Origin of the sequence: Geodermatophilus sp. CPCC 206100 (genome assembly GCF_048569675.1) — a bacterium.
In the GTDB taxonomy this organism is placed as follows: domain Bacteria; phylum Actinomycetota; class Actinomycetes; order Mycobacteriales; family Geodermatophilaceae; genus Geodermatophilus.
The window spans coordinates 1-55,923 of record NZ_JAQISV010000015.1 but is presented as its reverse complement, the minus strand read 5'-3'; the positions used below and the strand labels follow the sequence as shown (position 1 = coordinate 55,923).

At 74.8% G+C, this 55,923-nt stretch carries 53 protein-coding genes, 1 tRNA gene and 1 pseudogene; 23 read left to right on the top strand and 32 right to left on the bottom strand.

The window, feature by feature from the left end; translation table 11 throughout:
• The first annotated feature begins 28 nt into the window (after window positions 1–28).
• A complete protein-coding gene (locus tag PGN05_RS08770) occupies window positions 29–703 on the top strand; it encodes a Crp/Fnr family transcriptional regulator (protein WP_419752147.1) in 675 nt (224 codons plus the stop codon).
• A 66-nt stretch (window positions 704–769) separates the two neighbouring features.
• Here PGN05_RS08770 and PGN05_RS08765 read toward each other — a convergent pair whose 3' ends face one another.
• From PGN05_RS08765 to PGN05_RS08755, 3 genes are read right to left on the bottom strand one after another with little or no spacing between them, the layout of a single operon-like run.
• Entirely contained in the window at window positions 770–1,561 is a 792-nt protein-coding gene (locus tag PGN05_RS08765; protein WP_419752146.1) for an NUDIX hydrolase, read from the bottom strand.
• Entirely contained in the window at window positions 1,558–2,031 is a 474-nt protein-coding gene (locus PGN05_RS08760) for a RidA family protein (RefSeq protein WP_419752145.1), read from the bottom strand. The genes PGN05_RS08765 and PGN05_RS08760 overlap by 4 nt, the downstream gene beginning before the upstream one ends.
• Window positions 2,032–2,038: 7 nt before the next feature.
• Entirely contained in the window at window positions 2,039–2,212 is a 174-nt protein-coding gene (locus PGN05_RS08755; RefSeq protein WP_419752144.1) for a hypothetical protein, read from the bottom strand.
• 134 nt (window positions 2,213–2,346) lie between these two features.
• Here PGN05_RS08755 and PGN05_RS08750 point away from each other — a divergent pair, with 134 nt between their 5' ends.
• The 3 genes from PGN05_RS08750 to PGN05_RS08740 are packed head-to-tail and all read left to right on the top strand — an operon-like array spanning window position 2,347 to window position 6,925.
• Window positions 2,347–3,339, top strand: a complete 993-nt coding sequence (locus PGN05_RS08750) for an ArsA-related P-loop ATPase (RefSeq protein WP_419752143.1) — start codon at window positions 2,347–2,349, stop codon at window positions 3,337–3,339.
• On the top strand, window positions 3,336–4,583 hold the full coding sequence (locus PGN05_RS08745; RefSeq protein WP_419752142.1) for an ArsA family ATPase: 1,248 nt from the start codon (window positions 3,336–3,338) through the stop codon (window positions 4,581–4,583). Before PGN05_RS08750 ends, PGN05_RS08745 begins: the two co-directional genes overlap by 4 nt.
• A gap of 41 nt (window positions 4,584–4,624) precedes the next feature.
• Complete coding sequence (locus PGN05_RS08740) at window positions 4,625–6,925, top strand: penicillin-binding protein (protein ID WP_419752141.1); 2,301 nt, start codon at window positions 4,625–4,627, stop codon at window positions 6,923–6,925.
• Between the two features lie 64 nt (window positions 6,926–6,989).
• On the opposite strand, the gene PGN05_RS08735 is transcribed toward PGN05_RS08740, so the two are convergent.
• Both PGN05_RS08735 and PGN05_RS08730 read right to left on the bottom strand, forming a co-directional pair.
• Window positions 6,990–7,193 (bottom strand): hypothetical protein, encoded by a 204-nt coding sequence (locus PGN05_RS08735; RefSeq protein ID WP_419752140.1) that lies wholly within the window; start codon window positions 7,191–7,193, stop codon window positions 6,990–6,992.
• Window positions 7,194–7,198: 5 nt separating this feature from the next.
• Complete coding sequence (locus PGN05_RS08730) at window positions 7,199–7,651, bottom strand: GatB/YqeY domain-containing protein (protein WP_419752139.1); 453 nt, start codon at window positions 7,649–7,651, stop codon at window positions 7,199–7,201.
• Between the two features lie 53 nt (window positions 7,652–7,704).
• Here PGN05_RS08730 and PGN05_RS08725 point away from each other — a divergent pair, with 53 nt between their 5' ends.
• The 5 genes from PGN05_RS08725 (at window position 7,705) to PGN05_RS08705 (ending at window position 13,065) form a co-directional block, all read left to right on the top strand.
• Window positions 7,705–8,616 carry a metallophosphoesterase gene (locus PGN05_RS08725; RefSeq protein WP_419752138.1) on the top strand — a complete coding sequence of 304 codons (912 nt, stop codon included), beginning with the start codon at window positions 7,705–7,707 and terminating at the stop codon, window positions 8,614–8,616.
• A 31-nt stretch (window positions 8,617–8,647) separates the two neighbouring features.
• A tRNA-Pro gene (locus PGN05_RS08720) sits at window positions 8,648–8,721 on the top strand.
• 83 nt (window positions 8,722–8,804) lie between these two features.
• Window positions 8,805–10,127 carry a hemolysin family protein gene (locus tag PGN05_RS08715; protein WP_419752137.1) on the top strand — a complete coding sequence of 441 codons (1,323 nt, stop codon included), beginning with the start codon at window positions 8,805–8,807 and terminating at the stop codon, window positions 10,125–10,127.
• Window positions 10,124–11,203: a hemolysin family protein gene (locus PGN05_RS08710; protein ID WP_419752136.1), complete on the top strand. Its 1,080-nt coding sequence runs from the start codon at window positions 10,124–10,126 to the stop codon at window positions 11,201–11,203. The genes PGN05_RS08715 and PGN05_RS08710 overlap by 4 nt, the downstream gene beginning before the upstream one ends.
• A gap of 5 nt (window positions 11,204–11,208) precedes the next feature.
• A complete protein-coding gene (locus PGN05_RS08705; RefSeq protein WP_419752135.1) occupies window positions 11,209–13,065 on the top strand; it encodes a prolyl oligopeptidase family serine peptidase in 1,857 nt (618 codons plus the stop codon).
• Window positions 13,066–13,107: 42 nt separating this feature from the next.
• Here the strand turns inward: PGN05_RS08705 and PGN05_RS08700 are convergent, their stop codons facing one another.
• Window positions 13,108–14,157, bottom strand: coding sequence for an aspartate-semialdehyde dehydrogenase (locus PGN05_RS08700; RefSeq protein WP_419752134.1), 1,050 nt, complete (start codon window positions 14,155–14,157; stop codon window positions 13,108–13,110).
• Complete coding sequence (locus PGN05_RS08695; protein WP_419752133.1) at window positions 14,154–15,422, bottom strand: aspartate kinase; 1,269 nt, start codon at window positions 15,420–15,422, stop codon at window positions 14,154–14,156. The genes PGN05_RS08700 and PGN05_RS08695 overlap by 4 nt, the downstream gene beginning before the upstream one ends.
• A gap of 71 nt (window positions 15,423–15,493) precedes the next feature.
• Between PGN05_RS08695 and PGN05_RS08690 the strand changes: the two genes are divergently transcribed.
• The 5 genes from PGN05_RS08690 to PGN05_RS08670 all read left to right on the top strand — a co-directional run bounded on the left by PGN05_RS08690 (window position 15,494) and on the right by PGN05_RS08670 (window position 21,368).
• Window positions 15,494–17,086 (top strand): phospholipase D family protein, encoded by a 1,593-nt coding sequence (locus PGN05_RS08690; RefSeq protein ID WP_419752132.1) that lies wholly within the window; start codon window positions 15,494–15,496, stop codon window positions 17,084–17,086.
• Window positions 17,087–17,338: 252 nt separating this feature from the next.
• Complete coding sequence (locus tag PGN05_RS08685) at window positions 17,339–17,974, top strand: helix-turn-helix domain-containing protein (protein ID WP_419752131.1); 636 nt, start codon at window positions 17,339–17,341, stop codon at window positions 17,972–17,974.
• A gap of 161 nt (window positions 17,975–18,135) precedes the next feature.
• Entirely contained in the window at window positions 18,136–19,881 is a 1,746-nt protein-coding gene (leuA, locus tag PGN05_RS08680; protein ID WP_419752130.1) for a 2-isopropylmalate synthase, read from the top strand.
• Between the two features lie 78 nt (window positions 19,882–19,959).
• Window positions 19,960–20,463, top strand: coding sequence for an RNA polymerase sigma factor (locus PGN05_RS08675; protein WP_419752129.1), 504 nt, complete (start codon window positions 19,960–19,962; stop codon window positions 20,461–20,463).
• The gene (locus tag PGN05_RS08670) at window positions 20,460–21,368 is read left to right on the top strand and encodes a VOC family protein (protein ID WP_419752128.1); all 909 of its coding nucleotides are present in this window, start codon (window positions 20,460–20,462) and stop codon (window positions 21,366–21,368) included. The genes PGN05_RS08675 and PGN05_RS08670 overlap by 4 nt, the downstream gene beginning before the upstream one ends.
• A gap of 7 nt (window positions 21,369–21,375) precedes the next feature.
• On the opposite strand, the gene mnhG is transcribed toward PGN05_RS08670, so the two are convergent.
• From mnhG to PGN05_RS08630, 8 genes are all read right to left on the bottom strand, one after another.
• A complete protein-coding gene (mnhG, locus tag PGN05_RS08665) occupies window positions 21,376–21,786 on the bottom strand; it encodes a monovalent cation/H(+) antiporter subunit G (protein WP_419752127.1) in 411 nt (136 codons plus the stop codon).
• Window positions 21,783–22,121 carry a monovalent cation/H+ antiporter complex subunit F gene (locus tag PGN05_RS08660; protein ID WP_419752126.1) on the bottom strand — a complete coding sequence of 113 codons (339 nt, stop codon included), beginning with the start codon at window positions 22,119–22,121 and terminating at the stop codon, window positions 21,783–21,785. The genes mnhG and PGN05_RS08660 overlap by 4 nt, the downstream gene beginning before the upstream one ends.
• Window positions 22,118–22,693: a Na+/H+ antiporter subunit E gene (locus tag PGN05_RS08655; protein WP_419752125.1), complete on the bottom strand. Its 576-nt coding sequence runs from the start codon at window positions 22,691–22,693 to the stop codon at window positions 22,118–22,120. Before PGN05_RS08655 ends, PGN05_RS08660 begins: the two co-directional genes overlap by 4 nt.
• Entirely contained in the window at window positions 22,690–24,372 is a 1,683-nt protein-coding gene (locus tag PGN05_RS08650) for a Na+/H+ antiporter subunit D (RefSeq protein WP_419752124.1), read from the bottom strand. The genes PGN05_RS08655 and PGN05_RS08650 overlap by 4 nt, the downstream gene beginning before the upstream one ends.
• Complete coding sequence (locus PGN05_RS08645; protein ID WP_419752123.1) at window positions 24,369–24,866, bottom strand: Na(+)/H(+) antiporter subunit C; 498 nt, start codon at window positions 24,864–24,866, stop codon at window positions 24,369–24,371. The genes PGN05_RS08650 and PGN05_RS08645 overlap by 4 nt, the downstream gene beginning before the upstream one ends.
• On the bottom strand, window positions 24,863–27,739 hold the full coding sequence (locus tag PGN05_RS08640; RefSeq protein ID WP_419752122.1) for a Na+/H+ antiporter subunit A: 2,877 nt from the start codon (window positions 27,737–27,739) through the stop codon (window positions 24,863–24,865). Before PGN05_RS08640 ends, PGN05_RS08645 begins: the two co-directional genes overlap by 4 nt.
• A 74-nt stretch (window positions 27,740–27,813) precedes the next feature.
• Window positions 27,814–28,473, bottom strand: coding sequence for a response regulator (locus tag PGN05_RS08635; RefSeq protein ID WP_419752121.1), 660 nt, complete (start codon window positions 28,471–28,473; stop codon window positions 27,814–27,816).
• Window positions 28,470–29,639 (bottom strand): sensor histidine kinase, encoded by a 1,170-nt coding sequence (locus PGN05_RS08630; RefSeq protein ID WP_419752120.1) that lies wholly within the window; start codon window positions 29,637–29,639, stop codon window positions 28,470–28,472. The genes PGN05_RS08635 and PGN05_RS08630 overlap by 4 nt, the downstream gene beginning before the upstream one ends.
• A gap of 186 nt (window positions 29,640–29,825) precedes the next feature.
• Here PGN05_RS08630 and PGN05_RS08625 point away from each other — a divergent pair, with 186 nt between their 5' ends.
• A complete protein-coding gene (locus PGN05_RS08625; protein WP_419752119.1) occupies window positions 29,826–30,521 on the top strand; it encodes a hypothetical protein in 696 nt (231 codons plus the stop codon).
• 150 nt (window positions 30,522–30,671) lie between these two features.
• On the opposite strand, the gene PGN05_RS08620 is transcribed toward PGN05_RS08625, so the two are convergent.
• Window positions 30,672–32,492 carry an ABC-F family ATP-binding cassette domain-containing protein gene (locus PGN05_RS08620; RefSeq protein ID WP_419752118.1) on the bottom strand — a complete coding sequence of 607 codons (1,821 nt, stop codon included), beginning with the start codon at window positions 32,490–32,492 and terminating at the stop codon, window positions 30,672–30,674.
• 161 nt (window positions 32,493–32,653) lie between these two features.
• Between PGN05_RS08620 and PGN05_RS08615 the strand changes: the two genes are divergently transcribed.
• A complete protein-coding gene (locus PGN05_RS08615; protein WP_419752117.1) occupies window positions 32,654–33,436 on the top strand; it encodes a hypothetical protein in 783 nt (260 codons plus the stop codon).
• Between the two features lie 24 nt (window positions 33,437–33,460).
• Here PGN05_RS08615 and PGN05_RS08610 read toward each other — a convergent pair whose 3' ends face one another.
• The 5 genes from PGN05_RS08610 to PGN05_RS08590 form a co-directional block, all read right to left on the bottom strand.
• The gene (locus PGN05_RS08610) at window positions 33,461–34,396 is read right to left on the bottom strand and encodes a transglutaminase family protein (RefSeq protein WP_419752116.1); all 936 of its coding nucleotides are present in this window, start codon (window positions 34,394–34,396) and stop codon (window positions 33,461–33,463) included.
• A complete protein-coding gene (locus PGN05_RS08605) occupies window positions 34,393–35,343 on the bottom strand; it encodes an alpha-E domain-containing protein (protein WP_419752115.1) in 951 nt (316 codons plus the stop codon). The genes PGN05_RS08610 and PGN05_RS08605 overlap by 4 nt, the downstream gene beginning before the upstream one ends.
• 91 nt (window positions 35,344–35,434) lie before the next feature.
• Window positions 35,435–37,009, bottom strand: a complete 1,575-nt coding sequence (locus tag PGN05_RS08600) for a circularly permuted type 2 ATP-grasp protein (RefSeq protein WP_419752114.1) — start codon at window positions 37,007–37,009, stop codon at window positions 35,435–35,437.
• Window positions 37,010–37,054: 45 nt separating this feature from the next.
• A complete protein-coding gene (locus tag PGN05_RS08595; RefSeq protein WP_419752113.1) occupies window positions 37,055–37,819 on the bottom strand; it encodes a class I SAM-dependent methyltransferase in 765 nt (254 codons plus the stop codon).
• Window positions 37,816–38,841, bottom strand: coding sequence for a methylenetetrahydrofolate reductase C-terminal domain-containing protein (locus tag PGN05_RS08590; RefSeq protein ID WP_419752112.1), 1,026 nt, complete (start codon window positions 38,839–38,841; stop codon window positions 37,816–37,818). Before PGN05_RS08590 ends, PGN05_RS08595 begins: the two co-directional genes overlap by 4 nt.
• A 130-nt stretch (window positions 38,842–38,971) precedes the next feature.
• Between PGN05_RS08590 and PGN05_RS08585 the strand changes: the two genes are divergently transcribed.
• The 3 genes from PGN05_RS08585 to PGN05_RS08575 all read left to right on the top strand — a co-directional run bounded on the left by PGN05_RS08585 (window position 38,972) and on the right by PGN05_RS08575 (window position 41,953).
• Window positions 38,972–39,970, top strand: coding sequence for a pirin family protein (locus tag PGN05_RS08585; RefSeq protein WP_419752111.1), 999 nt, complete (start codon window positions 38,972–38,974; stop codon window positions 39,968–39,970).
• An 80-nt stretch (window positions 39,971–40,050) separates the two neighbouring features.
• On the top strand, window positions 40,051–40,962 hold the full coding sequence (locus tag PGN05_RS08580) for a DUF5996 family protein (RefSeq protein ID WP_419752110.1): 912 nt from the start codon (window positions 40,051–40,053) through the stop codon (window positions 40,960–40,962).
• A 22-nt stretch (window positions 40,963–40,984) separates the two neighbouring features.
• On the top strand, window positions 40,985–41,953 hold the full coding sequence (locus PGN05_RS08575) for a pirin family protein (RefSeq protein WP_419752109.1): 969 nt from the start codon (window positions 40,985–40,987) through the stop codon (window positions 41,951–41,953).
• Window positions 41,954–41,999: 46 nt separating this feature from the next.
• Here PGN05_RS08575 and PGN05_RS08570 read toward each other — a convergent pair whose 3' ends face one another.
• On the bottom strand, window positions 42,000–43,070 hold the full coding sequence (locus PGN05_RS08570) for an SDR family oxidoreductase (protein WP_419752108.1): 1,071 nt from the start codon (window positions 43,068–43,070) through the stop codon (window positions 42,000–42,002).
• A 116-nt stretch (window positions 43,071–43,186) separates the two neighbouring features.
• Between PGN05_RS08570 and PGN05_RS08565 the strand changes: the two genes are divergently transcribed.
• Window positions 43,187–43,621 (top strand): PPOX class F420-dependent oxidoreductase, encoded by a 435-nt coding sequence (locus PGN05_RS08565; protein ID WP_419752107.1) that lies wholly within the window; start codon window positions 43,187–43,189, stop codon window positions 43,619–43,621.
• A gap of 90 nt (window positions 43,622–43,711) precedes the next feature.
• On the opposite strand, the gene PGN05_RS08560 is transcribed toward PGN05_RS08565, so the two are convergent.
• Both PGN05_RS08560 and PGN05_RS08555 read right to left on the bottom strand, forming a co-directional pair.
• The gene (locus tag PGN05_RS08560; protein ID WP_419752106.1) at window positions 43,712–44,479 is read right to left on the bottom strand and encodes a VOC family protein; all 768 of its coding nucleotides are present in this window, start codon (window positions 44,477–44,479) and stop codon (window positions 43,712–43,714) included.
• A 95-nt stretch (window positions 44,480–44,574) separates the two neighbouring features.
• On the bottom strand, window positions 44,575–46,611 hold the full coding sequence (locus tag PGN05_RS08555) for a TPM domain-containing protein (protein WP_419752105.1): 2,037 nt from the start codon (window positions 46,609–46,611) through the stop codon (window positions 44,575–44,577).
• A gap of 108 nt (window positions 46,612–46,719) precedes the next feature.
• On the opposite strand from PGN05_RS08555, the gene PGN05_RS08550 reads away from it, so the two are divergent.
• Window positions 46,720–47,076 carry a Rieske (2Fe-2S) protein gene (locus tag PGN05_RS08550; protein ID WP_419752104.1) on the top strand — a complete coding sequence of 119 codons (357 nt, stop codon included), beginning with the start codon at window positions 46,720–46,722 and terminating at the stop codon, window positions 47,074–47,076.
• A 44-nt stretch (window positions 47,077–47,120) separates the two neighbouring features.
• Here PGN05_RS08550 and PGN05_RS08545 read toward each other — a convergent pair whose 3' ends face one another.
• The 7 genes from PGN05_RS08545 to PGN05_RS08515 all read right to left on the bottom strand — a co-directional run bounded on the left by PGN05_RS08545 (window position 47,121) and on the right by PGN05_RS08515 (window position 54,292).
• Entirely contained in the window at window positions 47,121–48,260 is a 1,140-nt protein-coding gene (locus PGN05_RS08545; protein ID WP_419752103.1) for an ABC transporter ATP-binding protein, read from the bottom strand.
• Window positions 48,257–49,309, bottom strand: coding sequence for an ABC transporter ATP-binding protein (locus tag PGN05_RS08540; RefSeq protein WP_419752238.1), 1,053 nt, complete (start codon window positions 49,307–49,309; stop codon window positions 48,257–48,259). Before PGN05_RS08540 ends, PGN05_RS08545 begins: the two co-directional genes overlap by 4 nt.
• Before the next feature lie 40 nt (window positions 49,310–49,349).
• Window positions 49,350–50,291 (bottom strand): ABC transporter permease, encoded by a 942-nt coding sequence (locus tag PGN05_RS08535; protein WP_419752102.1) that lies wholly within the window; start codon window positions 50,289–50,291, stop codon window positions 49,350–49,352.
• Window positions 50,288–51,292, bottom strand: a complete 1,005-nt coding sequence (locus PGN05_RS08530; RefSeq protein ID WP_419752101.1) for an ABC transporter permease — start codon at window positions 51,290–51,292, stop codon at window positions 50,288–50,290. The genes PGN05_RS08535 and PGN05_RS08530 overlap by 4 nt, the downstream gene beginning before the upstream one ends.
• A gap of 103 nt (window positions 51,293–51,395) precedes the next feature.
• Window positions 51,396–53,099 (bottom strand): ABC transporter substrate-binding protein, encoded by a 1,704-nt coding sequence (locus tag PGN05_RS08525; protein WP_419752100.1) that lies wholly within the window; start codon window positions 53,097–53,099, stop codon window positions 51,396–51,398.
• 224 nt (window positions 53,100–53,323) lie between these two features.
• Window positions 53,324–53,923, bottom strand: coding sequence for a recombination mediator RecR (gene recR, locus PGN05_RS08520; RefSeq protein ID WP_419752099.1), 600 nt, complete (start codon window positions 53,921–53,923; stop codon window positions 53,324–53,326).
• 33 nt (window positions 53,924–53,956) lie between these two features.
• On the bottom strand, window positions 53,957–54,292 hold the full coding sequence (locus tag PGN05_RS08515; protein ID WP_419752098.1) for a YbaB/EbfC family nucleoid-associated protein: 336 nt from the start codon (window positions 54,290–54,292) through the stop codon (window positions 53,957–53,959).
• 140 nt (window positions 54,293–54,432) lie between these two features.
• Between PGN05_RS08515 and PGN05_RS08510 the strand changes: the two genes are divergently transcribed.
• Window positions 54,433–54,798, top strand: coding sequence for an ArsR/SmtB family transcription factor (locus tag PGN05_RS08510; RefSeq protein ID WP_419752097.1), 366 nt, complete (start codon window positions 54,433–54,435; stop codon window positions 54,796–54,798).
• Complete coding sequence (locus tag PGN05_RS08505) at window positions 54,795–55,277, top strand: SRPBCC family protein (RefSeq protein WP_419752096.1); 483 nt, start codon at window positions 54,795–54,797, stop codon at window positions 55,275–55,277. Before PGN05_RS08510 ends, PGN05_RS08505 begins: the two co-directional genes overlap by 4 nt.
• A gap of 58 nt (window positions 55,278–55,335) precedes the next feature.
• Here PGN05_RS08505 and PGN05_RS08500 read toward each other — a convergent pair.
• A pseudogene (locus tag PGN05_RS08500) lies at window positions 55,336–55,923 on the bottom strand (DNA polymerase III subunit gamma/tau); the annotation flags it as partial.

The following is a 55,923-nucleotide window of genomic DNA, read 5'->3' as shown; positions in this document are numbered from 1 at the left end:
TCCCAGTGGTCGTGCGAGAGGACGCGTAGTGGACGAGGTGCTGGCCCAGTCCGGGCTCTTCCAGGGGCTTCCGGAAGAAGCGGTGGACCCGGTCGCCAGCCGGCTGGAGACGGTGACGCTCCCCCGGGGCCGCGTGGTGTTCAACGAGGGCGAGCCGGGCGACAGCCTCTACATCGTCATGTCCGGCAAGATCAAGCTCTCCCGCCGCTCGCCCGACGGCCGCGAGAACGTGCTGGCCGTCATGGGGCCCTCCGACCAGTTCGGTGAGCTCTCGGTGTTCGACCCCGGCCCGCGCACCGCGACGGCGACGGCGGTCACGGACGTCAAGCTCGCCCGCATGCCGCAGTCGGTGCTGCGCCCCTGGATCGAGGCGCACCCCGAGGTCGGCGAGCGGCTGCTGCACGTGCTGGCCCGCCGGCTGCGCCGCACCAACGACTCGGTGGCCGACCTGATCTTCACCGACGTCCCCGGCCGGGTGGCCAAGGCGCTGCTGCAGATGGCCGACCGGTTCGGCAGCCGGGAGGGCGAGGGCCTGCGGGTCAAGCACGACCTCACCCAGGAGGAGCTGGCCCAGCTGGTCGGCGCCTCCCGCGAGACGGTGAACAAGGCGCTGGCCGACTTCGTGCACCGCGGCTGGATCCAGCTGCAGGGCAAGTCGGTCGTCGTCCTCGACGAGGAGCGCCTGCGCCGCCGCGCACGCTGAGAGGGGACCTCCCTGCCCCCGTCACTCGCATGCTCACGGCGGGCCCCTGCAGGGAGGCCAGCGCGGTCAGGCGGGCAGGGGCACGACGAGCCGGATGCGGGTGCCGTCGGGCAGCACCGCCCAGCGGCCGTCGGGCTGCTCCTCGAACGTCGGGCTGATCGGCTGCAGCGGCTCGGGCGGGGACCCGGCCAGCGCCGCGGCGACGTCCGGGAACGCGGCGAGCTGGCCGAGGGTGTGGATGGTAGGCGGCAGCATGGGGCGGGTTCCGCCGCGCATCTCGGTCAGGGCCGCCTCGGGCGTCAGCCAGCTGGCCTCGTCGGCCTCCCCGGTGACGTGCCGCGCCTCCTGCCCGACCGGCAGGGCGGCGGCGAAGAACTTGGTGTCGTAGCGCCGCCGCTCCTCGGGCGGGGTGACCCAGTGCGCGAACGGGCGCAGCAGGTCCGAGCGCAGCGCCAGGCCGCGGTCGGCCAGCAGCTCGGCCAGGGACAGCTCGCGGGTCAGCAGCGCCTGGCGCTGCTCCTCCCAGTCGTCGCCGGTGACGTCCGGCACGACCGCCCCGCCGTCGGGCGCCCCGGCCAGCAGGACCCCGGCCTCCTCGAAGGTCTCGCGCACCGCCGCGCAGACCAGCTCCCGGGCCGCCCGCTCCGAGCAGCTGAAGGCCGCGGCCCACTGCACCGGGGACGGGCCGGCCCAGGCGGTCTCGACGTCGCCGTCGCGCGGGTCCACCCCGCCGCCGGGGTAGGCGGTCATCCCGCCGGCGAACGGCATGCCGCGGGTGCGGCGCAGCAGGTAGACCTCCAGCCCCCGCCGGCCGTCGCGCAGCAGCAGCACGGTCGCCGCCTGGCGCGGCGGGTTCACCGGAGCTCGACCGTCAGCTCGACCTCGACGGGGGCGCCCAGGGGCAGCTCGGCGACACCGACGGCGCTGCGGGCGTGTCGGCCGGCGTCGCCGAAGATGCGGCCGAGCAGCTCGCTGGCGCCGTTGACCACGCGCGGCTGGCCGGTGAAGCCCTCCGCGCTGGCCACGTAACCGACCACGCGGACCACGCGGGCCACCGAGTCCAGCCCGACCAGGTCGTCGACGGCGGCGAGGGCGTTGAGCGCGCACAGCTTGGCGTCGTGCGCGGCGTCCTCGGGGTCCACCGAGCCACCGACCTTGCCGGTGCGGCGCAGCCCGCCGTCGACGAAGGGCAGCTGCCCCGAGGTGAAGACCAGAGAGCCGGTGCGCACCGCCGGCACGTAGGCGGCCACGGGCGCGGCCACGGCCGGCAGGCGGATGCCGAGCTCGGCCAGGCGGGCGTGCCAGCTCTGGGTCTGCGGCGCGGTCATGGCGGCGTCAGCCCGCCGGGCGCTTGAGGTAGGCCACCGGCTGGTCGGAGCCGGCCGGGCCGGGGAGCACGGTCACCAGCTCCCAGCCGTCGACACCCCAGGAGTCGAGGATCGCCTTGGTGTTGTGGATCAGCAGCGGGATGGTGGCGTACTCCCACTTGACGCGGGCCGGATCGCTCATGGCGCGACGCTAGCGCAGGAGGAGGACCCTCCTGCCCCCCACCGCGAGCACGCTCGCGGCGGGGCCCTGCAGGAGGGCCGAGCTGCACGCGGGCGCGGGAGGCCCGGAGGACGGGCGCCTTCTACGCTGGCTCCGTGGCCCCCGAACCCCTCCCCGTGCGCTGCCACGTCGTGACCGGGAAGGGCGGCACGGGCAAGACCACGGTCGCCGCCGCGCTCGCGCTGGCCCTGGCCGCCGACGGCCGGCACGTGCTGCTCGTCGAGACCGAGGGCCGCCAGGGCATCGCCCAGCTGTTCGACACCCCGCCGCTGCCCTACGAGGAGCGGCGGGTGGCCGTGACCCGCGGCGGCGGCGAGGTGAAGGCCCTGGCGATCGACGTCGAGGAGGCGCTCCTCGAGTACCTGGAGATGTTCTACAACCTCAAGCGGGCCGGTCGGGCGCTGCGCAAGATGGGCGCCATCGACTTCGCCACGACGATCGCCCCGGGCCTGCGTGACGTGCTGCTCACCGGAAAGATCAAGGAGGCGGTCACCCGCCGCCGCGACGGCGCCCGGGTGTACGACGCCGTCGTCGTGGACGCCCCGCCCACCGGCCGGATCACCCGGTTCCTCAACGTCACCGGCGAGATGGCCGGGCTGGCGCGCTCCGGCCCCATCAAGACCCAGAGCGACGGCGTCATGGCCGTGCTCAAGTCGCCGCAGACGGCGGTGCACCTGGTCACCCTGCTGGAGGACATGCCGGTGCAGGAGACCGCCGACGCCATCGCCGAGCTGACCGCGGCGGGGCTCCCGGTGGGCTCGGTCATCGTGAACATGGCCACCGAGCCGCTGCTGCCCGAGGAGGACCTCGTCCGCGCCGCCGCCGGGCGGCTCACCGCCGCGGAGCTGGCCCCCGCCCTCAGCGCCGCGCACGTGCACGACGGCACCGAGGTGGCCGAGGCGCTGGCCGCCGAGGCGGTCGAGCACGCCCGCCGCTGGGCGGCCCAGGACGAGCTGCGCGACGAGGTGACCGACCTCGGCCGGCCGACCGTCGAGCTGCCGCTGCTGCCCGGCCCCATCGACGTCGGCGCGCTGTTCGAGCTGGCGGACCGGCTCGAGGACCACCTGCGCGCCGAGGTCGCCGCATGAGCGCCGCCGAGGCCACCGAGGCACCGGCCGGCCGGCCGCCGCGCTCCCGCCCGGCTCCGCAGGCGCTCCCGCTCGACCTCGAGGAGCTGATCCGCGACCCGGACACCCGGATCGTGGTCTGCTGCGGCGCCGGCGGGGTGGGCAAGACGACGACGTCGGCCGCGCTGGCCCTGGCCGCCGCCGAGGCCGGCCGGCACGTCGTCGTCCTCACCATCGACCCGGCCCGCAGGCTGGCGCAGTCCCTGGGTCTGGTCGAGCTGGACAACGAGCCGCGGCAGGTCGACGTCCCGGGGGCCGAGGGCGAGCTGCACGCGATGATGCTGGACATGAAGCGCACGTTCGACGACATCGTGTGCGCGCACTCGACGGCCGAACGGGCCGAGCAGATCCTCGCCAACCCCTTCTACCAGGCGCTGTCGTCCTCGTTCGCCGGGACGCAGGAGTACATGGCGATGGAGAAGCTCGGGCAGCTGCGGGCCAGCGAGCAGTGGGACCTCATCATCGTCGACACCCCGCCGTCCCGGTCGGCGCTGGACTTCCTCGACGCGCCCAACCGGATGAGCCGGTTCCTCGACGGCACCATGATCCGGCTGCTGACCGCCCCCGCCCGGGCCGGCGGGCGGGCGGGCATGCGGCTGGTCGGCGCGGGCTTCCTGGTGTTCAGCCGGATCATCAGCAAGGTCCTCGGCGGCCAGCTGCTGCGTGACATCTCGGCCTTCGTCTCCGCGCTGGACACCATGTTCGGCGGGTTCCGGGAGCGGGCCACCGCCACCTACGAGCTGCTGCGCCGCCCCGGCACCTGGTTCGTCGTCGTCGCCACCCCGGAGCCGGACGCGCTGCGCGAGGCCTCCTACTTCGTCGACCGGCTGTCGGCCGAGGAGATGCCGCTGGGCGGGCTGGTGCTCAACCGCACCCACCCGCCGGCGACCACGGTGCTGACCGCCACCCGCGCCGACGGCGCCGCGGAGGAGGTGCTCGAGGCCGGCGGGGCCGGCGCGGAGCTCGCCGCGGGGGCCCTGCGGGTGCACGCCGACCGGATGGCCGTCGCGAGCCGGGAGCAGCGGCTGGCCGACCGCTTCACCAGCGCCCACCCGGAGGTCGCCGTCCGCACCGTGCCGGCCGCCGCCGGCGACGTGCACGACCTCGACGGGCTGCGGCTGATGGCCGACGCGCTGACCGGTCCGGACGGCGACACGCCGACGGGGGTGCCGCGGACACGCATCCTCCCCGCGCGCCGTAGCTGACCGCGACCTCCGGCGCACGTCGACACGTACATTGGCCTGCGATGTCTCCCGCCGCCCCTGCCCGCGCCCGGGTCCTCGCGAAGCTCGCCGCGACGATCGTCCTCGCCGGAGCCCTGCTCGCCGCCATGATGCTGCCGTTCATCGGCGGCACCGGCATGGTCGCCCGCAACTCCGCGTCCCTGCTCGACGCCCTCCCGGTGGAACTCACCGACGAGGCGCCGGCCGGCAACACCCGGGTGCTGGCCGCCGACGGGTCACTGATCACCAACTTCTACACGAACAACCGCACGCCGGTGACGCCCGAGCAGGTCTCCGACGTCATGAAGCGGGCCCTCGTCGACATCGAGGACTCGCGGTTCTACGAGCACAACGGCCTGGACGTGCAGGGGACCCTCCGCGCGCTGGTGACCAACGTGGCGGCGGGGTCGGTGCGCGAGGGCGGGTCGACGCTCACCCAGCAGCTGGTCAAGCAGACGCTGGCCGAGACCGCCGACACCTCCGAGGAGCGGCAGGCGGCCACCGAGGAGAGCCTGGGCCGCAAGCTGCGGGAGGCCCGCCTGGCGCTGGCCCTGGAGGAGACCTACTCCAAGGACGAGATCCTCACCCGGTACCTGAACATCGCCTACTTCGGGCAGGGCGCCTACGGCATCCAGGCCGCCGCGCAGCGCTACTTCAGCGTCAACGCCGCCGACCTCACCCTGCCGCAGGCGGCCATGCTCGCCGGCCTGGTCCAGAGCCCGGCCAACGACGACCCGATCGCCAACCCGGAGAACGCCCAGGTCCGGCGCAACCAGGTGCTGCAGCGCATGTTCGACCTCGAGCACATCACCGAGCAGGAGCGGGCCGAGATCTCCGCCGCGCCGGTCGAGGTGGCGCCGGGCGCGCCGCCGGCCAACGGCTGCATCGACGCCTCCATCGGTGGCTTCTTCTGCGCCTTCGTGCACCAGCACCTCGTGCAGACCCTCGGCATCGACGAGTCGACGCTGCAGAACGGCGGCCTGACGATCCAGACCACGCTGCGGCCGGACATGCAGGCCGCGGGCGACCAGGCGGTGCTCGACACCCTGCCCATGGGCGACCCGCTGGCCGCCATGTACACCGCCGTCGAGCCGGGCACCGGCCACGTGCTGGCGATGAGCGTCAACCGCCGCTACGGCTGTGACGGGCCCGAGTGCGAGTCCGTCGTCCTCAACACCGCCCACAGCCAGGGCTCGGGGTCGACGTACAAGACCTTCGTCGCCGCCGCCGCGCTGGCCGAGGGGTACTCGCAGTACTACACGCTCACCACCGGGAACCCCTACGTCTCGCGGGTCTACAAGGACGGGCGGGCGGCCTACGACGTCCAGAACGCGGGCAACTACCCGGGGACGCTGGACATGGAGCGGGCGCTCTACATGTCCTCCAACACCTACTTCCTCGCCCTCGAGGACGCCCTGGGCAGCGTCGAGAAGCCGGTGCGCATGGCCGAGGCCATGGGAATGGACTTCACCTCGACCCCGGCCGACCAGATCATCGACGAGAACCGCGGGTCGTTCACCTTCGGCGCCGAGCCCACCAGCCCCCTGGACCTGGCCGAGGCCTACTCCACGCTGGCGGCCAACGGCACCCAGTGCGACCCGACGCCGGTCACCGCCGTCCTCGACGCCGAGGGGCAGCCGCTCACCGGGGACGACGGCCAGCCGGTCGTGCGCGGGGACGCCTGCACGCCGGAGGCCATCCCGGCGGGCGTGGCGAGCACGCTCAACCAGATGCTGCGCAAGGACGTCGAGCCCGGCCACCCCGGCCAGACCGGCGCGCGGGCCTACGTCCCCGGCCACCAGATCGCCGGCAAGACCGGGACGTCGCAGAACAACTTCTCGGTCGCGTTCGTCGGCTACACCCCGCAGTACGCGGCCAGCGTGATGGTGCTCAACCCCAAGGAGAACCAGAACGTCGGCGGCTTCGGTGGCGGCAAGGGCGCCACGATCTGGCACGACGCGATGGCGCCGGTCCTCACCGGCCAGCCGGTGGTTCCCTTCGCGGCGGCCGACCCGGTCATCCAGAACGGCAACACCCGGCCGGTCCCGGCGTGCTCGTCGGTGGACGAGTGCCGCACCGCCCTCGAGGCCGCCGGCCTGGAGTCCACGGTCGTGCAGGTGGACAGCGACCAGCCGCCGGGCACCCTGCTGGGCACCGACCCGGGGGCCGGCGGCCGGGCCACGCCCGAGCAGGTCATCGCCGTCCAGGTGAGCAACGGGGCGCGGTTCACCGCGCCGCCGGCGGCTCCTCCCGCTGACGGCGTCGCGCCGCCGGCGGCTCCTCCGGGCGACGGCGCAGGAGTGGGCGCACCACCCGCCAACTGACCCGCCGCGACGGCCCCGGCACCGGTTCCCCCGGTCGCCGGGGCCGTCGGGCGTCCGGGGTCGGTCAGCCCCCGCCGGGCCAGCTCAGGTCGCGGACGACGGCCAGGTGGTCGGACGGCGCCAGGCCGTCCGCCGGGTCGCCGGCCACCACCACCGGCTGTGGGCCGTCCAGGGCGGCGTCGGCGGCGTGCCCGCCGAGCGCCCGCGCCGTTCGCGCGCCTGCGTCGTCCCGTCGGCGCCCGGCCACCCGCACCCGACCGGGGGCCACGGGGCTCAGCCCAGCTGGCGGCGGACCTCGGCGGCCACCCGGCCGCCCTCGGCCCGCCCGGCCACCTCGGCCTGCACGGCACCCATGACCCGGCCCATGTCCTTCATCCCGGCGGCCCCGGTGCGGGTGACGGCGTCGGCGACGAGCGCGGCGAGGTCGGCGTCCTCGAGCTGGGCGGGCAGGTAGCCGGCCACCACCTCGCCCTCGGCGCGCTCCCGCTCGGCCTGCTCGCCGCGGCCGGCGGCGGCGAACGCCTCCGCGGCCTCCCGGCGCTTCTTCGCCTCGCGGCGCAGCACCGCCTGCACCTCGTCGTCGGCCAGCTCGCGGGCCTCCTTGCCGGCCACCTCCTCGGCGGTGACGGCCGTCAGCACCATGCGCAGGGTCGCGGTGCGCAGCTCGTCGCGGGCCTTCATGGCGGTGGTCAGGTCGGCTCGCAGGCGGTCCTTGAGGGCAGGCACGGCTCCAGCCTGGCACGGCGGCCCGCGCAACGGCGTCCGTACCCTGGGCTGTCGTGCGCCCGACCACCGCCGTTCCCGCGGCCGTCCTCGCCTCGGCCACCGCCGGGGTGGCCTACGCGTCCCTCTACGAGCGCAACCGCTGGACCCTGCGCCGGTTCGCCGTCCCGGTGCTGCCGCCGGGGTCCGCGCCGCTGACCGTCCTGCACCTGTCCGACCTGCACATGACCGCGCAGCAGCGGTCCAAGCAGGAGTGGGTGGCGTCCCTCGCCGAGTTGGAGCCGGACCTGGTCGTCAACACCGGGGACAACCTCGCCGGCCACGACGCCGTCCCGGGCACGCTGCGGGCCCTGGAGCCCCTGCTGAACCGTCCCGGCGCGTTCGTGCTGGGCAGCAACGACTACTTCGCGCCCCGGCCCAAGAACCCGCTGAAGTACTTCAAGCGCGACCACAAGCGGGTGCACGGCGACCCGCTGCCGTGGCGGGAGCTGCGCGACGGGCTGGCCGGCCGCGGCTGGCTGGACCTCACCAACGCCACCGGCGCGCTGGACGTCGGTGGACGGCGGATCGTGTTCGGCGGGGTCGACGACTCCCACATCCGCCGCGACCGCTACGACCGGATCGCCGGCCCGCCCGACGCGGGCGCGGACCTGCGGATGGGGCTGGCCCACTCCCCCGAGCCGCGCGTGCTCGACCGCTTCGCCACCGACGGCTACGACCTGGTCCTGTGCGGCCACACCCACGGCGGGCAGCTGCGCATCCCCTTCTACGGCGCGCTGGTCACCAACTGCGGCATCGACCGCGACCGCGTGCGCTGGCTGCACCGGTGGGCACCACCGGCCCCCGGCCGGCCCGCCGGCACCTGGCTGCACGTGTCGGCCGGGCTCGGCACGAGTCCCTACGCCCCCGCCCGGTTCGCCTGCCCGCCGGAGGCGACGTTCCTCACGCTGACCGCCCGTCAGGGCTGAGCCGGGGGTCGGCTAGACTCGTCCCGTACCTCGGGGTGTGGCGCAGCTTGGTAGCGCGCGTCGTTCGGGACGACGAGGTCGCAGGTTCAAATCCTGTCACCCCGACAGAGGACCGCAGGGGCCGCCGGAAGGCGGCCCCTGCGGCGTTCGGGGGTTGGCGCCCTCCCCGCCGGGGCACCGACGCCCTGATGACCGAGTGGCTGCTCCTCCTCGCTGCCGTGGCGCTCACGGCGCTCACCGGGTTCTTCGTGGCCGCCGAGTTCGCGCTCACGACGGTCGACCGGGGGCGGGCGGAGGAGGCTGCCCGCGCCGGGGACCGCCGCGCGGAGCGGGTCACCCAGGCCCTGCGCGGGCTGTCCACCCAGCTGTCGGCCGCCCAGCTGGGCATCACGATCACCACGCTCATCGTGGGCTACCTGGCCGAGCCGGCGCTGGGCCAGCTGCTGCACGGCCCGCTCGCGGCGGTGGGCCTGCCGGCGGGCGCGGTCACCGGGGTCGCCTACGGCCTGGCCCTGGCCCTGGCGACGACGCTGCAGATGCTGCTCGGCGAGCTGGGCCCGAAGAACCTGGCGATCGCCAACCCGCTGGTCGTCGCCGGGGCGGTGGCGCCCGGGATGCGGGCCTTCACGCGCGTCACCGGCGTCGTCGTCAACAACCTGCAGCGGCTGGCCAACGCCATCGTCCGCCGGCTGGGCATCGAGCCCCGCGAGGAGCTCGACTCCGCACGCGGCGCCGAGGAGCTCGCCGCGGTGGCCCGCCGCTCGGCCGAGGAGGGCGACCTGTCCCCCGTCGCCGCGCGGCTGCTGCAGCGGTCGCTGGGGCTGCGGCAGAAGTACGCCACCGACGTCATGACGCCGCGCACCCGGCTGTGGTCGCTGCCGGTGGACGCCACCGCCGCCGACGTGATCGCGGCCGCCGTCGAGTCGGGCAACTCCCGCTTCCCCGTGCACGGCGCCGACCTCGACGAGGTGACCGGCATCGTCCACGTCAAGCACGCGGTCGCCGTCCCCGAGGCCGAGCGGGGGGTGCGCACGGCCGGCGACCTGGCTGCCCCGGTGCTCGCCGTCCCGTCGTCCCTGCAGCTGGAGCGGCTGCTGGACCTGCTGCGCGACCAGGGCCTGCAGATCGCCCTGGTGGTCGACGAGTGGGGCGCCACGCACGGGGTGGTCACCCTGGAGGACATCGTGGAGGAGCTGGTCGGGGAGATCTCCGACGAGACCGACCAGCCGCTGCGCACCCTGCGCCGCGCCGGCGAGCAGACCTGGCTGCTGTCGGGGCTGCTGCGCCCGGACGAGGTGCGCGACCGCACCGGCGTGCCGATCCCGGAGGGCCGGTACGAGACGCTGGCCGGCTTCCTCACCGAGCGGCTGCAGCGGCTGCCGGAGGTCGGCGACCGGGTGCACCTGGAGGGCGCGCGGCTCACCGTGGAGTCCCTCGACGGCCGGCGGGTGGCGCGGGTGCGCGCCGAGCGGGTCGAGGTCCCGGCCGGCGAGGAGGTGGCAGCCGCGTGAGCGACGTCCTGAGCCTGCTGGTCCTGGTCGTGCTGCTGCTGGGCAACGCCTTCTTCGTCGCCGCCGAGTTCGCGCTGGTCTCCGCGCGGGTCGACCAGATCGAGCCTCGGGCCGACGCCGGCTCGGCGCGCGCCCGCCGGACGCTGGCCGCGATGCGCAACGTCTCGCAGATGATGGCCGGCGCGCAGCTGGGCATCACGCTGTGCTCGCTGGGGCTGGGCGCGGTCGGCGAGCCGGCGGTGGCGCACCTCATCGAGGCGCCGATGGCCGCCGCGGGCGTGCCCGAGGGTCTGCTGCACCCGATCGCCCTGGTGATCGCCCTGTCTCTGGTCACCGTCCTGCACATGGTGCTCGGCGAGATGGTGCCGAAGAACATCACGATCGCCGGCCCCGACCGCGCGGCGCTGGTCCTCGGTCCCCCGCTGGCCACCTTCGTCCGGGTGCTGCGGCCGGTCATCTGGTTCTTCAACACCGTCGCCAACGCGTTCGTCCGGCTCTTCGGCGTGCAGCCCACCGACGAGGTGGCGGCCAGCTTCGACGAGACCGAGATCCGCTCGATGGTCACGCAGTCCCGGCAGGAGGGTCTCCTCGGCAACGAGGTGAGCGAACTGGCGGCCGGGGCGCTGACCTTCGAGCAGCACAGCGTCGAGTCGGTGCTGATGCCGCTGGACCGGGTGGTCACCGTGCCGCCGTCCACGACGCCGCGGCAGCTGGAGGCCGTGGTCGCCGAGCACGGCTTCAGCCGCTACCCCGTCCGCGGCGAGGACGGCGGCCTGCTCGGGTACGTCCACGTCAAGGACGTCCTGGGCGTGGCCCCGGCCGAGCGCGACCGGCCGATCGCCGAGGAGCACGTCACCCCGCTGGTGCCGCTGCGGCCCGGGACGGCGCTGCCCGACGTGCTCTCCGAGATGCGCGTCCAGGGCGCCCACCTCGGCCGGGTGGGGCAGGACGGCCGCACGACCGGCGTCGTGGCCCTCGAGGACGTCCTCGAGCAGCTCATCGGCGACGTCCGGGACGCCGCCGTCGAGCACCCCGGAGCCGCCGTGCAGGAGGGGGCGGGCGCCGGGGGAAGATGACCGGCGTGAACGCCGAGCCCGCCCCCACGCCGGGGGGCGCCGACCCCCGTCCCGGCGTCATCACCCCCGCCATCCCGACGCCGTACGCCAGGGCGCTCCCGGCCGAGGTCACCGCCCGCTGGCAGGCCCGCTTCCGGGCGCCGCGGGTGAGCCTCCCGGACTGGGCGCTGGAGGCCCCGCACCGCTGCCTGTACACCTCCGACGTCAGCGGCGTCGTCGAGCAGTACGCCTGGGACCGGCGGACCGACGTCCACCGGCAGGTCACCGACCGGGCCAACGGCACGCTGATCGGCACGCTCAGCCCGGACGGCGAGACGATCTGGTGGTTCGCCGACACCGACGGCGACGAGTTCGGCACCTGGATGGTCCAGCCCTTCGCCGGCGGGGCAGACCGCGTCGCCGTGCCGGAGGTCGAGCCGGCCTATCCGGCGGGGCTGGAGATCGGCACCCGCGTCGTGGCGATCGGCCGGTCCACCGACGACGGCTCCGAGCTGTGGCTGGCCCCGGTCGGCGGCACACCGCGGGTGGTCTACCGGCACGAGGACCCCGCGTCCGTGGACGCGCTCACCCACGACGAGGACCTGCTGGTCATCTCGCACTCCGAGCACGGCGACCCGCGCTACCCGGCGCTGCGCGTGCTCCGGACCTCCGACGACTCGGTGCTCGCGGAGAAGTGGGACGGCGAGGGCCGCGGTCTGCACGCGCTGGAGTTCGCCCCGCTGCCCGGCGACCGGCGGCTGCTGGTCGGCCACGAGCGCCGCGGCCGCGAGGAGCTGCTCGTCTGGGACGTCGGCACGGACACCGAGACCGAGCTCGTCCTCGACCTGCCCGGGGACGTCACCGCCGGCTGGTACCCCGACGGCACCGCGCTGCTGGTCGGGCACGACCACGCCGCCCGCAGCGAGCTCTACCGCTACGACCTGGCCACCGGGACGCTCGAGGCGCTGGACACCCCGCGCGGCGTGGTCCGCGGGGCCACCGCCCGCCCGGACGGCACGGTGGAGCTGGCCTGGTCGAACGCCCAGCAGCCGCCGGTGATCCGCCGGGCCGACGGGCCGGTCGTGCTGGCCGCCCCCGGCGAGGAGCCCCCGGCCGCCTACCCGGTGGAGGACCGCTGGGTGCCCGGGCCGGGCGGCGACGTGCACGCGCTGCTGGTGCGCCCGGCCGGTCCCGCCCCGTACGCGACGGCGTTCCTGGTGCACGGCGGGCCGGAGTCGGCCGACGACGACTCCTACCGCGCCCGCCGGGCGGCCTACGTGGACGCCGGCTACGCGGTCGTGCACGTCAACTACCGCGGGTCCACCGGCTACGGCAGCGCCTGGCGGGACGCGCTGACCGGTCGGCCGGGGCTGACCGAGCTCGAGGACGTGGCCGCGGTCTACGACGCGCTCGTGGCGGAGGGGTTCCTCGACCCGGGACGCGCGCTGATCACCGGCGGCTCGTGGGGCGGCTTCCTCACCCTGCTCGGGCTGGGCACCCAGCCCGAGCGCTGGGCCGCCGGGATCGCCGAGGTGCCGGTCGCGGACTACCTCGCCGCCTACGAGGACGAGATGGAGGGCCTGCGGGCCTACGACCGGGCGCTGTTCGGCGGGTCACCGGAGGAGGTGCGCGACGTGTACGTCCGCTCCTCGCCGATCACCTACGTCGACGACGTCCGCGCACCGGTGCTCGTGGTCGCCGGCGCCAACGACCCGCGCTGCCCCATCCGGCAGATCGAGAACTACCTGGGCCGCCTCGACGAGCTGGACAAACCGCACGAGGTGTACCGGTTCGACGCCGGCCACGGGTCGCTGGTCATCGAGGAGACCATCCGCCAGGTCGAGGTCGCGCTGAGCTTCGCGCTCCGCAACGTCCGCCCGTAGCGGAGTGCAGGAGTGCAGGGACCCTGCACTCCTGCACTCCGCTCAGCGCGAGCGGGCGATGAGCTCGGCGATCTGGACGGTGTTGAGCGCGGCGCCCTTGCGCAGGTTGTCGTTGCTCACGAACAGCGCCAGGCCGCGGCCGTCGTCCACGCCCGGGTCCTGCCGGATGCGGCCGACGTAGCTCGGGTCCTGCCCGGCCGCCTGCTGCGGGTTCGGCACGGCGGTCAGCTCCACGCCGGGTGCGCCGGTGAGCAGCTCGGTGGCCCGCTCGACCGACAGCGGGCGGGCGAACTCGACGTTGAGCGACAGCGAGTGCCCGGTGAAGACCGGCACCCGGACGCAGGTGCCCGACACCCGCAGCTCCGGGATCTCGAGGATCTTGCGGCTCTCGTTGCGGAGCTTCTGCTCCTCGTCGGTCTCGTGGGTGCCGTCGTCGACCAGCGAGCCGGCCATCGGCAGCACGTTGTAGGCGATCGGCTTCACGTACTTGACCGGCTCGGGGAAGGTCACCGCCGTCCCGTCGTGGGTCAACTCGGCGGCCTTGTCCACGACCGCCTTGACCTGGGTGTCGAGCTCCTCGACCCCGGCCAGGCCGCTGCCGGACACCGCCTGGTAGGTGCTCGCCACGATGCGGACCAGCTGGGCCTCGTCGTGCAGCGGCTTGAGCACCGGCATCGCGGCCATCGTGGTGCAGTTGGGGTTGGCGATGATGCCCTTGCGCACCTCGCCGAGGGCGTGCGGGTTCACCTCGGCGACGATCAGCGGGACGTCGGGGTCGCGCCGCCACGCCGAGCTGTTGTCGATCACGGTGACGCCGGCCTCGGCGTACTTCGGCGCCAGCGCCCGGGAGGTGGTCGCGCCCGCGGAGAACAGCGCGACGTCCAGGCCGGTGGGGTCGGCGGTGGCGGCGTCCTCGACGCGGATCTCGCCGTCGCCCCACGGCAGGGTGCTGCCGGCCGAGCGGGCGGAGGCGAACAACCGCAGCTCGCTGATCGGGAAGTCGCGCTCGGCGAGGATCCGGCGCATCACGGCGCCCACCTGGCCGGTGGCGCCGACGACGCCGACCCGCAGTCCGTCGTTGCGCAGGCTCATCGTCCGGTCCCTCCGTAGACGACCGCCTCGGCCTCGTCGGTGCCGAGGTCGAAGGCGTCGTGCACCGCGCGGACGGCGAGGTCCACGTCGGTGTCGCGGCACACGACGGAGATGCGGATCTCCGAGGTGCTGATCAGTTCGAGGTTGACGCCGGCGTCGGCCAGCGCGCCGAAGAAGCGGGCCGAGACCCCCGGGTGCGACCGCATCCCCGCGCCGACCAGGGACACCTTGCCGATGTGCTGGTCGAACCGGACGTCGGTGTAGCCGACGGTGTGCTTGACCTTCTCCAGCGCCGCGATCGCGGCCGGGCCGTCGCTCTTGGGCAGCGTGAAGGAGATGTCGGCGAGCTTGCTCGCCTCGGCCGACACGTTCTGCACGATCATGTCGATGTTGATCTCCGCGTCGGCGAGCACGCGGAAGATCTGCGCCGCCTCACCCGGCCGGTCGGGCACACCGAAGACGGTGATCTTGCCCTCGGAGCGGTCGTGCGCGACGCCGGTGATGATGGCCTGTTCCACCGTGAGGTCCTCCATCGAGCCGGTCACGATCGTGCCGGGGAGCTGGGAGTAGGAGCTGCGGACGTGCACCGGGATGCCGTAGCGGCGGGCGTACTCGACGCAGCGGAGCATGAGCACCTTGGCCCCGGAGGCGGCGAGCTCGAGCATCTCCTCGTAGGTGATGCGGTCCAGCCGCCGGGCGTTGGGCACGATCCGCGGGTCGGCGGTGAAGACGCCGTCGACGTCGGTGTAGATCTCGCAGACGTCAGCCTGCAGCGCGGCGGCGACCGCGACCGCGGTGGTGTCGGAGCCACCGCGGCCCAGCGTCGTCACGTCCTTGGTGTCCTGGCTGACGCCCTGGAAGCCGGCCACGATGACGATCGCGCCCTCGTCCAGCGCCCCGCGCAGCCGGCCCGGCGTGACGTCGATGATCCGCGCCTTGCCGTGGCTCGAGGTCGTGATCACCCCGGCCTGGGAGCCGGTGAACGACCGCGCCTGGTAGCCGTGCGTGTTGATCGCGATGGCCAGCAGCGCCATGGAGATCCGCTCGCCGGCGGTGAGCAGCATGTCCAGCTCGCGCCCGGCCGGGTCGTCGGTGATCTGAGCCGCGAGGTCCAGCAGCTCGTCGGTCGTGTCACCCATCGCGGAGACCACGACGACGACGTCGTCGCCGTCCTTCTTGGCCGCGACGATGCGCTCGGCGACGCGCTTGATGTGCGCGGCGGAGGCGACGGAGGAGCCGCCGTACTTCTGGACGACGAGGGCCACGGGTCCACAGGCTACCGACGTCCGCGCGGACCGTGGTTGCGTCCCCCGGGACGGGACGATGTGATCACGCGGTGGACGATCCGGAGCTCTGGTTGCTGACCGCGGAGGAGCGCGGCAACCCGGCCACGACACTGCCCGGGTGGACGGCCGGCAACCTCGCCGAGCCACTCCTGCACGGCAGCACCTACTTCGCCCGGCTGGTCGAGGAGGTCCGCACGCTCAACGCCGGGGACCACCTGTTCTTCACCGACTGGCGCGGCGATCCCGACGAGCTGCTGCAGGACGGTGGCCCCACCGTCGCCGAGCTGTTCACCGAGGCGGTGAAACGCGGTGTCTGCGTCCGCGGCCTGGTCTGGCGGTCGCACATGGACCGCCTGGCGCTGAGCAAGGAGGCCAACCGGGCGCTGGACGTCGAGATCGAGCACGGCGGCGGCGAGGTGATCCTCGACCAGCGGATCCGCCGGTTCGGCAGCCACCACCAGAAGCTGGTCGTCCTCCGGCACGACGAGGACTCCTCGAAGGACGTCGCGTTCGTCGGGGGGATCGACCTCTGTCACGGGCGGCGCGACGACGCCGACCACCACGGCGACCCGCAGCCGCTGCCGATGGCGGCCGCCTACGGCGAGAACCCGCCGTGGCACGACGTCCAGCTGCAGGTCCGCGGGCCGGCCGTGCACGTGCTCGACACCGTCTTCCGCGAGCGCTGGAACGACCCCAACAGCCCCGACCAGGACCACCCGATCGCCTGGATCCACGACAAGCTGCACCACACGCGGCTGCACGCCGACCCCCTGCCGCCGCAGCTGCCGCCGCCGCCGGAGTGCGGCCCGCACTTCGTGCAGAACCTCCGGACCTACCCGGCGATCCGGCCGCCGTACGACTTCGCGCCGAACGGCGAACGCTCGGTGGCCCGCGGCTACACGAAGGCGATCAAGCGAGCGCGGCGGCTGATCTACCTCGAGGACCAGTACATGTGGTCGGCCGAGGTCGCCCGTCTGTTCGCCGAGGCCCTGCGCGACCACCCGGACCTCCACCTCGTCGTCGTCGTCCCCCGCGTGCCCGACCAGGACGGCGCGTTCGCCGAGCGGCCGCAGTACGTCGGCCGCTGGCAGGCGATCGAGCTGTGCCGCAAGGCGGGCCAGGGACGCGTGCACGTGTTCGACGTCGAGAACCACGTGGGCACCCCGGTCTACGTCCACGCGAAGGTGTGCGTGGTCGACGACACCTGGGTCAGCGTCGGCAGCGACAACTTCAACCGGCGCTCGTGGACCCACGACAGCGAGCTGTCCAGCACCGTCCTCGACACCACCCGTGACCACCGGGAGCCGCGCGACCCGGCCGGGACCGGGGAGGGCGCTCGTACGTTCGCCCGGGACCTGCGGCTGGCCCTGGCACGCGAGCACCTGGACCTCGCCGCCGACGGCAGCGAGGACGACCAGGTGCTGGACCCCGACGCGTTCGTCGACGTCCTCATCCAGCGCGCGGCGGCGCTCGACGCGTGGCACGACGGCGGCCGGCGAGGGCCCCGCCCCCCGGGCCGGCTGCGCGAGCACCACGCCGAACGGCTGCCGCTGTTCACCCGGCTCTGGGCGACGCCGGTCTACCGGCTGTTCGACGACCCGGACGGCCGTCCGTTGCGGCTGCGGCTGGCCAAGCGCTTCTGACGCCCGCCGCGATGGCTCCCCGCGGGCACCGCCCCCGCCGCGGGCGACTTCTCGCGGTCACCGCCACGGACCGGGACCGTCCCCGCGGATGCTCGTGCTCTGCCCACCCCGGTGGGCAGAGCACGAGAGGGAGCCCCCGAGTAGACCTCCGGCCGTGCTCGTGCTCTGCCCCCGCCTGTGGGTAGAGCACGAGCTTCCACAGATCGACCTGTCGGGTCCGGACGTCAGCAGCGGGGCGCGACGCTCGAGAGCGTGACGGAACTGGATCTCGGTGGCGTCCTGCGCCGCATCCGTCGCGTCGCCGACCTGTCGCAGCGGGAGCTGGCGGAGAACATCGGCGTCTCCAAGTCCGCGGTCGCCGCCGCGGAGAGCGGACAGCGGGGCCTGGACGCCCGGGCGCTGGCGCGCGCCGCGGCGCTGGCGGGACTGCGGCTGGTCCTGGTCGACGGGGCCGCCCGGGTCGTGCCGGGCATGGACCCCGGCGCGGTGGTGGACGAGGCGGGGCGGCGCTACCCCGCACACCTGGACACCCGGTACACCGACGAGGGGTGGTGGCACGACGAGCACCGCTACAGCCGTCGACGGCTCTGGTACACGTTCGACCGGGACCGTCAGCGGCGCGACGCCACCCGCCGCGTCCGCGGGACGCCCGCCGACCACCAGCTGCCCCGCCCGGGCGACGCCCCGGAGCAGCGGGCGGAGGCACGCCGGCTGGCGCGGTGGCGGGTCCGGGAGGCCGAGCGGCAGCGCCGGTTCCTCGCCGGCGAGCTGAACGGCGTGGACCTGGGCTTCCGGTGCGACTGCCCGCCCGCGTGCGACGAGCTCGAGGACCGGCCCGGCCCGGCGGTGCACGCGCCCGATTGCCCGTGTCGCTGCGACCTCGCCTGAGCCGCTGCTACCGTGAGCCCGTGCGCGGCAGCCTCCTGCTTACCCGCCGCGGCGAGGCCCTCTCCTAGGTCGGCCCCCTCGCCGCGGAGTCCGCGCGTTCCCGGCGCCCTGCTGACCGCCCCCGGAGCTGAGTCCAGCCCGCGCCCTGAGGAGCGACACCCGTGAGCAGGAACACGAACGACAAGCACCCGCACGTCCGCAACCCGCAGCGCGCCTCCGGCATGCCGGTCCACCGGTACGCCCCCTTCACCCCGGTCGTGCTGCCCGACCGCACCTGGCCCGACGTCGTCACGACGACGGCCCCGCGCTGGTGCGCGGTCGACCTGCGCGACGGCAACCAGGCGCTCATCGACCCCATGACGCCCGACCGCAAGCGGCGGATGTTCGAGCTGCTGGTCCGGATGGGCTACAAGGAGATCGAGGTCGGCTTCCCGGCGGCCAGCCAGACCGACTTCGACTTCGTCCGGCAGCTCATCGAGGACGACCTGGTACCCGACGACGTCACCATCCAGGTGCTGACCCAGGCCCGGGACGAGCTGATCGAGCGCACCTACGAGTCGCTGCGCGGCGCGAAGCAGGCGATCGTCCACCTCTACAACTCGACGTCCACCCTGCAGCGGCGGGTCGTGTTCGGCTCCGACCGTGCGGGCATCGTCGACATCGCCGTCCACGGCGCGCAGGTGGTGCGCAAGCTGGCCGAGCAGCTGAGCGGCACCGAGATCTCCTTCGAGTACTCCCCCGAGTCCTTCACCGGCACCGAGCTGGACTTCGCCGTCGAGGTCTGCAACGCCGTCACCGACGTCTGGGAGCCCACTCCGGACCGGCCGACGATCATCAACCTGCCGGCCACGGTGGAGATGGCCGAGCCGACGGTGTACGCCGACCAGATCGAGTGGATGCACCGCAACCTGGGCCGGCGCGACGCCGTCGTCCTCAGCCTGCACCCGCACAACGACCGCGGCACCGCCGTCGCCGCCGCCGAGCTGGGCTACCGCGCCGGGGCCGACCGCATCGAGGGCTGCCTGTTCGGCAACGGTGAGCGCACCGGCAACGTCGACCTGGTCACCCTGGGGCTGAACCTGTTCAGCCAGGGCATCGACCCGCAGATCGACTTCTCCGACATCGACGAGATCCGCCGCACCGTGGAGTACTGCAACCAGCTGGGCGTGCACGAGCGCCACCCCTACGGCGGCGACCTGGTCTACACCGCGTTCTCCGGCTCGCACCAGGACGCGATCAACAAGGGCTTCAAGGCACTGGAGGCCGACGCCCGGGCCGCGGAGAAGCCGGTCGAGGACATGCCCTGGGCCGTGCCGTACCTGCCGATCGACCCCAAGGACGTCGGCCGCAGCTACGAGGCCGTCATCCGGGTCAACAGCCAGTCCGGCAAGGGCGGCGTCGCCTACATCATGAAGACCGAGAACCACCTCGACCTGCCGCGCCGGCTGCAGATCGAGTTCAGCGCGGTGGTCCAGCGGCACACCGACGACGAGGGCGGCGAGGTGACCGCCCAGCAGATGTGGGCGGCCTTCTCCAGCGAGTACCTGCCCGACCTGGACGCGCCGTGGGGCCGCTTCGCGCTGGCCGGTCACCGGCACACCGCGCACGGGGCGCAGCTCGACGAGATGGTGGTCGAGCTGGTCGACAACGGCGTCCCGACGACGGTCTCCGGGCGCGGGAACGGGCCCATCGCCGCGTTCGTCGACGCGCTGCGGACCGTCGACGTCGACGTCCGGGTGCTCGACTACGCCGAGCACGCCATGTCCGCCGGCGGTGACGCGCGAGCGGCGGCCTACGTCGAGTGCGCCGTCGGCGAGCGGGTGCTGTGGGGCGTGGGCATCGACCCGAACATCGTCAGCGCGTCCCTGCGCGCGGTCGTCTCGGCGGTGAACCGCGCACAGCGGTAGAAATCCTGCGTGCGGGCGTCGGAGAGTGCCGGGCCCGGACGACGGAGGGCTGTGAGCGGCAGCCCGGGATCGCGTGCGGTGGCACCACCGCCCGATCCCGGGCTGCTGTCGCTCTACGACCGCGCGCTGCCCGAGGTCTACGGCTACCTGCTGTCCCGGTGCGGGCAGCGGGCGCTGGCCGAGGACCTCACCGCGGAGACGTTCCTCGCCGCGGTCCGGGCCGAGGCCGGCGGCGGTGGGCCGGTCACGGTGCCGTGGCTCATCGGCACCGCGCGGCACAAGCTGGTCGACCACTGGCGCCGGCAGGAGCGCGAGCAGCGCAGCCTGCAGCTGGTCGCGGGCGGGGACGAGGCCGCCGAGGACCCGTGGGAGGTCCGACTCGACGCCCTGCGCGCCGGGCAGGTGCTCGGGCAGCTGAGCACCCAGCACCGGGCCGCGCTGACCCTCCGCTACGTCGACGACCTGCCGGTGCCCCAGGTCGCGGCCCTCCTCGGACGGACCGTGCACGCTACCGAGGCGCTCCTGGTCCGCGCCCGCACCGCCTTCCGCCGCGTCTACGAGTCCACGGGAGGTGCCCGGTGACCGATCCCGAGCGGCCCTTCCGAGGACTGCAGCGGCCGGCCGCCGCGGCCGACCCCGACCCCCGCTTCGCCGCCGAGCTCCGGGACCGGCTGCGCCGTGCGCTGCTGGAGCAGTCCCCGGTCGACGTTCCGTCCCGATCCACCGATCCCTCCGGAGGTGCCCCGATGTCGCAGCTGGTCCCCTACCTGGTCGTCCGCGACGCCCGCGCGGCGATGGCCTGGTACGCCGAGGCGCTCGGCGCCCGCGTCGTGGGCGATCCGTACGTCTCCGACGACGACCGCATCGGCCACGCCGAGCTCGACGTGGGGGGCGTGCCGCTCTACCTCGCCGACGAGCACCCCGAGCTGGGGCTCACCGGCCCCGAGAGCGGGCGGGTCAGCGTCTCGCTGCACCTGGCCGTTCCCGACGTCGACGGCGCCGTCGCCCGCGCCGCCGCGGTGGGGGCGACCGTGGAGCGCGAGCCCACCGACGCCCCGTACGGGCGCACGGGCGTGCTCGTGGACCCGTACGGGCACCGCTGGATGCTGCAGACCCCGGTCGGGGCGTCGTCCGCGCCCCGGCCGCCGGTCCGGTCCGGCGACACCGTCTACCTGACCCTGCGCGTGCCGGACGGCGCCCGGGCCCGCGACTTCTACGAGGCCGTGCTCGGCTGGTCGATGAGCTCCGGCCGGGTAGAGGACGGCTGGGAGGACCAGTCGGTGACCCCCATGGTGGGCATCGGCGGCGGCGCGTCGCACGACCTGGGCGCCGTGCCGATGTACGCCGTCGACGACATCGAGGTCGCCGTCGCCGCGGTGCGGACGGCGGGCGGTCAGGCCGGTGAGGTCGAGCGCCAGCCCTACGGCCTGTCGGCGTACTGCCGCGACGACCAGGGGCTGCCGTTCTGGCTGGGCCAGCTGGGCTGACTCCGGCTCAGCCGGCCGGCATCGAGCGCGGCGGGTCCTCCGGCGGGGCGTCCCCGGGCTCGTCGCCGCGGTAGACGACGTCCTGCGCGGTCCCGTCGCCGAGCTCGTCCACCAGCAGCAGGTCGCGGCGGACGTGCCGGCGCCGGTAGGCCACCCGGCTGATCATGTGCGCGCTCACCGGCGCGGTCAGCAGCTGGAAGGCCGCGACCAGGAGCAGCATCCAGGCCGCCGACCAGCTGCTGAGCCGGATCGCGCCGCCGACCATGACCAGCAGCACCCCGAGCACCTGCGGCTTGGTGCCGGCGTGCATCCGGGACAGCACGTCGGGGAACCGCACCAGACCCAGGCCGGCGGTCAGGCAGAGGGCGGCGCCGGCGAGCAGGCAGGCGACCGCGAGGACGTCGGCGACGCTGCTCATCGCTGGACCCCGGACCCGTTCCGCTCCTCCGCGGCCTCCGGCAGGCCGACGTCCCGGCCGTCGCTCGTGTGCGCCCGCACGAGCATCCCGCCGACGTAGCGGGCGATCGACACCGAGCCGACGAAGGCCAGCAGCGAGACGACGACGAGCACGGGCACGACCGTCGGGTCCCGCTCGAGCGCGGCGTACACCGCCAGGCCCGCGGAGATGATCACCAGCAGGGTGTCGGTGGCGACCACCCGGTCCAGCAGCGACGGCCCGAGCGCCAGCCGCACCAGGGCCAGCGCGGCACCGCTGCCGACCAGCCCGTAGAGGAGGTAGGACACGACGGTCACGGCACCCGCTCCCCGGTCGAGGTCCCCGCGGTCGCGGCCAGACCCTCGATGTCCGCGGCCGACCCGAAGGCGCGGACGAGGCGCTCCTCGGTGCGCAGCACGTCGGCCCGCTCGCGCTCGATCGCGTCCCGGTCGCGCACGTGCAGCAGGTGGACGGTCATGACCCGGTGCTCCCGGTCCAGGTCGAGCACCAGCGATCCCGGGACGAGCGAGGTCGCCTCGGCCACCATCGTCAGCAGCAGGTCGGAGTCGGCGCGCAGCTGGACCCGGATGATCGCCGATCCGCCGTCGGCCCGTCTCGGGCGCAGCGCCAGCCAGGCCACCTGGGCGCCGGAGAGGACGAGGTCCCCGGCGAAGTGGCCGAGGAACACCAGCGCGGACACAGGGCGGAACCGGACGCCGCCGACCACGTGCGGCAGCGGCAGGAGGACCAGCACGGTCAGGGCGACCACCAGGCCGCTGATCACGTTGGCCCACGACCAGGTCCCCCAGAGCAGGATCCAGACGAGCACCAGCCACAGGACCAGCGGGAGCTGGTGGCGCAACCGCGTCGGAGCGGTGTCGACGGTCACGTCGCGTCCTCCGCGCCGAAGACCGCGGTCAGGTACGGCGTGCGGTCCAGCAGGTCGGTCGCGGCCCGGTCGGCGATGCCGTAGAGCGGCCCGGCGAGCCCGGTGAGGGCCACGGTGACCGCGACCAGGCCGGCCGTCGCGGCCACCATCGTCGACGGCAGCGGGCGCAGCGCCCGGGTGGCGGCCGCCGGCGGTGGCAGGTCCGGCTCGGCGGCGGTGGCCACCCGGGTGTGCCGTCGCCAGGCGTCCTGGAAGGCGGTGCGCGGGGCCTCGCCGTCCGACTCCGGACCGGCGTCGGAGGTCCGGCCGGAGCCCGCGTCGGCGGCGGCGGCGGCCGCGGTGTCGTCGGCCGGCGCCTGCGACGGGGGCCGCCAGAACGCGCGGGTCCAGACGCGGGCGACGGCCAGCAGCGTCAGGAGACTGGTGGCCACGCCACCCGCGACGAGGACCATCGCCAGCGAGCTGCCCTCCGCGACGCCCGCCTGCAGCAGCCCGAGCTTGCCGATGAAGCCCGACAGCGGCGGGATGCCGGCCAGGTTCATGGCCGGCACGAAGAACAGCACGGCCAGCAGCGGCGAGCGCCGGGCCAGGCCGCCCAACTTGTTCACCGACGTCGTCCCGCCCTGCCGCTCGACCAGCCCGGCCACGAGGAACAGCGTGGTCTGGATGGCGATGTGGTGGGCCACGTAGAACACCGCGCCGGCCAGGCCCTGCGCCGTCCCCAGGGCGATGCCGAACACCATGTACCCGATGTGGCTGACGAGGGTGAACGACAGCAGCCGCCGCAGGTCGGTCTGCGCGACCGCGCCCAAGATGCCGATGAGCATCGTCGCGAGCGCGGCCCACATGAGCAGGTCGTCGAGCGCGCCGCCGGGGAACAGCAGCGTCTGGGTGCGGATGATCGCGTAGACGCCGACCTTGGTGAGCAGGCCGGCGAAGACCGCGGTGACCGGCGCCGGGGCGGTCGGGTAGCTGTCGGGCAGCCACGCCGACAGCGGGAACACCGCCGCCTTGATCCCGAACGCGATGAGCAGCATCGACTGCAGCAGCACCTGGGTGCCCTCGGGCAGCTCGGCCAGTCGCACCGCGAGGTCGGCCATGTTCACCGTGCCGGTCGCGGCGTAGACGAGGCCGATGCCGGCGAGGAAGATCAGCGAGCTGGTCAGGCTCACGATCACGTAGGTGATGCCGCCCCGGATGCGCGGCGCGGTCCCGCCCAGGGTGAGGAGCACGTACGAGGCCATGAGCAGGATCTCGAAGCCGACGTAGAGGTTGAACAGGTCGCCGGCCAGGAACGCGTTGCTCACGCCCGCGACCAGCACGAGGAACGTCGGGTGGAAGATCGACAGGGGCGTCTCCTCCGACCCGTCGGCCGCGCCCTGGCCGACGGCGAAGACGAGCACGCTGAGGGCCACGGTCGACGCGACGACGAGCATCAGCGCCGACAGGCGGTCCACGACCAGCACGATGCCCAGGGGGACCGGCCAGCCGCCGACGGAGACAGCGGTCGCGCCGTCGGCGTCGGCGGTCAGCAGGAGGACCACCGAGACGACCAGCACCGCGGTGAGGACGGCGAGGCTGAGCAGCCGCTGGTAGCGCGGGTGCCCGGCGACGATGAGCGTCCCCGCGGCGCCGAGCAGCGGCAGCAGGACCGGCAGCGGGGTGAGGACGTCGGTCACCGCGAGCCCGCCCCCGCGGGCAGGTCGACGTCGTCGGCGAGGACGTCGTCCTCGTCGCCGGTGTGCAGGCTGTCGGCGTGGCCGGCGATGCGGTCCTCGGGGGCCAGGTCGTCGGGGTCGAGCTCGTCGGCGTCGGTGCCGGCGCGCGCGGCGACCCGGCGGTCCTCCTCGTCGGTGCCGACGACCTCCTGGCGCACCAGCCGCCAGGAGCGGTGGATCATCGCGAGCACGAAGGCCGAGACGCCGAAGGTGATGACGATCGCGGTGAGGATCAGGGCCTGCGGCAGCGGGTCGGTCATCTGCTCCGGGTCGGAGTAGCCGAGCAGCGGCGCCAGCCCGGCCGCGCCGCCGGCCGACAGGATCAGCAGGTTGGTCGCGTTGCCCATCAGGATGAAGCCCAGGAGCACACGGGTGAGGCTGCGGTCGAGCAGCAGGTAGACGCCGGCCGCGTAGAGACCGCCGATGATCACCGGCAGCACGATCGTGGGGGTCATCGGACCACCACCTCCCCGGGTTCGAGTTCGACGGGGTCGGACTCGTCCTCCTGACGGTCGAGCTCCGCACCGAGGCTGCGCAGCACGTCGAGGACCAGTCCGACGACGATGAGGTAGACCCCGATGTCGAAGAACAGCGAGGTCACGAGCTTGATGTGGCCGAACACCGGCAGGTCGGTCTCCAGGATCGCCGTCTGCAGCACCTCGCCGCCCAGCAGCAGGCCGCCCACGCCGGTGCCACCGGCGAACAGCAGCCCGGCGCCGAGCAGCAGCCCGGGGGCCACGGGCGCGGCCTCCCCCAGCTCGTAGCGGCCGCCGGCGAGGTAGCGCAGCACCAGCGCCAGGCCCGCGACCAGCCCGCCGGCGAAGCCGCCGCCGGGCTCGTTGTGCCCGGAGAACAGCAGGTAGATCGAGAACACCGTGATCGTGTGGAACAGGATCCGGGTGATCACCTCGAGCACCACCGAGCGGCGGGCCGGGTCGAGGGTCGCGGTCGCGGCCAGCCAGCGGTTGCGCGGCGCCCGACCGGCCTGCGGCCGCGGCCGCGGCGTCCCGTCGTCGGAGAACCGGTCCACCCCACCGGTGCGCCCGCGCAGGAAGACCAGGCTGGCCACGCCGGTGGCGGCGACGACGAGCAGCGAGATCTCGCCGAGGGTGTCCCAGGCGCGGATGTCGACCAGCGTCACGTTGACGATGTTCTTGCCGCCGCCGAACTCGAAGGCCTCCTCGGGGTAGTCGGCCGACACCGGCGTCGCCGTGCGGGTGGCGAGCACCACCGCGCCGACGACGCCCATGAAGGCGCCAACCGCGACGGCGATCACGCCGCGGACGGCGCGCTCCCGCGGGCGGTGCCGCTCGGTGATGTCCTTGGGCAGCTTGCGCAGCACGAGGACGAACACGACGAGGGTCAGGGTCTCGACGAGGAACTGGGTGAGCGCGAGATCGGGGGCGCCCTGCAGGACGAAGAGCACGGCGGAGCCGTAGCCGGTGACCCCGACGACCAGCACCGCCGACAGCCGCTGCCGGATCCGCAGGGCCAGCAGGGCCGCGGTGATGACGACGACGCCGACCATGGCCTGCACCGGGGTGTCCCAGGCCCGCCACTCCCCCGGCCACGGCGCCCGGGTCAGCAGGATCGTGCCCGGCAGGGCGAGCACCACGACGAGGATGGTGCCCAGGTAGGCCGGCAGCGAGCCCCGCTGGGTGGTGCCGGTGACCAGCACGGAGAGCCGGTCCAGGCCCTGGACGACGTTCCAGTAGCCCTCGTCGGCCGAGGCGCCGACCGCCAGCCGGCGCTGCAGCCGGTTGAGGGGCGTCCGCAGCGCGAAGAGGGCGGCGCCGCCGAGCAGGGTGACCGCCGACAGGGCCAGCGCCGGCTGCAGCCCGTGCCACAGCGCCAGCTCCTCGTACTCGGGGGCCAGCAGCGGCAGCGTCTCCGCGTACCCGTCGACCAGCGGGGCCAGCACCGGGCTGGCCGGCCCGGCGACCAGCCCGAGCACGGCCAGCAGCGCGGGCGCGGTGAGGAACAGCGCGCCCGGCGGGTGCGCGAGCTCGGTCGGGGCGACCCCGGGCTTGCGGGCGAAGGCACCCCAGAGGAAGCGCAGGGTGTACGCGGCGGTGAGGATCGAGCCGAGGACCAGCCCGGTCAGCTCCCCCGCGGCCGCGGCCCGCGAGGGCAGCCCGCCCTCCCACAGCGCGGTGAACGCCGCCTCCTTGCCGACGAACCCGAACATCGGTGGCACGCCGGCCATCGATGCGCCGGCGAGCAGCCCGATGCCGGCCAGCACGGGCAGCCGCCGGGCCAGCCCGGACAGCTTCCGCAGGTCCCGGGTCCCGGTCGAGTGGTCGACGACCCCGACGGTGAGGAACAGCGTGGACTTGAACAGCGCGTGTGCGACGGTCATCGCCAGCCCGGCGGCGGCCAGCTCGCGGCTGCCCGCGCCCACCAGCACCAGCAGGAAGCCCAGCTGGCTCACCGTGCCGAAGGCCAGCAGCAGCTTGAGGTCGTTCTGGCGCAGCGCGCGGTACCCGCCGACCAGCATCGTGGCCAGGCCGAGGCCCAGCACGACCGGTCGCCAGCCGGGGACATCGGCGAAGCCGGGTGCCAGCCGGGCGACCAGGTAGATGCCGGCCTTCACCATCGCCGCGGCGTGCAGGTAGGCGCTGACCGGGGTCGGCGCCTCCATGGCCGCGGGCAGCCAGAAGTGGAAGGGCACCATCGCCGACTTGGTCACCGCGCCGGCCAGCACCAGCGCCGTCCCGGCGACCATGGCACCGCCGCTGCCGGGGTCCGCGACGACCTCGGAGAGCAGGAACGAGCCGCTGGCCTGCCCGATCACGATCAGCCCGACCAGCATGGCCAGGCCGCCCGCCGTGGTCAGGATCAGGGCCTGGGACGCCGCCCGCCGCGCGGCCAGCCGCCGACCCGACCCGCCGATGAGCAGGAAGGAGAAGACGGTGGTGAGCTCCCAGAACACGTACAGGAGCAGCATGTCGTCGGCCAGGACCAGGCCCAGCATCGACCCCGCGAAGGCGGTGAGGTTGCCGGCGAAGCGGCCGGTGCCCTCGTCGTCGGGCTCGAAGTAGCGCGCGCAGTAGAGGAAGACCAGGGCGCCGACGCCGGTCACCAGCGCCGCGAAGGTCAGCGCCAGGGCGTCCAGCCGGAGCGCGACGTCGAGGTCGAGGGCGGGGATCCACGACACGCTCTCGCGGACGTCGTCGCCGGCGAGGACGGCGCGCAGGTGCAGCATCGTCCAGACGAAGCCGGCGGCCGGCACCAGCGCCAGGAGGAGGAAGGCCTGCCGCCCCCACCACCGCACGAGGACCGGCGCGAGGACGCCGGCGACCAGGTGGACGAGCAGCAGAGCGAGCATGTGTCTCCGGGAGTCGTTGGGCGGCTCGGGGACACCAGGAACGTCGGTCGTCGACGGCCGGCGGTGCGCCCACTTTACCTGCCGGGCGTGACCAGCCCGCTCTCGTAGGCGAACGCGACCGCCTGCACCCGGTCGCGCAGGCCCAGCTTCAGCAGCAGCCGGCTCACGTGGGTCTTGACCGTGGCCTCGCCCAGGTGGAGCCGCGCGGCGATCTCGGCGTTGGACAACCCGGCCGCGACCAGGGCCAGGACGTCGGTCTCCCGCTCGGTCAGCTGCGCGAGCGCCCCGGCCCGCCCCGGGTCGGGTGCCGGCGCGGCGGCGAAGGACTCGATCACCCGCAGCGTCACCGCGGGGTCCAGGAGGCCGTGCCCGGCGGCGACGGTCCGGACGGCGGCGACGAGGTCCTCGGGCGGGGCGACCTTGAGCAGGAACCCGCTGACGCCGGCCCGCAGCGCCGCGGCCACGTACTCGTCCTCGTCGAAGGTGGTGAGCACGATGACGCGGGTCGGGAGCTCGGCGGCGACCAGCCGGCGGGCGGCCTCGAGCCCGTCCATCCCGGGCATGCGGACGTCGAGCAGCACGACGTCCGGCCGCGTCCCGGTGACCACCCGGACCCCCGCGGCGCCGTCGGCCGCCTCGCCCACCACCTCGATGTCGGGCTCGGCGGCCAGCACCATGCGCAGCCCGGTGCGCACCATCGCCTGGTCGTCGACCAGGACCACGCGGATCGTCACGCGGGGACCCCCGCCCTGGCCGGAACCGCGAGCGGGAAGGACGCGCGGACCCGGTAGCCGCCGCCGCGGACCGGGCCGACCTCCAGCCGGCCGCCGACGACCGCCACCCGCTCCCGCATGTGCAGCTGCCCCGAGCCGCCGGTGCCCGGGACCGCCGGCGGCGTCGCGACCCGGGGCCGGCCGTCGTCGGTGACGGTCACGGTGACCCGGTCGGCCGCGTGGTGGACGGTCACGGTCGTGGCCGCGGCGCCGGCGTGCCGGACGACGTTGGACAGCGCCTCCTGGACCACCCGCACCGCCGAGACGTCGACCAGCGGCGGCAGCTCCACCGGGTCGCCGGTGACGACGAGCTCGATCGGCATGCCGCCGGCGCGCAGGTCGTCGAGGACGTCGTCGAGCCGGGACAGCGACGGCAGCGGGGCGGTCTCGCCGTCCTGCTCCCGCAGGATGCCGACGACGCGGCGCATCTCGTCGACCGAGTCGCGGCCGAGCCGCTCCAGGCCCCGCAGCACCTCCTGGGCCTCGGGGTGGTCGGGCAGCAGCCGACGCAGGCCGCCCATCTGGAGCACCATCACGCTCACCGCGTGCGCGACCGAGTCGTGCACCTCGCGCGCGATGCGGGCGCGTTCGGCGGTGGTGGCCGCGGCCGCCACCGTCTCCTGCTGCTCGGCCAGCCGGGCGGCGAGCACCTGCAGCTCCTCGGCGCGCCGGCGGGACTGCGCGACCAGGGTGCCGACGGTCGCCGCCGCGCCGAGGACCAGGAGGTAGAAGACCGACTCCCAGGGGTTGGGTGCCACCACCGTGCCGAGACCGGTCGCCACCACGATGGCGACCCCCGCCGCCCGGGCGGCCGGGGGAGCCGGGAGGACGGCGACCGCGTGCCCGACCAGCAGCCCCATGCCGACCAGCTGGGCACCGCCGGGCCCGGGCGCGCCACCCAGCAGGTTCAGCGAGACGGTGAGGGCGCCCAGGACCGGAGCGGCCGCCGGCCACCGCGGGCAGCCGGCGAGCAGCACGCCCACCAGCAGTCCCGGCGCGGCCAGGGCGAACTGGCTGCGGTCGAACCCCTCGACCAACCACTCGAACACCGACAGCGCACCCAGCAGGGCACCCACGGCCGGCCAGAACAGGCGGCGGGCGCGCGGGGGAACCGGCCAACGGGGCATGCCGAGCACGCTAGGGGCGCTGCGGTGCTCCGGGGATCCCCCGCGCGGCCGAACGCGGACGTGGCGGGGTCCGCCGTAGGACGGACCCCGGTCGGTGCGTCGCGACGGACGCGCAGGTCGGGGCGTCGTTCCTAGTTTTCTCGCCGACACCGCACCGAGGCGGTGCACCCGACCCGACGAGGAACGATGACCACCGACGTCCGCACTGCCCCCGCCCCCTCCGAGACCCCCGCCCGCAGCGCCGGCTCGCTGCTCCTGCCGATCGCCGGCGGCGCGCTGATCGCCGGCTCCCTGCTGTGGACCGCCGGGCTGCTCACCTCGCCGCCGCAGGACTCCATGGCCGACGCCGACTACATCGCCGCGCTCGCCCGGGACGAGGGGCGGACCGCGCTGTCGGCCCTGCTGCTGCACTACGGCAACATCGCCCTGGGCCTGGGCTGGCTCGCCGCCCCGGCGCTGGTGCGCGGCCGCCGCGGGCGCATCCCCGCCGTCGTCGGCGCGCTCATGACGGTGCTCGGGCTGATCAGCGTCGCCGGCCTGGTGCTGTTCGACTTCTGGACCGGCGCGATCGGCCGCGACCTGCCGGCCGGCACCGCCGGGTCGCTGTTCGCGTCGGTGAACTCCTCCGCCGGCGTGGCGATCGTCGGCACGGTGACCCTGCTCGGGCTGCTCGGCCCCTTCGTGGCCTACGCCGGTCTGGCGCGGGCCGGGATCACCGGCTGGTGGCTGTTCGCCCCCGCTGTCGCGGCGTTCGCCGCCTCCGCGGCGGTGCCCTTCTCCCCGCTGGCCCACGGTGCGTTCGCCCTGGTGGGTGCCGTGCCGGTGGTGGTCGTCGGGCTGCGGATGCTCGCGCGCAACCGCGCCGAGCGGTCCGCCGCCTGATCCCGGGCCCCGGCCACCGACCTCTCCCGAGGAAGCTTGTGCTCTGCCCACCGGAGTGGGCAGAGCACGAGGGCCGCTTCGTGCTCTGCCCCCCAGGGTGGGCAGAGCACGACCTCCCACGGGGACACCGAGCCCGCCCCGGTCGGGCACTCAGCCCTCGGCGACCTCCGCGGCCTCCAGCCAGTCGAGCTCCACCTGCTCCTTCTCGGCCAGGACCGCCCGCAGCTGCTCGTCGAGGGCCAGCACCCGCGTGTGGTCGGTGGCCGCGGCCGCGAGCTCGCCGTGCAGCCGCTCCTCCTCGGCGGTCAGCTTCTCCAGCCGCCGCTCCAGGCGGGTGGCCTCCTTGCGGGCGGCCCGGACGTCGCCGGCCGAGCGGGCCGGCGCCGCGGCGGCCGGGGTGGGGGCGGGCGCCGTCGTCCGCCCGGTGGCGGTGGAGGGCAGGGGCGCCTCGCCGGCCGCCCGGCGCGCCAGGTACTCCTCCACCCCGCCGGGCAGCGCGGCCAGCGAGCCGTCGCCCATGAGCGCGACCACCGAGTCGCACACCCGGTCGACGAAGTACCGGTCGTGGCTGACCACCAGCACGGTGCCGGGGAAGCCGTCGAGCAGGTCCTCGAGCGCGGTGAGCGTGTCGATGTCCAGGTCGTTGGTCGGCTCGTCGAGCAGCAGCACGTTCGGCTCGGCCATGAGCAGGCGCAGCAGCTGCAGGCGCCGGCGCTCGCCGCCGGAGAGGTCGCCGACCGGCGTCCACTGCCGGGACGCCGGGAACCCGAACCGCTCGGCCAGCGAGGACGCCGAGATCTCCTGGTTGCCGATCCGCGCGATCCGGGCGATCTCCTGCACCGCCTCCAGCACCCGCAGCCGCCCGGGCAGCTCCGTCACGTGCTGGGAGAGGTAGGCGGGGGCGACCGTCTGGCCGCGCACCACCTGACCGCGGTCGGGCTCGGTCTCGCCGACCAGCAGCCGCAGCAGGGAGGTCTTGCCCGCGCCGTTGACCCCGACGATGCCGATCCGGTCGCCCGGGCCGACGTGCCAGGTCAGGTCGGAGAAGAGCGTCCGCGGCCCCTCGTCGGTGCGCACCGCGTAGTCGACGTCCTCCACGTCGTACACCGTCTTGCCCAGGCGGCGGGCGGCGAAGCCGGCCAGCGCCATGGAGTCCCGCGCCGGCGGCTCGTCGGCGATCAGCGCCTGTGCGGCCTCGATGCGGAAGCGCGGCTTGCTGGTGCGGGCCGGCGGGCCGCGGCGCAGCCACGCGAGCTCCTTGCGGACCAGGTTGAGCCGCCGCTCCTCGGTCACCGCCGCGATCCGCGCCCGCTCGGCGCGGGCCAGCGTGTAGGCCGCGTAGCCGCCGTCGTAGGCGTGCACGGCGCCGTCGGCGACCTCCCACGTGGTCGTGCACACCTCGTCGAGGAACCACCGGTCGTGGGTGACGACGACCAGCGCGCCGACCCGGTTGCGCACGTAGTCGGCGAGCCAGGCCACGCCCTCGACGTCGAGGTGGTTGGTGGGCTCGTCGAGCACCAGCAGGTCCAGCGGGCGGATCAACTGCGCGGCCAGCGCCACGCGGCGCCGCTCGCCGCCGGACATCGGCGCCACCGGGGAGTCCAGGCCCAGCCGGTCCAGTTCCAGTCCGGTCAGCACGCTGCGCACCGCCGGGTCGGCGGCCCACTCGTGCTCGGCGGCGAACAGCGTGGCCGGGAGGACGACGTCGCGCACGGTCGCCCCCGGCGGCAGCGTCCCGGACTGGTCGAGCACCCCGACGGCCAGGTCGCCGCGGCGGGTCACCCGCCCCGAGTCGGGCTCCTCCCGCCCGGTGAGGACGCCGAGCAGCGTGGACTTGCCGCTGCCGTTGCGGCCCACCACGCCGATCCGCTCGCCGGCGGCGATGCCGAGCGAGACGCCGTCGAGCAGGACGGTGGTGCCGTGCGCCTTCTGCACCCGCTCGAGGTTGACCAGGTTGAGGGGCGCGCTCATCGGCTGCGGGGAGAGGTCATGGGATCCCCAGTATCCGCCCGCGCCGGGCGCCGGTCCCGGCCCGGGGCCACAAGTGGTCCGCAAGGGCCTCGCAAGCGGGACCGGCCAGGGTCGGCCCGACGACGGCGCCCCCACCCGGGGGCAGGAGCAGGAGGTGTCCGATGACCGCGGCGGCAACCCTCGCCGGAGGGTCCACCCACCCGGCACGCGGTGCGCAGGAGGTGGCCCGGGCGACGCTGGTCGCCGTCCGCCGGGCGTCCCGGGACGTGGCGGGCGACCCGGCCGGGGTGTGGTGGGCGCGGCTCGCCGAGCGCGGCCCGTCCTCGCCGGAGCACTCGCTGGTGGCGGTCGGCTCCGAGCGCTTCCCCGACGGGACGCCGGTCGACCTGACCTCGCTCCCGTCGCGGGGACGGCGGCCCGCGGGCTGGCTGGTGGACGTCCGCTACCGCAGGACCGACGGCACCGTCGTCCACGTCGAGCCGGCCGAGGCTCTCGCCGGCCGGTGCCCGCCGCTGTGGTTCGCCGAGGTGCACCACGCGACGAGCGGGGTGCCCGCGGTCTCGCTGCTGGCCTTCCGGGGCACGGAGTTCCGGCCGGGCTCGCTGGTCGGCCCGCACGAGGTGGCCGCGCGGGGCACCCGGATGACCGACCGCGTCGGCGAGGTCCGGTGGTGGACCCGCTCGGGCGTCGTCGACACCGTCACGGTCGCGCCCGAGCTGCGCGGCCGCGGCATCGGCCGGGTGCTGGTGACCGTCGCGGAGGCGCTGCGGGTGCTGCGCGGCTGGGCGCCGCTGCGCTCCGACGGCCGGCTCACCGACGCCGGGGCCGCCTGGCTGGCCGCGGCGCCGCCCTCGTGGGCGCCGCGGCTGGCCCGCCGCACGGAGCGCCTGCCCGACGAGCCGGCCGCCGCGGAGCCGACCGGCGTGGCCCGCCTCTTCCGCTGAGGACCCGCCTGGCGGGGGTCCTCCTCAGGCCAGGCGGGTGACCTCGACGGTGACCGCGTGACCCTCGCTGCCGGGGCCGGAGAAGATGCCCTTGAACGGCGGGACGTCGCCGTAGTCGCGCCCGCGGCCCAGCGTCACGTGCCGGTGGGCGACCTCGGTCGCGTTGGTCGGGTCGAAGGCGCACCAGCCGCCGTCCCACCACTCCACCCAGGCGTGGCTCTCCCCGGTGACGGTCTGGCCGACGCCGGCCTCGCGCTTCGGGTGCAGGTAGCCGGAGACGTAGCGCGCCGGCAGGCCGAGGGTGCGCAGCAGGCCCACGGTGACGTGCGAGATGTCCTGGCAGACGCCCTGGCCGGAGTGCCAGGCCTGCATGGCGTTGGTCTTCACGTTGGTCGAGCCCGACAGGTACGCCATGCGCTCGCGGACCAGCCGGCAGACGGCCGCACCCGTCTCGTGCGGGTCGCGGTCCCCCACGGCGGAGCGGACCTCGGCGGCGACGTCGTCGTCCACAGCGGTGAGCGCGGTCGGCGCGAGCAGCTCGCCGAACCGGTCGCGCACCTTCCGTCCGCGCAGCTCCGCCCAGCCGGCGTGCTCGTGCTCGGCCGGCTCGGGCCCGGCCTCGACGATCGAGGTCCCGGTGACCACGAGCTCGGTGTGCGGGGTGTGCAGGTCGAAAGCCGTCACCGTGGCGCCCCAGTAGTCGCGGTAGGCGAACGCGGTGGCGGCCGGCTCGATCTCCACGCGGGAGCGCAGGGTGGTCTGGCGGCTGCTGTTCTCCGGCGTCAGGCGGGCCTCGTTGTAGGACGAGCGCACCGGTCCGCCGTAGCGGAAGCGGGTGCGGTGCACCACCTGCAGCCGCCAGCGGTCGCCGGGCGGCCGCGGGCCGGACCGCTGCACCTGGGTCTGCCCGCCGAGCGTCTGGCTCTGCACACCCGGGCCCTGGCCCTGCGTCTGGTTCACGCCACCCCCTCCGGGACCCACACCTGCGGCGCCTGCTCGGTGAAGAACCGGTTGGTCACCGCGGCGCTGGCCGCCGAGCAGGTCCGCTGCAGCTCCTCCAGCCGCGCCGGCAGCTGGGCGAGCAGCTCGGGGGTGCTCATGAACTCGAGCATGGTCCGCGCGCGGCCGACGATCCGGTGAGCCTCACCGGCCACGCCGATGCGGGCCGCGTCGCGCACCGGCGAGCGCTCGAGCTCGGCCAGGCACGCCTCGGCCTGCCCGAGGGCGGCGAACACCGACCGGGGGAACAGCCGGTCCAGCAGCAGGAACTCCGACGCCCGGCTGGAGTCGACGACGCCGCGGTAGGTGCGCAGGTAGGGCTCGTAGGCGCCGGTCGAGCGCAGCACCAGCGTCCAGGAGGGCGCGGCGTCCCCGGCCAGCACCCGGGTCGAGATGATCCGCGCGGTCATGTCGACGCGCTCCAGCGAGCGGCCCAGCACGAGGAACAGCCAGCTCTCGTCCCGGCTCATCGTCGAGTCGGCCAGCCCGAACACCATGGCCGAGCGCTCCCGGACGAACCGGAACAGCGAGTGCGGGCCGTACCGCCGGGCCATGGTGCGCTGCTGCGGCAGGGCGTTGTGCGTGACGTTGAGCGACTCCCAGATCTCCGCCGACAGCACCTCGCGGGCGCCGCGGGCGTTCTCCCGGGCCGCCGACAGCGCGCCCACGATCGAGCTCGGGCTGCCGCGCTCGAAGGCGAGCGTGGCCAGCACCCGCTCGGTGTCGGCCTCCCCGTCGGGCACCGGCGACCCCATGAGCGACAGCAGGTTCGCGCAGGCGCTGCGCTCGTCGATCCAGGGGTCCTCGACCAGCCGTTGGGTGTGCACGTCGAGGATGCGGGCGGTGTCGTCGGCCCGCTCCACGTAGCGGCCGATCCAGAACAGCGACTCGGCGATCCGGCTCAACATGGAGGTGCCTCCCCGTTCCCTACTGCTTCCACGCCGGCCTCGCCCGGAGGCTCGGCCCGAGCCTGCGAGGGTCGAGAGGGGCGAGGTCCTTTCACTGCTGTTGCTGGGACTGGTCGACGAGGACGTCGCCGAGCGGGCCGGGGTCCGGTGCGGGCGGCTCCTCGGCGAGGTCGGCGGTGGTGAACTCGATCCGGGTGAGGTCGGGGCCCGGCTCGTCCGGCTCGGCGGCCGGGCGCGGCGGGCTGAGCACCCAGGTGTCCTTGGACCCGCCGCCCTGGCTCGAGTTGACCACCAGCTCCCCCTCGGGCAGCGCGACGCGGGTCAGCCCGCCGGGCAGCACCCACACCCGGTCGCCGTCGTTGACCGCGAACGGGCGCAGGTCCACGTGCCGGGGCGCGATCCGGCCGCCGACCAGCGTGGGGCAGGTGGACAGCCCGATCGGCTTCTGCGCGATCCAGTCCCGCGGCCGGGCCCGGACCTTGGCGGCCAGCTCCGCCAGCGTCCGCTCGTCGGCGCGCGGCCCGATGACGATGCCCTTGCCGCCGGAACCGTCGACCGGCTTGAGCACGAGCTGGTCCAGCGCGCCCAGCACCCACTCGACGACGTCGGGCTCGTCCAGGCGGTGGGTCTCCGCGTTGGCCAGCAGCGGCTCCTCGGCCAGGTAGTAGCGGACGAGGTCGGGCACCCAGGTGTAGAGCAGCTTGTCGTCGGCGACCCCGTTGCCGACCGCGTTGGCGATGGTGACCCGGCCGGCGCGGGCGGCGTTGAGCAGGCCGGCGCAGCCGATCACCGAGTCGGGCCGGAAGTGCACCGGGTCGAGGAACTCGTCGTCGATGCGGCGGTAGATGACGTCGACGCGGCGCTGGCCGTCCGTCGTCCGCATGCTGACCTGGTTGCCCGCGCAGACCAGGTCGCGGCCCTCGACGAGCTCGACGCCCATCTGGCGGGCCAGCAGCGCGTGCTCGAAGTAGGCGGAGTTGTAGACCCCCGGGGTGAGGACGACGACCGTCGGGTCGGCCACGTTGGACGGCGCGGAGGCCTTCAGGGCGGCCAGCAGCCGGGTCGGGTAGTCGGCGACCGGCTGGATGCGGTGGTCGGCGAACAGCTCGGGCAGCACCTGGCTCATCGCCGCCCGGTTGGTGATCACGTAGCTGACGCCGGACGGCGAGCGCAGGTTGTCCTCGAGCACCCGGAAGTCGCCGGCCTCGTCGCGGACCAGGTCGATGCCCGACACGTGCACCCGCACCCCGTTGGGCGGCACCAGCCCGTGCGCCTGCCGGTGGAAGTGCGCGCTGGTGGTGACCACGCTCCGCGGCACCACCCCGTCGGCGAAGACCTGACCCGCGCCGTAGACGTCGTCGAGGAACGCCTCCAGCGCCAGCACCCGCTGCGCCACGCCACGCTCGATCCGCGCCCACTCCTCGGCCCCGATGACCCGCGGGACGATGTCCAGCGGGAACGGCTGCTCCTCGCCGGCGTGGGCGAAGGTGACCCCGGCGTCGCGGTAGGTCTGGGACAGCAGGTCCGCCCGGGCGGAGAGCTCCTCCCCCGCCATGGGCTGCAGCGAGGTGTGCAGCCCGGTGTAGGCCGCCCGCGGCTGGTCGACCTCCCCGAACATCTCGTCCCACTGCTGCCCGAGGGGGTAGCCGTCGAAGAGGTCCGCCATGGTGGGCAACCTAGTTCGGACGTGTGTCCCGCGCGTTTCGGCCGCTCAGACGGCGACCGCGACGCCGAGCCAGGGCCGCAGCGCGCCGTCCGAGAGCAGCCGGCCGACCCGCTTGTACTGCTCCCGCGCCTGCTGGAAGCGGGGGTCGTCCCCGTGCCGCCGGGCGACCTCGTCGTCCACGGCGTCGGCCCGCTCCGACCACTCCGGTGGGCTGTCCCCGAGGTCGGCCGGCGCGGTGTCCTGCAGGCGCAGCCCGGCCGCGTCGAGCAGCCTGCGGACCTCGTCCTCCGTCGGGAAGTCGTTCCCCTCGGGGAGCGGCGGGGGCAGCGGGCGGTCGGCCAGGAAGACCAGGAGGCCCACACGGGCCCCGGGGCGCAGCACACGGCGCAGCTCGGCGAGCGCGGCCGCCTTCTCCGTCGTCGTGCACAGCACACCGAGGCACCAGGCGGCGTCGAACGTGCCGTCGGCGAAGGGCAGGGCCTGGGCGAGCGCGGCCAGCGCCGGCAGCCCGAACAGGCGGCGGCTGGCCCGCGCCGCCTCGTGCATCGGCTCGGCGCAGACCACCCGCACCCCCCGCTCGGCGGCCAGCCACCCGGCCGGCCCGCCCACGCCCGCGCCGTCGTCGAGCACCGTGCTGCCGGGGGCGAGGTCCAGTCGCTCGGTCAGCCAGCGCAGCACGCCCTCCCCGCCGCTGCCCCGGCACCCGGCGGGGACGGCGTACTCGGGCCCCAGCGCCCGCACCGCCTCCTCGGTCCAGCCGGCGACGGTGCCGAACTCCGACTCCATCGCCTCGCTCTCCAGCTCGCTCATCGCGTGTCCTCCCTGATCCGTTCGGCGACGGCCGCCTTGACCCGCGCCCCGTCGTCCTCGCCGCCGCCGGAGGCGAGACCGGAGAGGTTGACGCCGACGACCCCGGGCACGGCCACCAGCGCCCGCGCCTCCTCGACCGCGGCCGCGATGCCGGCCGCCCGCGGATCAGGCGCGGCCAGCACCCGCCCGATCGCGGCGTCGTCCACCTGGAGGCCGGGGAAGCGCTGGAGCACCCGGGCGGAGCGCTCGTCGGTGTAGACGGCTACCGCGGCGACGAACGGCAGGGTGGCCCCGGCGGCCCGCGCGGCGGCGACGAAGGCGGCCACCTGCGCCGGCGTCCGGACGTGGTTGAGCACGCAGACCCGCGCCCCGGCCCGCTCCTTGGTCGCCACGCGCGCCGGCCGCAGGTGCACCGGCGGCGCGGCCGGCGACTCGGGGACGGCGACCGGCAGCCCGGCCGCGCTCGCCAGGGCGGCCAGCCGGGGGCCGTCGAGGTCGAAGACCTGCGTGACCCCGGGGCGGACGCCGGGCCCGCGCGCGTCCCCGGTCGCGCAGAGGACGGCGTCCACCCCCACGGCGGCCAGCCCGGCGAGCTCCTGCTCGAGGACCACGCGGTTGCGGTCCCGGCAGGTCAGCGTCGTCCAGGGGCGGCCACCGGCCTCCCGCACCTCGGCGGCCAGCAAGGTGGGCGGCAGGTCCGGGCGGCCGGCGTGCTCACCGGCCAGCAGGCCGTCGGACACCGGCCCGAGCACGCCGACCACGCGCCGGACCGAGGCCCGGTCGAAGGGCACCACGGTGAGGTCGGTGAGCACCACGGGACGGGTCCGCGCCCGGTCCAGGAGACTCCCCGGCGGCGGGGGCGGCGGCGCTCCCGGGGGCGGGCCGGCCCACGGCGGCGCGGGGGCGTCGAGGAAGACGCAGCGGTGCTCGGCGACCTCGCAGCCGCCCTGCTCCCGGACGCCGCCGCAGGGCCCGAAGACCATGCGCTTCGGGCAGCCCGGCCGGCGGGCGACGTCGTCCACGCCCCGAGCCCTGACCGCGCCGGTCCCCGGTCAAACCAGGGCCCTCCCGGGGAGGCGTCGGGCGGGAACACAATCGGGCGACGCCGCGCTACAGTGGCCACTAGTTGAGCCCTCAACCAAGGAGGCCGGCATGCCTGCCGTGACCGTCGAGGACACCACCGCCCTGCCCCGCGTCCCCGTACCCGCCCCGGGGACGGTGCGCCGCCGCGTCCGGTCGGTGACCACCGCGCCGTCCGGGTTCGAGGGCGAGGGCTTCCCCGTCCGCCGCGCGTTCGCCGGGGTCGACCTGCGCGACCTGGACCCGTTCATCCACATGGACCAGATGGGCGAGGTCGAGTACGCGCCGGGCGAGCCGAAGGGCACGTCCTGGCACCCGCACCGCGGCTTCGAGACCGTCACGTACATCATCGACGGCACCTTCGAGCACGCCGACTCCCACGGCGGCGGCGGCACGATCAGCAACGGTGACACCCAGTGGATGACCGCCGGCGGCGGCGTCCTGCACATCGAGCGGCCGCCGGAGCACCTGGTGGTCAGCGGCGGCCTCTTCCACGGGCTGCAGCTGTGGGTCAACCTGCCCAAGGCGCAGAAGTGGGTCGAGCCGCGCTACCAGGACCTCCGGGCCCAGGAGTCCGTGCTGCTCGCCAGCCCGGACGCCGGCGCGTTCCTGCGGGTCATCGCCGGCGAAGTCGCGGGGGCCCGCGGGCCCGGCTCGACGTACACGCCCATGGCGATGGTGCACGCGACGATCGCGCCCGGCGCGACCCTCGACCTGCCGTGGCGGCCGGACTTCAACGCGCTGGTCTACGTGCTCTCCGGCGCCGGCACCGTGGGCGTCGACCAGCAGCCGGTGCGCACCGGCCAGCTCGCCGTCTTCGGGCCGGGCGACACGATCACGGTGAGCGGCGCGGTGCACCAGGAGTCGCGGACGCCGGCGTTGGACGTCGTCGTCCTCGGCGGCGCGCCCATCCGCGAGCCGATCGCCATGTACGGGCCGTTCGTCATGAACACCCGGCAGGAGGTCGTGGACGCCTTCACCGACTTCCAGGCCGGCCGGCTCGGCAGCATCCCGGCGCAGCGCATCCCGCACGCCGGCGTCCGGGGCGAGTCCGGGCAGACGCCGTCCTGAACCGCTCCCCGGTGGCGGCCACCGCGCCGCCACCGGGGACCTGCATGCTGGCCGGACCGCACCCCGACGGAAGGACCTCCGTGCCCGTCTTCCCGCCCATGCCCCTCGCCGAGTGGGCCGACACGAAGGAGACCCTGCACCGGTTCCTGCAGGTCGTCGGCAAGCTGCGGCTGGCCAACGCCCCGCGCCGGAACCACTGGTGGCACATCCCCTTCCACCTCACCGGTCGCGGGCTGACCACCCGGCCGATGGGCTTCGACCCGGTGTTCGCCGTCGACCTCGACCTGGTCGACCACCGGCTGGAGATCGCGGTCGCCGACGGACGGCGGGCCTCGTTCCCGCTGCCGGGGCTCAGCGTGGCGGCGTTCTACCGGCGGCTGCTCGACACCCTCACGGCGCTCGGCCTGCCGGCGACCGTCGACCTCCCCGTCCCCTTCGACCTCGCCGACCGCACCCCGTTCGCCCAGGACGAGCACCACGCGACCTACGACCGCGACCAGGTGACCCGCTACTGGCTGGTCCTGGGCCAGGTGGCGCAGGTCCTCGAGGAGTTCGCCGGCCGCAGCTACGCCAAGACCAGCCCGGTGCACCACTTCTGGCACACCTTCGACATCGCCGTCACCCGCTTCTCCGACCGGCGGGTCGACCAGCCCGCGCAGGTCGACCCGGTCACCCGCGAGGCCTACTCCCACGAGGTCATCAGCTCGGGTTTCTGGTTCGGCGACGACCAGGTCCCCGAGCCGGCGTTCTACTCGTACACGGCCCCGGAGCCGGCGGGCCTGGCCGAGGAGCCGTTGCGGCCCGCGGCGGCCCGGTGGATCGAGAGCCGTGGCGCGCACCTGGCCCTCCTGCCGTACGAGGACGTGCGGACCTCCGCCGACCCCCGCGGCACGGTCCTGGCCTTCCTCGAGAGCGCCTACCTGGCCGGGGCCCGCCGCGCCGGCTGGGACCTCGCCGCCCTGCGCTGCCCGTCCGCGCCGGAGTACGCATGACCCCCGTCTGGAGGACCCGGCCATGAGCAACCTCGACCGCCGCCCCCCTGCCCGTGAGCTGGGCGGGCGGGACGCCACCCCGGCCGGCCCGGTGCTGGACCTGCTCCCCGGCAAGGAGGTGCTGCTCGGCGAGAGCACCCGCGTGCGCCGGCTGCTGCCGACCCTCGGCCGGCGGATGGTCGGCGCGTGGGCGTTCGTGGACTCCTACGGGCCGGACGACGTCAGCGGCGGCGCCGGCATGCAGGTGGCGCCGCACCCGCACACCGGCCTGCAGACGGTGTCCTGGCTGCTGGCGGGCGAGGTCCACCACCGCGACTCGCTCGGCAGCGACGTCCGCATCCGGCCCGGCGAGCTGGCGCTGATGACCGCGGGCCACGGCATCGCCCACTCGGAGCAGTCGCCGGTGCCGCACCCGCGGTTCCTGCACGGCGCCCAGCTGTGGGTCGCGCTGCCCGACGCCGCGCGGGAGACCGCGCCGGACTTCGCGCACCACACCGCGCTGCCGGGGTTCAGCTCCGACGGGCTGACCGCGACCGTGCTGATGGGCTCGCTCGCCGGAGCCACCTCCCCGGGGACGGCGCACAGCCCGCTGGTCGGCGTCGACCTCGACCTGGCCGCCGGTGCCGACGTCGAGGTGCCGCTGGAGCCGGACTTCGAGTACGCGCTGCTCACCTCGTCGGGGTCGGCGTCGGTCGAGGAGGCCCCGCTCGAGCGCGGCACGATGGCCTACCTCGGCACCGGGCGACACACGCTGCGGGTGCGCGCCGCCGAGCCCAGCCGGCTGCTGCTGCTCGGCGGCGAGCCGTTCGAGGAGCGGATCGTCATGTGGTGGAACTTCGTCGGGCGCTCCGGCGAGGAGATCGCCGAGTACGCCGAGCGGTGGAACGCCGAGGACGAGCGCTTCGGCGCCGTCCTCGGGTACGACGGCGACCGGCTGCCGGCCCCGCCGCTGCCGCCGGTGCCGCTCAGGGCCCGGGGCCGGGTGCGCTGACGGGTCTCGGGGCGCCGTCCCGCCCGGGGCGCCGCCGGACCGGGGGTCACCGCAGGGGCGGGATCACCCGGTCGGCCGCGAGCCGGTCGAACAGCTCCAGGAAGCGGTCCTCGGTGTCCAGGCAGTCGGCGAACCCGGCCCGGCGCAGCTTGATCGTCGAGCTGACGTTGTCGAAGCCGGACCGGAAGATGAACTCGCCGAACTCCCAGCGGACGAGGTCCTCGTAGGGCGTCGGGACCAGGTCGTGCCGCGCGGCCAGGCGCTCCCAGACGTCGCGCCGGTCGGCCATGGCCTCGGCCAGGGGCACCGGCTGCGGCTCGGCGTGCGCCATCCCGAACGCGCGGGCGAAGGCGGGGAACAGGTGTCGCCAGCGCACCTGGTCGCCGTTGGTGACGTTGTAGACCTCGCCGTCGGCCGCGGGCTCCCCGCCGGCCCACACCGTCGCCCGCGCCAGCAGCTCCGCGTCGGTCACCTGGTACAGCGCGTCGTAGGCGGCCAGGCTGCCCGGGAACCGGAGCGGCTGGCCGAGCTCCCGGCTGATCGCGGCGTAGACGGCGATGACCATGAGCAGGTTCATCGGGTTGCCGACGGCGTAGCCGATGACACCCTCCGGCCGGAGCACGGTGAGCCGGGAGCCCCGCTCTGCGGCCACCTCCCGGAGCAGGTCCTCCTGGTCGTAGTAGAAGTTGGGCTGGACGATCCGCGGGTCGCGCTCCTTGGCGGGGGTGTTGAAGAAGCCCATGTGCGCGCCGTAGGCCTTGCCGCCCTGGTACAGGGTCACGTGCTCGAGAGGGGCGCCGGCGGCGGCGAGCCCGTCGAGGGTGTTGCGCAGCAGCGCGACGTTGACCTCGGACAGCTCGCGGGCCGTGGGCCGCTCGGCGTAGGCACCGAACACCAGGTGCGTGACGTCGCCGAGGCCGGCCAGCCCGGCCCGCGCGGTCTCCGCGTCGCCGAGGTCGACCGGGAGGTGCTCCCAGGCGGCCTGCCGCGGCGTCCGGCGGCTGACGCCCCGGACCCGCCAGCCCGGACGCCGCGCGTACTCGCCCGCCGCGGCCGCGCCGATCACCCCGCCGGCTCCGGTCACCAGGACGCTGCCGCTCCGCTCCCCGTCGCTCACGCTCCTGCTCTCCCCCGGCGGCGGGCATTCCACACCCGGGCGTCGGTTCCCCGCGCCGGCGGCCGGCCCCCGGGTGCGGCGGGCACAACCGGGCGCCGGGCGGCGTTGCCCGCGGCATGGCTGCCTCCCTCGACCGCCGCATGCTGGCCTTCGTCGCCGCGAACCACGCGGGCGTGCTGGCGACGCTCAAGCGCGACGGCCGGCCGCAGCTGTCGAACCTCTTCTACGCCTACGACACCGACGCCGACCTCGTCCGGATCTCGGTGACCGCCGACCGCGCCAAGACCCGCAACCTGCAGGCCGACCCGCGGGTGACCCTGCACGTGGCCTCCGCCGACTTCTGGACCTGGGTCGCCGTCGAGGGCACCGCCGAGCTGACCCCGGTCGCCGCCGATCCGCACGACGCCACGGTCGAGGAGCTCGTCACCTACTACCGCGCGGTCTCCGGCGAGCACGAGGACTGGGACGCCTACCGCGCGGCCATGGTGGCCGACCGCCGGGTCGTCGTCCGGTTCCGCCCCGAGCACGCCTACGGCCAGCTGCGCGGCTGACCGGGGCCCGCGTGCCTCCGGACGCGCCGCGTCGAGGCGGCCCGTCCGGAGTCCCACCGCGGGCCGGCGAGCGGTGCGGGGGCGGAGCCGTCAGCCGGCGGACGGTTCCTGCATCACCGAGAAGGGCGCACCCCACGGGTCGGTGACGACGGCGAAGCGCCCGAACTCGGTGTCCTCCGCGGGCATGAGGACCTTGCCGCCGGCGGCCTGCACGGCGGCGACCGAATCGTCCGTGTTGGCGACGGCGAAGCAGACCGCCCAGCCCTTGGGCACGTCCGGCGACACGCCGCCGAGCCCGCCGAGCGGGTCCCCTCCGGCGGCGAAGGTCGTGTAGTCCATGCCGCCGTCCATGGGGATCGGGTCGAAGGTGAACCCGAAGACGGCGGAGTAGAACGCCCGGGCCGCATCCGGGTCCTCGACGGCGGCCTCGTTCCAGACGAGCGCGCCGGGCTCGCCGTAGATCCGGTAGCCGGTGTGCGTACCGGCCTGCCACAGCCCGAAGCCGTTGCCCTGCGGGTCGACGGCGATGGTCATCGTGCCCATCGGCCCGACCTCCATCGGCTCCACGACCACGGTGCCGCCCGCCTCGCGGATGCGGGCGGCCGTCGCCTGCGAGTCGTCGGTGGCGAAGTACGTCGTCCAGCCCGGCGAGTCCTCGGAGTTCATCAGTGGCCCGAGCCCGGCTGCCTGCTCCCCGTTGCGGGTGGCGTTCAGGTAGCCGCCGAACGCCGCGTCGCCGCCGGTCCACTCCCAGCCGAACAGCCGGCCGTAGAAGTCCTTGGCCGCGTCGACGTCCGAGGCGCCGTAGTCGACCCAGCACGGCGTGCCGGCCGGCCAGGGGGTGTTCCGAGTGGGCATGGCTGCTCCTCCTGTGGTGTGGGGGAGGTCACCGTTCCACCAGGCTCCGACAGTTCCCAGGGGTACCGGCGGGTATCCCTGCAGAGTTCACCGGATCAGAAGCGACCGCCGCCGGACCGGCCCCGGCTCCGCGACCCACCGAAGCTGCCCGATCGCCGTCCGCCGCCGCGGGAACCACCGCCGAACCCGCCACCGCCGCCGAACCCGCCGCTCCCGCCCCCGCGTGACCCGCCGCCGAACAGGATCCCGCCGAGCACCAGGCTGCCCAGGTCCACGCCGCCCCGGCCCCCACCGGCGAACCCGCCGGGCCCGTACCCGCCGCCGTACCCCCCGCCGCCGCCGTATCCCCCGCCGCCGTACCCGCCGGACCAGCTCGAGACGTCGGCCTGCGCCTGCCGCAGGGCCTCCTGGGCGAGGGTGTCGGCCTGGTGGGCCTCGCGCAGGGCACCCACCGGGTCGGTGCCGCCCTGGGCGACGGCCAGGTCGAGGTGGCGCTGCGCCTCGGCCAGCCGGGTGCGCGCCTCCGCCCCGACCGCGCCCCGGCGGGTGGTGATGAAGTCCCCGGCCGCCGCGATCCCGGACCGCGCGGCCAGCAGGGCCTGGTCCAGCCCGGCCGCCGCGCGGCGTGCCTGGGCGGCGTCGTCCCGCGCCACGGACAGCGCCTGCTCCAGCGCGATGTCGGCCTCCTCCAGCTGGCGGAGGGCGGTCAGCGGGTCGGGCAGCGAGCCGTCGGCGGGCTGCAGGGCGGCGTCGGCCGAGGCGAGCGCGGACTCCGCCCGGGCGACCTGGGGGCGCAGACCGGCGTCCGTGCCGGCGGAGAGCAGCGCGCGGGCCTCGGCCAGGTCCTTCTCGGTCTCGGCGCGGACCTCGGCCACCCGGGTGCCGATCGTCTCCAGGTCCCCGGCCAGCCGGCCGACGGCGTCCAGCAGCGTGCCGGTCTGCGCGACGGCGTCCTCGGCCGCGCGGATGTCGCCGACCGCCGCCCCGGCCCGCCCGGCCGCGACCTCGCCGCGCGCCTCGGCCACCTCGGCCTCGGCGGCGGCCAGCCGGGCGCGGGCCTCGGCCAGGTTGTCGGCCACGGGGGCGAGCGCCGAGGCGGCGTAGCGGCGCTGCAGGGCGGCGAAGCGCTCCTCGTCGGCCGGCAGCCGGCCGCGCAGGGCGGTGATCCGCGAGTCGAGCGCGTCGAGGGCCTGCGGAGCGGTGCGCTCGAGGTCGCGGAGCCCGTCGAAGGCCTCGGCCTGCTCGTCGAGCCGGGCGTCCGCGGCCGCGGTCAGCTGCAGCATCTCGGTCAGCATCGCGCGCGTCGTGGGCTCGTCCTCGGGGATCTCGTCGTCCAGCTGCTGCCGGAGCGTGAACGCCCGCGTGAGCTCCTGCTGCGACGTCGCCAACGCCTCGGTGAAGCCGGCCACCGCCTCCTCGCCGTACTGCAGCCGGGCGAAGTCGAGGTCCAGCTGGGAGGTCTTGACCGCCTCGTCGAGCTCCAGCAGCGCGGTGCTCGCCTGCGCCTGCAGCTGCTCGGTGGGGACGCCGGCGTGCGGATCGGGCCGCTCCAGCCGGCGGGTCTCGGGCGCCCGGGTCCGCCGCCGCCGCGCCCGCGCGACCAGGTAGGCGCCCCCGGCGACCACCGCGATGCCGCCGACGACGGCGACGGTGCCGGCCCCGCCGGAGCTGGAGCTGGAGGCCGCGTCGAGGCCGTCGGCGAAGGCCACCACCGCGCCGCTCCAGTCGTCCTCGCTCAGCCGCGGCTCGACGTCCTCGGCCAGCAGCCGGTCGATGTCGGCGTCGGAGACGGGGAACTGCTGGGGGACCCAGTAGCCGTAGCGCCGGTCGTCGACGGCGACGGCGAACAGCGCGTCGTTGTCCCCGAGCCCGGAGGCCTCGGCCGTCGCCAGCGCCCACTCCGGACCCGCCGTGCCCTGGAACGTGGACACGAAGACGACGAACAGCTGGGTGCTCTCGTCGGCCCGCAGCTGGTCGAGGGCGTCCTCCACCTGCGCCTCGTCGCCGGAGAGGGCGCCCACCCGGTCGGTGACCTGTTGCGGCACGTCGAACGGCGGCTCGGCCAGCGCGGGGCCCCCACCGAGGAGCACCACGGCGGCGAGCGAGGCGAGGACGACGGACAGCCGACGCACGGGGGGACCTCCGAAGGGGGTTGACCTGCGGCGACCCTACCCAGCGGACGGGGTCTCACCCCGGCGGCGCCGGGGTAGGAGCCCGGCCCCGAGAGCGTGGAGGCCCCCATGACCCAGTCCGACCGGATCCCCGCCGCCGACCTGCCGCCGGGTGCGGTGCGCCGCGTCGGCGACTGGGCGGTGGGCAACCGCGGCGGGGAGTACTTCGCCGTCTCCCGGCGCTGCCGGCACCAGCTGGCCGACCTGGCGGAGGGCAGCATCGACGCCGAGGGCTGCCTGGTGTGCCCGTGGCACCAGAGCCGCTACGACGTCCGGACCGGGGAGATGGTGGCGGGCCCGCGTGGCTTCCTCGGCTACCACGGGCCGACCCCCGGCTACACGCAGTTCGTCCGCACCTACGCCCGGGTGCTGCGGCTGCGCGTCCGCCGAGCGCTGCGCCGCGGCGACGACGTCGTCCTCGAGTGACCGGAGTCGCCGAATGGCGGAATCCGTCACCGAGCGACTCCGCTTCAGGTGCGCTCGATGGGGGCGTCGATGCCCTGGACCAGTGCGTCGGACTCGATCGGGCCGACCCCGCTGGGCCGCACCGCCACGCCCTGCGTCGCGGCGACCTCCTCGGCCGTCTTCGGGCGCAGCAGGCCGTCGCGGATCTCCTCCGCCCAGTGGCAGCTCACCAGACGCCCGGGCGCCAGCTCGCGGAGCGCCGGCACCTCGTCGTCGCAGCGCGTCTCCTGCCGCCACGGGCATCGGGTGTGGAAGCGGCAGCCGCTCGGCGGGTTCGCCGGTGACGGCAGGTCGCCGGCCAGCAGGATGCGCTCCCGCCGCGCCTCGAGGTCAGGGTCGGGCACCGGGACGGCGCTCATCAGCGCCCGCGTGTACGGGTGCAGCGGCTCCTCGTAGAGCCCGTCGGCGGGAGCCTGCTCGACCAGCGAGCCGAGGTACATGACGCCGACCACGTCGCTGATGTGGCGGACGACGGCGAGGTCGTGCGCGATGACCAGGTAGGTGAGCCCGAGCCGCTCCTGGAGCTCCTCCAGCAGGTTGAGCACCTGCGCCTGCACCGAGACGTCGAGCGCGGAGACCGGCTCGTCGGCGATGAGGAGGTCGGGCTCGAGCGCGATGGCCCGGGCGATGCCGATCCGCTGCCGCTGACCACCCGAGAACTCGTGCGGATAGCGGCGCAGGCCGGCCGCGGGCAGGCCGACCGCGTCCAGCAGTTCCCGGACGCGCGCGGCGATGCCGCTCCTGCCGCCGCCGAGGCCGTGGGCCGCCAGCGGCTCGGACAGCAGCGACTCGACGTTCTGCCGCGGGTCGAGGCTGCCCAGCGGGTCCTGGAAGACCATCTGCATCCGCCGCCGCATCGACCGCAGCGGCTCCCCGGACAACGAGGCGACGTCGGTGCCGTCGAACACGACCGAGCCCGCGGTGGGCTCGACGAGGCGCAGCACCGCCCGGCCCAGCGTGGACTTGCCGCAGCCGGACTCCCCGACCAGGCCGTACGTCGTCCCCCGCTCGACGGCGAGGTCCACCCCGTCGACGGCCCGCACGTGGCCCACGGTCCGGTCGACGAACACCCCGCGCCGGATCGGGAAGTGGACCTGCAGGCCCTCGACCCGGAGCAGCGGGTCGGCGGTGGGGACGGCGGTCATCGGGCGGCTCCGGCGGCGGTCGCCCCGGCCGGGGACCGCGGGTACTCGATGGGATGGCGGCAGCGCAGCTCCCGGCCCGGACCGTCGTGCACCAGCGGGATCGTGCTGCCGGCGACCTCGGTGAGGCAGTCGTCCTGCGCGTGGTCGCAGCGGGGGGCGAAGGCGCACCCCTCGGCCCAGGGGATGGCGTCCCGGGCCGAGCCGCGGATCGGCGTCAGCGGCGTCCCCCGGGGACTGTCGAGGCGGGGGACGGAGGCGAGCAGGCCGCCGGTGTAGGGCTGGCGGGGCCGGGTGAACAGGTCGTGCCGGTCGGCGGTCTCGATGATCTTCCCCGCGTACATGACGTGGACGCGGTCGCAGAGGCCGGCCACGACGCCGAGGTCGTGGGTGATCATCACCAGCGCCGTCCCGGAGTCGACGACCAGCTCCCGCAGCAGCTCGAGGATCTGCGCCTGGATGGTCACGTCGAGCGCCGTGGTCGGCTCGTCGGCGATGAGCAGCCGCGGCGAGCAGGCCAGCGCCATCGCGATCAGCGCCCGCTGGCGCATGCCGCCGGACAGTTGGTGGGGGTACTCCTTCAGCCGGCGGGCGGGATCGGGGATGCCGACCCGGTCGAGCAGCCGGGTCGCCTCGTCGACGGCCTCGCGCTTCGACAGCTCCCGGTGCTGGAGCAGGACCTCGGTCACCTGGGTGCCGATGGCCACCGTCGGGTTCAGCGAGGACAGCGGGTCCTGGAAGACCATCGCCATGTCGGCGCCGCGCAGTTCGCGGAGCGTCCGGTCGGGGGCGCCGACGAGCTCCCGGCCGTCCAGCCGGACCGAGCCGCCCACCTGCACGCCGCGCGAGGGCAGCAGGCCCATGATCGCCAGGGAGGTGACCGACTTCCCGCAGCCGGACTCCCCGACCAGGCCCACTGTCTCCCCCGGCGCCACGGCGAAGCTGACCCCGTCGACCGCGCGCGTCGACTGCTCGCCGCGGCGGGTGAAGGTGACGGTGAGCTCGTCCACGTCGAGCACCGGCCCGTCGTTCCGGAGACCGTCCGGGGGCATCGCCTCGATGGTCACCTTGTCCCCTCCTCGACTCGCGCGCTCACCGGCGGAACTTCGGGTCGAGGGCTTCCCGCAGCGACTCGCCCAGCAGCGTGAAGCCGAGCGCGACGACGATGATGCACAACGCCGGGTAGATGGCCAGCTCCGGCCGGATCGACAGGAAGGCCTGCGCGCTGGCCAGCATCGCGCCCCACTCGGGCCGGGCGAGGTCGGGGTCGCCGAGGCCCAGGAACGACAGCGCCGCGGCCTCGATGATCGCCGTCGCCAGCGACAGCGTGGCCTGCACGATCACCGGCGACAGCGAGTTGGGCAGGACGTGGCCGAAGACGATCCGGCTCCGCCGGATCCCGAGCGCCTGCGCCGCGACGGCGTAGTCGCTGCCGCGCTGGGCCAGCATCGACCCCCGGAGCAGCCGCGCGAAGATCGGCACCTGGGTGACCGCGATGGCGATCATCAGCGCGTACTGGTTCTGGCCGAGCAGCACCGAGATGCTGATGGCCATCAGCAGGCTCGGGATCGACAGCAGGATGTCGACGAACCGCATGACCAGCGTGTCCACCCGGCCGCCGAAGGCCCCGGCGAGGATGCCGAGCGCCATGCCGACGGCGACGCCGAGCACGGTGGAGATGACGCCGATCATCAGCGACTGACGGGACCCCACGATCAGCCGCGACAGCAGGTCGCGGCCCAGGTTGTCCACGCCGAGCGGGAAGCCCTCCTGGGCGCCGGGGATGACCCCGGGCCGGATCTCGCTGAGCAGGGTCTGCGCGAGCGGGTCCCGCGGGGCCAGCCACGGCGCGAAGGCGGCGACGACGAGGAAGACGACGACGATGACCGCGCCGATGATCGCCACCGGGTTGCGCCGCAGCCGGCGGAAGGCGCTGCGGGTCAGCGAGAGGCCGCCCTCGCCCTCGGGCACCTGGCCGGCGCGGGCGGCGAGCTCGTCGATCCGCCGGCGCCGGACGTCCCCCACCGCGGTCATCCGACCCTCACCCTCGGGTCGAGCAGGCCGTAGGAGATGTCGACCAGCAGGTTCACGAGCACGTACATGATGGCGAGCATGAGGACGAAGCCCTGCAGGACGGCGAAGTCGCGGGTGAATATCGCGTCGTAGATCGCCGAGCCCACCCCGCCGAAGGCGAAGACGGTCTCGGTGAGCACCGCGCCCGACAGCAGCAGGCCGGCCTGCAGGCCGATCGTCGTGGACACCGGCAGCAGCGCGTTGCGGAGCACGTGCCGGCGGCGGACGGTCGCGGTGGCCAGGCCCTTGGCGTTCGCCGTCCGGACGTAGTCCTCGTTCACCACGTCGAGGACCGCCGCCCGGGTGATCCGCACGATGATCGCCAGCGGGATGGTGCCGAGGGCGATGCCCGGCAGGACCAGGTGGAGGAACGCGTCCCAGGCGGCGTCCCACTCGCGGGTCAGCAGCCCGTCGAGCACGTAGAAGTTGGTGATCCGCGTGGCGTCGATGCGCACCTCCTGGCGCCCCGAGCCGGGCAGCCAGCCGAGCTCCACGGCGAACAGCAGGCGCAGCAGGTAGGCCAGGAAGAACACCGGGATGGCCACGCCGAGCAGCGAGCCGATGACCGACGTCGAGTCCAGCCAGCTGCCGTGCTTGCGGGCGGCCAGGTAGCCCAGCGGGATGCCGACGCCGATCGCGAAGACCATCGCGAACACCGCCAGCTCGATGGTCCCCGGCATCCGCTCGAGGAACTCCTCCGTGACCGGGCGGCCGGTGCGGGCGGAGGTGCCGAAGTCCAGCTGGACGGCCCGCCCGAGGAACCGCAGGTACTGGACGTAGAGCGGCTGGTCCAGGCCGAACAGCTCGTTGTACCGGGCGATCGCCTCGGGGGTGGCGCGCTCACCGAGGGCGGCCTGGGCCGGCCCGCCCGGGAGCGCCCGCAGCCAGGCGAAGAGCAGCACCGACAGCCCCAGCAGGATCGGGATCAGCTGCAGGAGCCGCCGGACGATGAAGCGGAGCACGCGCTCGGGTCACCTCTCGCGGAGCGGTGGACGGTGCGAACAGGCTCGCGGCGGCCCCCGTGCAGGGGCCCGCCGCGAGCCCGCGAGCGGTGGGTGTCCTCCCTCAGTCGCTGATCGACACCGTCGAGAACACCTCGGCGGTCAGCGGGCTGGGCTCCAGGCCCGAGACGTTGTCGGCCACGACCAGCGCCGGCGGCGAGTGCGAGATCGGGACACCCGGGAGGTAGTCCATGATCAGCCGGTTCGCCTCCTCGTACAGCGCCGTCCGGGCGGCCGGGTCCGGCTCCGCGTCGGCCGCGGCCAGCGCCTGGAAGATCTGCGGGTCGTTGAACGCGCCGAACTCGGCCTTCGCCAGGCCGTCGGCCTTGGCGGCGAAGAACGTGCCGATGAAGTTGTAGGCGTCGTTGTAGTCACCGGTCCAGCCGAGCAGGTGGACGTCGGCGCCACCGGCCTGGACGGCGTTGAGGTAGTCCGGGCTCCACGGCAGCGCGGTGGGCGCGACGGTGAACCCGGCGTCGGTCAGGTTCTGGCTGATCACCTGGAACATCGCCGCGGGGTCCGGCAGGTAGGGCCGGCTGACCTCGGTCGGGTAGAAGAACCGCAGCGTCGTCCCCTCGGCGCCGGCCTCCTGCAGCAGCTGCCGGGCGCGGGCGGGGTCGTAGTCGTACGTGGTCACGTCCTCGGCGTAGCCGTTGACCGTCGGCGGCATGAACTCCACCGCCGCCTCGGCCCCCTCGGGCAGCAGCGAGGTGACGATGGTGTCGCGGTCGATCGCGTGCGCGATCGCCTGGCGGACCCGCAGGTCCTGCAGGGCCGGGTTGGCCCCGGCGCCGGGGATGCCGCCGCCGTTGATGCCGAGGTACAGGACGTTGAACGGGTCGCGGACCAGCACCTGGAAACCGTCGTCCTGCAGGGACTGGTAGTCCGCCGGGGCCACGAAGTCGTAGCCGTCGATCGAGCCGGCCTGCAGCTCCTGCCGGCGGGTGTTCCCGTCCGAGATCGACCGGAAGATGATCTCGTCGAGCAGCGCGGGATCACCCCAGTAGTCCTCGTTGCGGACGATGGTGACCTCGCCGTTGCCCCGGTCCCAGCTCTCGAACCTGAAGGGGCCCGTGCCGGTCGGGTGCTCCAGCGCGTACGCGGGGTAGGTGAGCGCGTCCTCGCTGCCGGAGAGGTTGTCGGCGTCGTACTCCTGCAGCGCGGTCGGGCTGGCGATGGAGAACGCGGGCAGCGACAGGGCGGCGGGGAACTTGCTGGTGACCCGGTTGAGCCGGATGACCGCCGTCGTCTCGTCGGGGGCCTCGCAGCCGGCGTAGATGTTCGGCGTCTCCGGCGTGCTGGCGAACCCGCCGAACACGTCCTGGTAGTAGGTCGACGCGCTCGGGCTCTGCGCCAGGCCCTCGAAGTTGAACCAGCGCTCGAAGTTGAAGCAGACCGCCTCGCCGTTGAAGTCGGTCCCGTCGTGGAACGTGACCCCGTCGCGGAGGGTGAAGGTGTACTCGAGGCCGTCCTCGCTGACCTGCCAGTCCTCGGCGAGGGCCGGCACGGGGTCGGTGCCGCCGAGCTCGTTGGTCAGCAGACCCTCGTAGACCTGCCGGATGACGCGGAAGGTCTCGCCGTCGCTGGCGAAGGCCGGGTCCAGCATGATCGGGTCCGAGGTGGCGCCGAACACGAGGGTGCCGCCGGACTGCTGCTCGGCCTCGCCTCCCTCGCCGGAGTCCCGGTCACTGGACGCGCACGCGGACAGGGTGATGGCGGTCAGCGCCGCTGCGGAGGCGGCGAGAGCGCGGGTGGGACGACGGAGCATCGCGGAAGACCTGCCTTCTCGGCCCTCCCGGGCCGGATGAGTTCCCGACGTGGCGGCCGCAGGGCGTGGGACGTCCGCCGACCTGGGAGGACCCTAGGACGACGCCGTGACCAGCAGCGAACCCGCCCGGGTGATCGACACCATCCTGTGACCTGCGCCGACCGGCCCTCCTGCAGGGCTCCGCCGCGCTCCCGCGAGCCGCACGTGGCGGGGTCGGGACTCCCTCAGGCGTCGATGCGGCGGCGGCCCTCGAACGCCCGGCCCAGCGTCACCTCGTCGGCGTACTCGAGGTCGCCGCCGACGGGGAGGCCGCTGGCCAGCCGGGACACGGCCAGGCCCATGGGCGCGACCAGCCGCGCGAGGTAGGCGGCGGTCGCCTCGCCCTCGAGGTTGGGGTCGGTGGCGATGATCAGCTCGGTGACCGCGCCGTTCATCAGGCGGGTCATCAGCTCCTTGACCCGCAGGTCGTCGGGGCCGACTCCCTCGATGGGGCTGATCGCACCGCCCAGCACGTGGTAGCGGCCCCGGAACTCCCGGGTGCGCTCGATCGCCACGACGTCCTTGGGCTCCTCGACGACGCAGATGACGTCGTCCCCACGGCGCGGGTCGCGGCAGATCCGGCACAGCTCGCCCTCGGCGACGTTGTAGCAGGTCACGCAGAAGCGGACCTCGGCCTGCACCCGTTGCAGCGCCGCCACCAGCCGGCTGACGTCGGCGGACTCCGACGCGAGCAGGTGGAAGGCGATGCGCTGGGCGCTCTTCGGCCCGACGCCGGGCAGGCGGCCCAGCTCGTCGATGAGGTCCTGGACGGGCCCCTCGTACACGGTGTTCCTCCAGTCGGGGTGGGGCCGGCGGGCTCAGAGCCCGGGCAGCCCCAGGCCGCCGCCGAGGCCGCCGGCGAGCGGCCCCATCCGGCTGGCGGTGAGTTCGTTGACCTGGCGCGAGGCGTCGCGGACGGCGGCGACGACGAGGTCCTGCAGGGTCTCGACGTCGGACGGGTCGACCGCCTCGGGGGCGATCGTGACCGCCGACAGTTCGCCCTGGCCGGTCATCGTGGCGGTGACCAGCCCACCCCCGGCCGAGCCCGTGACCGTCTCCTGCGCGAGTTGCTCCTGCGCGGCAGCCAGCTGCTGCTGCATCTGCTGCGCCTGCTCGAGCAGGCGCGCCATGTCGGGCTGACCACCGGGGAACATGCCCCGAGGGTAGGCCGCGGGGACGACGACGCGGCGTCGACGAGCCGCATCGCCCTTTCTCAACCAGGGGGTTGACAACCGACGGGAGCCCGCGCACTCTCTTCCTCAACCGAATGGTTGACGAGAAGGGAGGTCCCCCGATGGCCGCCGATCCGCTCTCCCGGGTCTTCGCGGCCCTGGCCGACCCCACCCGGCGCGACATGGTCGCCCGGCTCGCGGTCGCCGACGCGACCGTCGGCGAGCTCGCCGAGCCCTACGACGTGAGCGTCCAGGCCGTCTCCAAGCACCTGCGCGTGCTGGAGGACGCCGGCCTGGTCAGCCGCAGCCGCGACGCCCAGCGCCGCCCGGTCCACCTGGAAGCGGAGGTCTTCGACCTCATGACGAAGTGGATCGAGCGCTACCGCCGTCAGGCCGAGGAGCGCTACCGCCGCCTCGACGACGTCCTCCGGTCCATGCCGGACGACGCCCCCAGCCCACCCACTCCCCCCGGAGGGACCCCGTCATGACCACCACCACGCACGAGACCCAGATCGCCGTCGACCCCGACGTCCCCCTGGTCCGCATCACCCGCGAGTTCGACGCCCCGCCGTCGAAGGTCTTCCGGGCGCACACCGACCCCGAGCTGGTCGCGCAGTGGATGGGCCCGCGGTCCACCCAGAACCGGATCGACCAGTGGGACTGCCGCACCGGTGGCTCGTGGCGCTACGTGTCCCTCCACGAGGGTCAGGAGTACGGCTTCCGCGGCTGCTTCCACGAGGTGCGGGAGAACGAGCTGATCGTGCAGACCTTCACCTTCGAGGGCATGCCCGACGGCGTCGCGCTGGAGAAGCTGGTCCTCGAGGACCTCGGGAACGGCCGCACCCGGCTGACCTCGACGTCCCTGGTCGACTCGTTCGCCGACCGCGACGCGTTCGTGGCCAGCGGCATGGAGGTCGGCGTCCGCGAGGGCTACGAGCGCCTGGACGAGATCCTCGCCCAGGGCTGAGGAAGGACCCCCTCCTCCCCACCCCTCGCAGGCCCGGGGCGGTGCCCTGGACGGGGCCTCACTCGATCGGCCGGGCCCCGAGTTGGGCGCGCAGCAGCGACAGCGCCGCCTGCTCGGGGTCGACGGCCGGCGCGGGCTCGGCACCGCCGGCCCCCTCGGCCGCGCGCTCGGCCATGAGCTCCCGGGCCTCGGCCGCCTCGGCGGCCTGCGCCGCCTCCCGCGCCGCCTCGGGGGCGACCGGCGCCCCGCCGCTGCGCGCGGCCCCCTCGACGACCACCTGCACCTTCCACCGGACGCCGAGCAGCTCCTGCAGCGCCTGCCGGACGACGTCCTTGTTCAGGTCGTCGCCGAGCATCTTGGCCAGCGCCGGCGAGGTGGCCGCCAGCGTGAGGGTGCCGGCCGCCAGGTCGTGCACCTGCGCGCTCTTCAGCAGTGCCTCGGTGGTGCGCTTGTGGCTCCGCACGACCTTGAGCAGCTCCGGCCACACCCGGCGGACGTCGGAGGTGGTCAGCTCACCGTCGCCCGCGGGCTGCTCCGGGTTGGCCGAGACCACCGGCGTCGGCTCGCCCCCGCGCGGGGTCGGGGCCGACTCGGCCGCCGCCCGGGGAGCGGCGGGCTCCGGCCGCGGCTGCTCGAGGCGGGCCGC

What these genes read in the sequence shown, in the direction of transcription:
- PGN05_RS08760 (WP_419752145.1), bottom strand. Translation starts at nt 2,031, where the DNA reads ATGACCGCGCCGCAGACCCAGAGCTGGCACGCCCGCCTGGCCGAGCTC.
- PGN05_RS08755 (WP_419752144.1), bottom strand. Translation starts at nt 2,212, where the DNA reads ATGAGCGATCCGGCCCGCGTCAAGTGGGAGTACGCCACCATCCCGCTG.
- PGN05_RS08745 (WP_419752142.1), top strand. Translation starts at nt 3,336, where the DNA reads ATGAGCGCCGCCGAGGCCACCGAGGCACCGGCCGGCCGGCCGCCGCGC.
- PGN05_RS08740 (WP_419752141.1), top strand. Translation starts at nt 4,625, where the DNA reads ATGTCTCCCGCCGCCCCTGCCCGCGCCCGGGTCCTCGCGAAGCTCGCC.
- PGN05_RS08715 (WP_419752137.1), top strand. Translation starts at nt 8,805, where the DNA reads ATGACCGAGTGGCTGCTCCTCCTCGCTGCCGTGGCGCTCACGGCGCTC.
- PGN05_RS08700 (WP_419752134.1), bottom strand. Translation starts at nt 14,157, where the DNA reads ATGAGCCTGCGCAACGACGGACTGCGGGTCGGCGTCGTCGGCGCCACC.
- mnhG (WP_419752127.1), bottom strand. Translation starts at nt 21,786, where the DNA reads ATGAGCAGCGTCGCCGACGTCCTCGCGGTCGCCTGCCTGCTCGCCGGC.
- PGN05_RS08645 (WP_419752123.1), bottom strand. Translation starts at nt 24,866, where the DNA reads ATGACCCCCACGATCGTGCTGCCGGTGATCATCGGCGGTCTCTACGCG.
- PGN05_RS08640 (WP_419752122.1), bottom strand. Translation starts at nt 27,739, where the DNA reads ATGCTCGCTCTGCTGCTCGTCCACCTGGTCGCCGGCGTCCTCGCGCCG.
- PGN05_RS08630 (WP_419752120.1), bottom strand. Translation starts at nt 29,639, where the DNA reads ATGCCCCGTTGGCCGGTTCCCCCGCGCGCCCGCCGCCTGTTCTGGCCG.
- PGN05_RS08625 (WP_419752119.1), top strand. Translation starts at nt 29,826, where the DNA reads ATGACCACCGACGTCCGCACTGCCCCCGCCCCCTCCGAGACCCCCGCC.
- PGN05_RS08620 (WP_419752118.1), bottom strand. Translation starts at nt 32,492, where the DNA reads ATGAGCGCGCCCCTCAACCTGGTCAACCTCGAGCGGGTGCAGAAGGCG.
- PGN05_RS08615 (WP_419752117.1), top strand. Translation starts at nt 32,654, where the DNA reads ATGACCGCGGCGGCAACCCTCGCCGGAGGGTCCACCCACCCGGCACGC.
- PGN05_RS08605 (WP_419752115.1), bottom strand. Translation starts at nt 35,343, where the DNA reads ATGTTGAGCCGGATCGCCGAGTCGCTGTTCTGGATCGGCCGCTACGTG.
- PGN05_RS08600 (WP_419752114.1), bottom strand. Translation starts at nt 37,009, where the DNA reads ATGGCGGACCTCTTCGACGGCTACCCCCTCGGGCAGCAGTGGGACGAG.
- PGN05_RS08595 (WP_419752113.1), bottom strand. Translation starts at nt 37,819, where the DNA reads ATGAGCGAGCTGGAGAGCGAGGCGATGGAGTCGGAGTTCGGCACCGTC.
- PGN05_RS08585 (WP_419752111.1), top strand. Translation starts at nt 38,972, where the DNA reads ATGCCTGCCGTGACCGTCGAGGACACCACCGCCCTGCCCCGCGTCCCC.
- PGN05_RS08575 (WP_419752109.1), top strand. Translation starts at nt 40,985, where the DNA reads ATGAGCAACCTCGACCGCCGCCCCCCTGCCCGTGAGCTGGGCGGGCGG.
- PGN05_RS08565 (WP_419752107.1), top strand. Translation starts at nt 43,187, where the DNA reads ATGGCTGCCTCCCTCGACCGCCGCATGCTGGCCTTCGTCGCCGCGAAC.
- PGN05_RS08560 (WP_419752106.1), bottom strand. Translation starts at nt 44,479, where the DNA reads ATGCCCACTCGGAACACCCCCTGGCCGGCCGGCACGCCGTGCTGGGTC.
- PGN05_RS08550 (WP_419752104.1), top strand. Translation starts at nt 46,720, where the DNA reads ATGACCCAGTCCGACCGGATCCCCGCCGCCGACCTGCCGCCGGGTGCG.
- PGN05_RS08545 (WP_419752103.1), bottom strand. Translation starts at nt 48,260, where the DNA reads ATGACCGCCGTCCCCACCGCCGACCCGCTGCTCCGGGTCGAGGGCCTG.
- PGN05_RS08540 (WP_419752238.1), bottom strand. Translation starts at nt 49,309, where the DNA reads ATGCCCCCGGACGGTCTCCGGAACGACGGGCCGGTGCTCGACGTGGAC.
- PGN05_RS08535 (WP_419752102.1), bottom strand. Translation starts at nt 50,291, where the DNA reads ATGACCGCGGTGGGGGACGTCCGGCGCCGGCGGATCGACGAGCTCGCC.
- PGN05_RS08525 (WP_419752100.1), bottom strand. Translation starts at nt 53,099, where the DNA reads ATGCTCCGTCGTCCCACCCGCGCTCTCGCCGCCTCCGCAGCGGCGCTG.
- PGN05_RS08515 (WP_419752098.1), bottom strand. Translation starts at nt 54,292, where the DNA reads ATGTTCCCCGGTGGTCAGCCCGACATGGCGCGCCTGCTCGAGCAGGCG.
- PGN05_RS08510 (WP_419752097.1), top strand. Translation starts at nt 54,433, where the DNA reads ATGGCCGCCGATCCGCTCTCCCGGGTCTTCGCGGCCCTGGCCGACCCC.
- PGN05_RS08505 (WP_419752096.1), top strand. Translation starts at nt 54,795, where the DNA reads ATGACCACCACCACGCACGAGACCCAGATCGCCGTCGACCCCGACGTC.